Raw genomic sequence first — 57,671 nt, forward strand, 5'->3', positions numbered from 1 at the left:
TTTGCGATCGGTCGTTCTTGGTCGAAAGATCTGATCGCAGAACCAGCTTTTAGTTCCCTTCTATTTTTATCCCGAGTTCAGGTTTTTTATGATTGGTGTAAGGGGGAAGTGTCTATCTGGCATGTACCGGGCAGGCTTGCTCGAAGCGCGCGCCGTCTTCCCAGCGCAGCAGAGTCATGCTATTGCCCCATACGCAGCCTGTATCGAGGCCTATCACTTGATCGTCTTCATATCCCATCAGTGCCGCCCAGTGGCCGAAGATCATCTTCTTGCCTAGCTCTGGGCGCGGAAGGGTGAACCATGGCACTAGCTGGTTGCTAGCCGCTTCTTTGGGAGAGACTTTACACGCCATGTCGAGCCGACCATCCGGGTAACAGAAACGCATACGGGTAAAGACATTGATGGTATAGCGGTAGCGCTCGATACCTTGCAAGTCTGAAGACCAGCGATCGGGGCCATTGCCATACATATTCTTCAATAACCAAAGGTGGTTATCCCCTTGCAGTACTTGCTCGACCTCTCTGGCTTGCTTCTGGGCCTGTTTGAGGCTCCAGTGGGCAGGAATGCCGGCATGGGTCATGACAAAGGGAAGCGTTGGGTGCTCAGCCAGTAACGGTTGCTGACGAAGCCAGTGTAGCAATTCATCGCGATCTGGTGCATCAAAGATTGGCTGAAGCTTGTCTTTGATTTTGCTCTTGGCAATACCTTCGGCGACAGCGAGCAGGTGGAGGTCGTGGTTACCCAATACTGTTGTGGCTTGCTTACCGAGGCTTTTGACAAAACGGAGTGTTTCAAGCGAGAGAGGGCCGCGGGCGACAAGATCGCCGGTTAGCCAAAGTTCATCGTGTTGCGGATCGAAACCGGCAGTATCGAGAAGTTGGCGCAAGTCATCAAGGCAGCCTTGGATATCGCCAACAAGGTAGGTCGACATAATGATCCTTTAGTGGAGAATATTAGGCACTGACAGGCGAAATGGTGAAACTTCTGCGACAAACTCGTCACCGTTTTCATTGATCATGACGTAATGCCCTTCCATGACCCCGAGTGGCGTTTCAATAATTGTGCCGCTGGTGTAAGTGTATTCTTCATGGGCCGCAATGATCGGTTGCTCACCGACCACACCTTCTCCTTCAATCACCAGTTTCTTGCCATTGGCATCGGTGATCAGCCAGCGCCTACTGAGCAGCTGGGCTTGGCCAGTGCCTAAATTGGCAATGGTGATAGTGTAGGAAAAGACATAGCGTTGGTTGTCCGGTTCGGATTGCTCTTCGATGTAGTGCGTTACGACTCGGCATTTGATGGTTGGCGTCATGTTCGTTGTCATTGTTATGCATCCTTTCTTGGCAAGCTACCGGGTCTATGTCAAGAGCCCGGTAGCGAGGTCAATGTCACTGGCGCCTGCACATTTATTTGTTGTGATTTGCATCCAGCCAGTTTGCCATATCGACAAATTGTTCAAGCGTCAGGTTTTCTGGGCGCAGACCAGGGTTGATCCCCAGCGCTTCCAGCTGCTCGACAGTCAACAGTGCCTTGAAACAGTTGCGAATTGTCTTGCGGCGTTGGTTGAAACCTTCGCGGCAAACACGATCCAACCATTTAAGGTTAGTACATGGATATGGCAGAGTTTCATAGGGTGTAATTCGCACAACGGCAGAGTCAACCTTTGGTGCTGGTACAAACGACTCTGGCGGTACTTCCAGTACAGGCATTACTCGAGAGTAGTACTGGGCCATAACGGTCAGGCGACCATACGCTTTGCTGCCAGGGCCGGCTGCCAAGCGGTTAACCACTTCTTTCTGTAGCATGAAATGCATATCTTCAATATGCTCATGGAACGAGAAAAGGTGGAACATCAACGGCGTTGAAATGTTATATGGCAAGTTACCGAAAATGCGTAGCTTGTTGTTTTCTTTGATCAGCTGAGTGAAGTCAAAGCGCATTGCATCGCCTTCATGGATCGTTAGTTTGTCACCAAGATCCGGATGATTGCGTAGGCGCTCGGCCAGATCACGGTCAAGTTCGATAACAGTAAACTTATCGACCATTTTGCCGACAGGCTCGGTGATCGCACCCAGACCCGGGCCGATTTCTACCAGGTTTTGGCCTGGACGAGGGTTAATTGACGATACGATACCGTCAATGATGTATGGGTCATTCAAGAAATTCTGACCAAAGCGCTTACGCGCGCGGTGGCCTAGGTGGACCTGATCGCTGCTCATGTTTGCTTTTCTACCAATTCAAGGGCGTGCGATAGCGCTGTCCAAAGGCTACCGGTGTCCGCCTGTCCGGTACCGGCTAGTTCCAGTGCGGTACCATGATCTACTGAGGTTCTGATGAAGGGCAGGCCTAACGTAATGTTGACTGATTTACCAAAGCCTTTGAATTTCAGCACTGGCAGCCCTTGATCGTGATACATGGCCAGTACCGTGTCGGCATCGGCCAGATATTTTTCCTGGAAGATGGTGTCTGCTGGCAGTGGGCCAATCAGATCCATTCCTTCCTGTTGGCGGAGCTGCTCCAGCGCCGGACTGATCACATCGATCTCCTCGGAGCCTAGGCAGCCATCTTCGCCGGCATGTGGGTTTAAGCCACAGACATAAATCTTTGGTTCGGCAATGCCGAATTTGCTGACAAGATCAGCATGCAGGATACGGATAACCTGCTGTAAACGCTCTTCGGTGATGGCTTTGGAGACACTGGCCAGCGGTATGTGGGTGGTGACCAGAGCGACTCGAAGTCCTTCGGTTGCCAGCATCATCACGACCTGAGCGGTATTGGACTGCTGGGCAAAGAACTCGGTATGACCGCTGAACGACACTCCCGCTCGGTTGATCACTCCTTTGTGCACAGGACCTGTGATAACAGCAGCAAATTCGCCGTCCATACAGCCCTGTGCTGCACGTTCCAAGGTGCTTAACACATAATGCCCATTCAGCTCGTTTAGCGTGCCAGCCTCGACAGCCGCTGCCAGAGGCAGATCGGCAACCACCAAGGTGCCAGCCTGGTGGGGCTTGGCCGTTTGGCTGGAGTCATAGGCCTTAATCGCCAATGGCAAACCGAGCTGGGCTGCACGTTCTACCATAAGCTGAGCGTTAGCACAAATGACAAGTTGGTGCGGCCAATCTTGCTGAGCAAGGGCTAGCACCAAATCAGGGCCGATCCCAGCAGGCTCGCCAGGGGTTATCGCAATACGTTTAACCTTGGTCATTAGTACGTTCCGGTTGTTCTATGAAAGCGCCGGCACGCAGTTCCTGCAGCCAAGCCTGTGCTTCTTCGTTGAATTTACGGCTGAACAAGATGCGATAGGCACGGTTCTTCACGGCGGCATCGGTACGATCGACATCGCGGCGGTTAAGAACCTCGACAATGTGCCAGCCGTGAACCGTCTTGAACGGTTCGCTGATCATGCCTTCAGGCAAGGTTTCCACCTTGTCCTTGAACTCAGGTACATAGAGATCAGGTGTTTGCCAGCCTAGCTCACCGCCGTTGGCAGCAGAGCCTGGGTCAGCACTCAGGGCTTGAGCGGCATCGGCAAAGCTACGCTCACCGGCCAAGATCGCACGACGGGCTTGCTCAAGCTGTTCCTGCGCACCTTCGTCGCTGAGGATCACCGATGTCTTCACCAGGATATGGCGGGCGTTGACCTCGGTAACCGAGACGGTCTCTAAACCATCAACCTGATTGATTTTTAAGATATGGTAGCCGACACCGCTGCGGAATGGCCCGACAATAGCACCGGTGCCCTGAGATTGGATTTGATCAGCAAAAATAGTGGGCATTTCTTCCTTGCGCATCCAGCCCCACTCGCCGCCCTGAAGGGCTTTAGGGCCTTTGGAGTAGCTGTAAGCCAAGTTGGCAAAATCGGCACCATCTTTTAGCTGGTTGACGATCTGCTGGGCTTCTTTGGCGACTTCATCACGTTCAACCGCCGTGGCTCCTTCTTCAACGCGAAGTTGGATGTGGCTGACGTTGTAGCGCACGCCCTGTTGTTCTTGCTGGCTGAGTTGACCTGCCAAGGTTTCAACTTCCTGCGGCAGGATGTTGATCCGGCGGCGCACCTGAATGGTACGGGCTTCACTGGCGGTCATATCGCGGCGCATTTGCTCGCGGAAAATTGAGAAGCTGATGCCATTGGCTGCCAGCGTTTGCTGCAACTGGCCCACTGTCATCTGCTGCTCAGCAGCCATTTGGTTGATGGCCTGATCAAGGCGGTTATCGTCGATACGGATCCCGAATTGCTCGGCCTGCTGGAGTTGCAGGGTCTCCATCACCAGTTTTTCCATGATCTGGTTAACCAGCACATCGTCCGGCGGAAGCGGTTGGTTCTGACCGGCGGCATTCATACGTACGGTTTTCAGCATGGCATCGACATCGCTTTGTAAGATCACGCTGTCATTGACGATCGTGACAATACTATCAAGTTGTTGCGGTGCGGCAATAGTGCCAGCAGAAAGGCCCAATAGTGCAATACCGAGCAGACTAGACTTCCAATTTTTCATAGTTCGTTTCCATCGGGCGCCGGGGCGCGTTGATTCTTGATGGGAAGGGCTGGCCCTTCCATCTATTAGTTATTGAGGTAGAAAGGGCGGCCGTAGCCAATCGAGTTATTGTCGCTGGTCGTCCCTATTGGGGCCAACCCAAGCCCAATCAGGCTGAACGAAATACTGAAGTTCTGCTCGTATTCTGTAGAGCTGCTCGATACGTTCGAACGTGTTTTTAAGTATTCGTTGTAGCCTAAGCTAATCATCCAACAAGACGTGCGGAAGTTCAGGCTGATCTGCCCTTCAAGCATCTGGTTTTCGGTCAAATCGTGGTAGTAATCACCACGCAGTGATACCCCGTCATAGATAGGGAAACCAGTCGAAAAACCAAGCTGTGAGATCCCGTCTTCGGTATAACGGTTTAGCTGGTCTTCGTCGAGGATGTTATCTAGCAGATACTCTTTCGATATATAACGGTAGTTGAGCTGGCTGAAGGTACTCCCCTCACGATACTCAATGGCACCATTGGCAAACTGGAGATCTTTTTTATTGGCGTCATACTGCACGCCGCCGTGGAAAAACAGCCAGTCATCGTAATTGAAATCAGACTCGAGTGCGGTTGCCGAGTAGTTCGGGCTAGTTTCGTTATTACTATCCAGGTTTCGGCCCGATTCATTGAGGTAGAAGATTTGTCCTACTGCAATATTGAAACGTTCCTTGAATTGGTTATCGAAGTAGCGAGACGTTGCACCGATGGTAAACTGGTTGGCAGCGGCAATACGGTCGACACTGGAGTAGCGTTTGTCACGGAATAGTCCGTAGTAGTCTGTTTGCATCAAGGTGGTGTCGTATGCATCGTAAATGCCTTTTTGAACGACATCTTTGACATACAGGTATTGGACTTGTGGTTCAAGGCTTTGGGTGTAGCTATCACCCCAGATCAGTGTATCACGCTCGAGATGCAAACCACTGTGCAGGCGGATACTCGGGACGGTACGTGAGACGCTTCCCTCTAGCTCAAGGCCTTTATCGATGAGTTCCTGTGCGTTTGGATCAAAGTCCTGATTGTAATAGGTATACATCAGCTTAGCTTCGCTGGTCACCGACCACCAAGGCGTCGCATAGGGCAGTGTCAGGGTTGGCTCAAAATGGACGCGGTCCGCAGTCGGCTTGTCAGGATCGTCATTTTCAAACCGGCTGACATGGCTATTGAGCGAGAAATCCAATCCATATGGCATATCGTCATAATAGTAGTTCGCTTCTACCTGCGGCATCAGGCGGTAACTTGATGATACGCCAAGGGTTAATGGTTGGAAATCCCTGACTCGCAGGGTCGAATCCCAATTCCGATCGCGATAAGACACTTCGGCGGTTTGTAGCAGATTGTTGTCTTCTCGTTCACCAATACTGGAGTCGATATCGGAGAAGTAAGTAGGGTCACTGACCTTGCTGTAGTCAATCTCGAATAACCAGTGTTGGTTATACATACCATTGTGAGACCAGTTAAAGCCCCAACGCGGATCGTTGTCTGAGTCTTTTTGGTCATTGCCCAGGTATTCACCGGATAAATTACCTGTGCCTAATTCGGTTAAATACCGGAAGTCGGCGTTGAGCTGCAGGCCTCGATTACTCATGTATTTTGGCGTGATGGTCATGTCATAGTTGGGCGCGATGTTCCAATAGAACGGCGTCTCCAGCTCAAAACCATCACGGGAGCCATAGCTGACTGACGGGTAGAGGAAGCCGGTCAGGCGCTCATCACCAACAGGAACTCGCAGGTACGGCATGTAGAATACCGGGACATCAGCGACTTCGAAGCGGGCGTTGTAGAGATCGGCAAAGGGGGAGTCTGCTTCTCTTTCGATGCTGGTCGCTGAGAACTGCCAGCTTTTATCACCCGCTGGACAGGTGGTGTAAGTGCCGTTTTTCAGGCGGTAGTACGAGATACCGTTTTTGGTCACACGCTCAGCTTCGCCGCGGCCGGCTTCACAGGTCATGTTGTAGACGGCGTTCTCCAGCTGGGAGTCTTCAGTATCGAGGTTGCTCTTGATACGGTCAGAATACACCTCGATGGTGCCATCATGGAAATAGACGTTACCTTCGGCTGTGACAACATTTGCGGGTTGTTCGAGAGTCGCAATATCCGCGGCTACTGTGCGGTTGCCCTGACGAACGATGACATCACCGGTGTAGGTGACACTTTTGTTGTTGAGTGCTTCGGCTTGATCTGCGGTGACCTTGATCGGCTCATTGTTCGGATCGGCAGGCATCTGTTCGGGGGCGATACACACCCCACGGACCATCGCCAGTTCGTCAGTTTCATCACTGACCGCAGAGCCGCCGTTGGCATTCTCTGAGGCGGCTTGGTTTGCGTAAGCCACCGTCGGGCCGAAAAGTGCCAGGCTGATCATGGTCGCCAATAAGCTGCGGGAAGTAGATGACATCTAACTAAACGTTCCTGTAATAAAGTTTTTAGCGCATTTGTTATTGTAAACTGGGTTTTGACAAGCTTTCCCAGTCAATGCCAGCTATGATAATGCAAATTCTATCCGACGGCATCTTTTGGCTCATTTTTTGGCTTTTGCTATCGGGTGTAATGCATGAGAATTATTTCTAAATTTAGCAAATTACCAGAGAGTAGCGAATGCAGGTTTGGGGCAAAATACTTGGGGCATTTTTTGGCTTCCTCCTTGGCGGGCCGTTTGGTCTGTTGTTAGGTCTCTTTTTGGGCCATAAGTTCGATAAAGCGCGATCAATAGTTTACCAAAGGCGAAGTTTTGCGGGATTTGGCGGAAATCAGGCATCCAGCGCTGAGCGTCAAGCCGAATTTTTCCACGCCGGCTTTGCCGTTATGGGGCATGTGGCGAAAGCTAAAGGGCGAGTGACCGAGGATGAAATCCGAGTTGCCAGCGATATTATGGACAGGATGGGGCTTCATGGCGAATCGCGCCGTCAAGCTCAGAATGCCTTTCGTGATGGCAAAGAGGACGGTTTCCCGTTACAAGAAATACTTGGCAAAGTACGCGTAGGTTTTGCAGGGCGAGCCGATTTAGTGCAGTTTTTCCTTGAATTGCAAATTCAGGCTGCGTTTGCTGATGGCAGTTTGCACCCGAGTGAACGCCAGCTGTTACATGTTATTGCCCGTTCATTAGGTTTTTCTGAGCGTCAGCTAGAACAACGGCTGCGCATGCAAGAAGCGGCGTTTCGTTTCCAGCAAGGTAGCTTCAACCAGCAACAAGGTGGCTTCCAACAAGCCCCGACCAAGGATCAGCTTACTGATGCCTATGAAGTACTAGGCGTGAAAGATACCGCCACCTCACAAGAGTTAAAGCGAGCATACCGCAAACAAATGAATGAGCATCATCCGGATAAGTTAGCCGCCAAAGGCTTGCCACCTGAGATGATGGAGCTGGCCAAGCAGAAGACCCAGGAGCTACAGGCTGCCTACGATCTGATCCGCAAGGAAAAAGGGTTTAAGTAGGGCAGAGCGGGTGTTGCGCCTTAGGCACCGCTAGCAAAAGCAGGCTCTAGAAGCAGAACAAAGGCGAGATCGGCGATCTTGCCTTTTTACTCTCTCGTTAATGAAAACTCCCCTTCAAACCTGATTCTGTGGTTTACCTGCCGCAAACGCATTGAGATTGTCGATGAGTTGATTGGCCAAGGTTTGAATCGCACTATCTGAACCCCAGGCGACATGTGGGGTTAGCAACAAGTTTGGTAAGTGGTTATTGGCGATCAACGGGTTGTCATTGCCAGCTGGCTCTTCGGTGAAGACATCACATCCAGCACCAGCTATGTCTCCTGCGTGCAAGGCATCGACTAAGGCTTGCTCGTCGACTAATCCACCACGGCCGATATTGATCAAGATTGCGCTGTTTTTCATTGTTTTTAGCTCATCGCGGCCGATAAGGTTGCGTGTCCCGCTATTGAGCGGGCAATGCAGGCTGAGTACATCGGCTTGTGCTAATACCGTATTGAAAGGCTGGTACCCCTCACGGCTGCTTTGGGCTCCTTTTCTATCGGCAAATATAACCTTCATGCCCAATGCTTGTCCAAGCGTTGCCATTGCTTGCCCCAATCCTCCACTGCCGATAAGTCCCAGCGTAGCCCCGCGAATATCTTTGATTGGATGGGTGAAAAAACAGAACTGATTTTTTTCCTGCCACACGCCTTGTTGAATATCTCGGTGGTAGCCCAGCAGGTTGCGGCGCAGGGCGAACATCATGGCAACGGCGTGCTCAGGCACTGAGTCGACCGCATAGCCTCGGATATTGCACACGGTGATGCCATGCTCGTGACAATAAGCAAGATCGACATTGTTGATGCCGGTGGCGGCAATGGCGATCATCTTGAGTTTGGGGAGCTGGGCCAAAATAGCGGCATCCAGAATGACTTTGTTGGTGATGGCAATAGTCGCATCAGCAAGGCGTTCAATAACCTGCTCGGGACGTGTTGCTGGGTATTGGGTCCAGCGGTGAGCAAATGTTGGCGATGGCAGGGAAATATGGGCCGGAATGGTATCCCGGTCAAGAAAGACAATCTGTTCCATGGCGAAAGTGAGGCTCAAGAGTCAAGGATAATGCACTCAGTACACACTATCCTTGGCAGCCAACTCAAGTCCTATGGTTTGGAATAGTGATCCGGTAGGGTCTTTTGCGGAGCTTCGGCAAAGAATTCACACGGCGCAAACAGATGCATCGGATCACCGCTACGCGGATGAAAGAAGCTCAGCTCCGCGGCGTGCAGTTGCAGGCGAAGTGCCATTGCCTTGGCGTCCTGATGGGCATAAAAGCCATCCCCCAGAATTGGGTGGCCTAAGGCGAGCAAGTGAACCCGCAGTTGATGTGAGCGGCCAGTGATCGGGCGCAGGCGCACCAAGCTGGTGTCATTGCTACGTTCGAGCACCTGATAGTGGGTCACCGACGGTTTGCCATCGTCAAAGCACACCTTTTGTTTCGGCCGGTTCGGCCAGTCACAGATCAGCGGTAAGTCGATAGTGCCGCTATCTTGCTCGATGTTGCCAAATGCACGGGCGTAATACACTTTTTCGGTACGGCGGTCCTGAAACTGGATTTTGATATTGCGCTCGGATTGTTTGTTCAGCGCGAGGACAATGACACCAGAGGTTGCCATATCAAGACGATGGATGAGGTTAGCATCGGGAAAATCAGCCCGAACTCGGGTATAGATACTGTCATGGAAGGCTGGATCACGCCCGGGGTTGGATAGCAGGCCCGAAGGCTTATTTACCGCAATAATATCGTCGTCTTGGTACAGGATATCCAACCAAGGATCTTTGGGTGGGTTGTAGTCAATCTTGGGCAGTGTGCTCATGGGGTGCAGGATCTACTAAAAAGGGCCAGTGAAAGGTCCGTGGTATTGGAAGGCGGCGATAATATCAGCAATGGCTGAGAAGGCAATATCCTTGACACCAAATTTTGGGGATATAAAAAAGCCGCCTGTGCAGGCGGCTTAATCTACCGTTGTTAGTGGTTAACCGTGGCTCACGACAATCAAGCGTAGCGAGTCCAGCTGGATTTGCGCTTTGGTGATATAGCCGGTGAGATCTTGGATTTGGGTTTCAATCAACTCCAGCTCGTCGTCACGGATATTTGGGTTCACTGCTTTGAGGGCCTGAAGACGATCCAGCTCGGCATGTAGTGTCGCTTCCATCTCTGCTTGGGCTGACTCACGGATCGTGACTAGCTCGCTGGCGACGACCTGCTCGGCGCTTTCGATCAGGGCATGGATATCTTTCTGTACCGAGTTGACCAGCTTACTACCAAGGTGGCGGTTAACTGGGCTGAGCTGACGGTTAAAGCCTTCAAACTCGACTTTGGCCGACAGGTTATTGCCTTTGGCATCGAGCAAAATACGGATCGGTGTCTTCGGCAAGAAGCGGCCGATACCGGACTGCTTTGGTGCTTGGGCATCGACTACATACACTAATTCCAGTAGCAGGGTGCCGGCTGGCAGTGCCTTGTTTTTTAGCAGCGATACCGCCGTGGTGCCAACACCTTCCGATAGCAGCAGGTCAATGCCACCTTGGATCATCGGGTGTTCCCAGCTGATGAAGTGCAGGTCTTCGCGTGACAAGGCGGTTTCACGCTCAAAGGTGATAGTACAGCCGTCGTAAGGTAGGCCCGGGTAGCTTGCGACCATCATGTGCTCAGAAGGCGTGACGACAATGGCGTTTTCGCCTTTGTCGTCCTGATTCAGGCCGATCGTGTCAAATAGACCCAGGGCAAAGTTTACCAAATTGGTATCACCATCTTTGCTGCTGATTTCCTCAACCAGTTTCTGGGCGTCATTGCCACCGTTGGAATGGATTTCCAGCAGGCGGTCACGGCCTTGCTCCAGCTTGCCTTTGAGCTCCTGGTGCATCGTGGCACTTTTCTCAACCAGCTCATCTAACTGGTCACCGTCTTGTTGGTTGCTGGCCAGAAGTTCAAGCAGATCGTCACTGAAGGCATCATAGATGGCACGACCGGTCGGACAGGTTTCTTCGAAGGCATTAAGGCCTTCGTTGTACCAGCGCGCCAGCAGGGCTTGTGAGGTACCTTGCAGGTGTGGGACATGAATTTCGATATCACGCTTTTGACCGATGCGGTCAAGGCGGCCGATACGCTGTTCAAGCAGATCAGGGTTGTTCGGTAGATCAAACATCACCAATTGGTTGGCAAACTGGAAGTTGCGTCCTTCCGAGCCAATTTCAGAACATAGCAGCACCTGTGCGCCGTCTTCTTCTTGGGCAAAGTAGGCGGCAGCCTTATCGCGCTCGATGATCGACATGCCCTCGTGGAACACGGTGGCACGGATCCCTTCGCGTTCGCGCAATGCCTGTTCGAGGATCAGGGCGGTTTGGGCACGGGAGCAGATCACCAGAACCTTTTCCTGGCGATTGGATTTAAGCATGTCCAGCAGCCAGTTAACGCGTGGGTCGAACTGCCACCACGTCGCTGAATCGCCTTCGAATTCTTGGTAGATGTCTTCAGGGTACAACAGCTTGAAAGCCTTTTGCTCAACACTCATTTTGCCACCCATCATCGCGGCGACACGCATTGCCGTTTGATACTGTGTTGGCAAGTCCAGTGGATACATGTTGAGGTGGCGCTGCGGGAACCCCTTGATGGCGGCACGGGTGTTACGGAACAGCACGCGGCCGGTACCGTGGCGGTCCATCAGGTTGTCGATCAGTTCGTGGCGAACCGTTTGTTGTTGCTCTGAGTTTGCATCATCGGCTTCAATAATACGGAGCATCGGCTCGATATCTTGCTCTGGTAGCAGCTCAACCAAGGTGTTCTTGGCTTCGTTGTCCAGCTTTTCACCTGACAGTAGTCGTGATACGGCATCGGCAACCGGGGCATACTGGCGCTCTTCTTCGACAAATGCTTCGTAGTCGTAGAAGCGGTCAGGGTCGAGCAGTCGCAGGCGGGCAAAGTGGCTTTCATGGCCCAATTGCTCCGGGGTGGCCGTCAATAGCAATACCCCCGCAGTTTTATCGGCTAGCTCTTCCACCACCTGGTATTGACGGCTTGGCTTGTCTTCACTCCACTCGAGGTGGTGGGCTTCATCGACAACCAGCAGATCCCAGTCGGCATCTAGCGCTTGCTCGAAGCGGCGGCGGCTCTTGCGCAGGAAATCCAGTGAACACAGTACGTATTGGGCAGTATCGAACGGGTTGGCAGAGTCGGCAAAGGCTTCAACACAGCGATCTTCATCGAAAATCGAGAAGTGCAGGTTGAAGCGGCGCATCATTTCGACCAGCCATTGGTGCTGCAGAGTCTCCGGCACCAAGATCAGAATACGTTCAGCACGACCAGACAGCACTTGCTGGTGGATGATCATTCCGGCCTCGATTGTTTTACCCAGACCAACCTCATCAGCCAGCAAGACTCGCGGGGCATAGCGACGACCCACTTCATGGGCAATGTATAGCTGGTGGGGGATCAAACCGGCGCGCATGCCACAAAGGCCACGAAGTGGGCTTTTGTGCTGCTCATACTGATTCTTTAGGGCACGGTAACGTAATGCAAAGCGATCCATGCGGTCAATTTGGCCGGCGAACAGTTTGTCCTGCGGCTTGTTGAAGCGGATTTGGTTGCTGAGGAAAATCTCACGCAGGGCGACGTTTTCTTCGCCGGTATCGGTACGGGTACCGATGTAAGTAAAAATGCCGCCGGTCTCATCGACCTGCTCGACCTTAAGTGACCAGCCGTCATGGCTTTCAACCACATCACCGACATTGAACATTACACGGGTCACAGGTGCATCATTGCGAGCATAAAGGCGGTTCTCTTCACAGGCAGAGAACATCAGAGTCACAGTCCTGGCATCGGAAGCCACGACGGTACCTAGACCCAGATCACTTTCAGTATCACTGATCCAACGTTGACCCAAAGCAAATGGCATAGTGGTTAAAACCTTCTAATTATTTGAAATAAAGGAAAATGCGAAGCCGATGCGCCAGCATTTATGAACTACACTCAAAGTAATACCGTACTAGATGGTATCCATCAGCTGCTGTTGGCAGTGGGTATTGGTATATAAGTGTAAGCCAGAATTCGCACCGGTAAAAAAGGGGAGTAATGTTACTGCAACCCGTGAGCAAGGTCACGGTCATTGTGATAAGAAAGTACCAAACTGTAACTGTCACATTTATTTAATTATCTCCGGTCTTTAATAGTAACAACCCGTTTTTACGGGTACAGGAAAAACTCTGGTGGAAAACCCACCGTTTTGTTACCAAGGAGGTACCTATGGATGAAGCTGGTAGGAAAGTTTTCGTTCTAGACACCAATATTCTGCTTCATGAGCCCCTCGCAGTTTATTCCTTCAAAGAGCATGACGTTGTTATCCCAATGACCGTGCTTGAAGAGCTCGATCGCATCAAGGACAGTAAGCGGGATGTCTCCCGTGATGCCCGTGTTGCCATCCGAGCCCTAGAAGATATCTTCCATGACGCAACTCCCGAGCAAATTGCCGAGGGGATCCCACTTGGCCCCGAAGGTGGCGGACTTGGCAAGGTTTCTATTTTTGCCGATTACGAAGTCACCGAAACCGTCCATGCCTTTGCCGACAAAGCTGGGGATAACCGTATCCTAAATGGCGTGCTGTTTCTCCAAGCCCATTACGCACCGCGTGAAGTGATTCTGATCACCAAAGACATCAATATGCGACTGCGTGCCAAAGGCGCCGGGGTGTATTTTGTCGATGATTACCGTACCGATCAGCTGATTGATGACGTCAAAATGCTGACCAAGGGGTTCCACAAGTTTAGTGGTAATTTCTGGGAGCGAGTCGGTGAGTGTTATTCGGAGAATAAGGGCCGCTCGACGGTGCATACCCTGCCGTCGGAGTTGTTTGAAGCACCGTTTATTAACCAATACTTAATTGATGAGGACAGTGATTTTGCCGGTCGGGTCCAGTCTATCGACGCCGGAACCCTGACCCTGAAAGATATCGGCCACGAACGCTTGCTTAGCCGGCAGGCATGGGGGATCCACCCAAAAAATATCTACCAGGGGATGGCATTTGATGCCTTGATGGATCCGAAGATTGATTTGGTGATCCTGACTGGCCCTGCCGGGTGTGGTAAGACCATCTTAGCCATGGCTGCGGCGCTGGAGCAGGTAATTGAAAAAGGAATGTACGACAAGATCATCGTGACCCGCAATACCCCTGAAATTGCCGAGTCTATTGGTTTCCTACCGGGCACCGAGGAAGAGAAAATGATGCCTTGGCTTGCGGCAGTCACCGATACCATGGAGGCTTTGCACAAAAACGATGTGTGTACTGACGGCTCAATGAAGTACATTTTCGACAAGGCTAATATTCAATTTAAATCGGTTAACTTTATGCGGGGACGCTCAATCCAGAATGCCTTTGTAATTTTGGATGAGTGTCAAAATCTCACTGCCTCACAGATCAAAACCATCATCACCCGCTGTGGGGAAGGCACCAAATTGGTTTGTTCAGGTAACCTAGCCCAAATTGACTCCAGTTACCTTTCTCCTGTTACGTCGGGCTTGACCTATATCGTCGAGCGTTTCAAGAATTTCGAAGGCAGTGCCAACATCTATCTCAATGGCGTTGTCCGCAGCCGGTTGGCTGAATTTGCCGAGGAGAACCTGTAGCGACTGCAGGTCCGGTCATTTACCCAATAGCAAAAGCGAGCCGTTTGGCTCGCTTTTTCATGTATGGTCGCTTTAATTTCTTGTTCTAATGGCCAAGGTATTGCGTGAGGGCGGGATCGCTCGGCGTAACCAAGATATCTTGGCTCGGGCCAAACACTTTCACCTGTCCTTGACAGATAAAGGCACACTTGTCGGCAATCTTCAGTGCATCCTCCGGGCTGTGGGTGACCATCAGTACGGTCGTACCCTGCTCTCGCGCTAGCTTTCTGACTAGCTCGAGCATTTCTTTGCGCAATGCCGGATCCAGCGCCGAGAAGGGCTCGTCGAGCAACAGCAGGGGGCGCTGACGGATCAGGCACCGCGCCAGTGCGACCCGTTGCCGTTGGCCGCCGGATAGCTGCTCCGGCAAGCGATCGAGGTAGCCTTGTAACCCTACTTTCTCGGCCGCAACAATAATGTCTTCTTTTTGTTCGTTGCTCAGCTTGAGTGCCGGGCTCAACCCGAGGCCGATATTTTCATAGACGCTCAGGTGGGGAAACAAATTATGCTCCTGGAACAAGATAGAGAGCGGGCGCTTGGCCGGGTGCAACTGCTCAATGGGGTGGCCGTTGACCGTGAGCTTGCCACTATCAGGGGCAAGAAAGCCAGCTACCATGGCAAGCAATGTACTTTTGCCTGCGCCGCTCGGGCCGAGCAGGGCAACGATATCGCCAGTTTCCACTTTGAGGTCGAAACAGAGCTGGGTGGATTGGCTTGATTGCTTGGGATGGTGGAAGCAATGTTGTAAGCGCTGCAAAGTTAACATGACGGAGTCCGGGTGATCAGTCTTTCGACCAAGGAGAAGAGACCAAGGCTAAGGGTAAGCAGGAGCAGTGCCGCTACGGCGGCCGCGTCCATTTGATAACTGCCGAGTAGCTGGAATAGATAGAGTGGCAGGGTTTGAAAGTCTTGGCTGCCGAACAGGGCAATGGCGCCCAAATCGCCAAGAGACAACACAAACCCGATAGCCAATGATTGGGCAAACGGCTTTTTCAAGGCTCGCCACTCCACCAGCATCAGCCGCGATAGTCCACGCATGCCTAAGCTCTGGCACAGGGGGTCATATTGCTGGGCCACATGGAGCATTGGCTGACTGAGGGTTTTGAGGACATACGGCAGTGCCATCAGGGCATTGACGGCAATGACCACCCAAAATGCAGCAGCAAAGGCATCGGTGAACTGGCGTAGCAACAGGAAGATCCCGGTACTTAATACCAGCCCCGGTGTAACCAGAATAATGGTGCCGATCAGATCCAAGCCGTCAGCCTGCCAGCGGCGGTGCTGGAGTCGCCATTGCCGACTGGTAAGGAGAATGGCCGTTCCTCCAGTCAGAGCCAGCACGCAGGCAATACTGGCAATTTGCAGTGAGTGTTGTACCGCCAACCAGAGTCCAGGGTTGCGCAGGGCATCGAGGGTCTGGCTATTAAGTCCGGCAAGGACAACGGACAACAGCGGGGGCAATACCAGCAGCAGAGCCAACCCTATCCAGCATCCATCCCAGCAGCGGCTGGCCAGGCTATCAAACTGACTTTGGCGCGGATTGGTGATGGATTGACTGGATGTTGCCAGTGGCTTGGCAAAGCGTTGGCTCAGTAATACCAAACTGCAGCACAGCAGCATTTGCCACAGGGCCAGTATGGCTCCACCAGCTAAATCAAAGTCATAGCGTAGGGCTTGGTAAATGGCCAGTTCAATAGTGGTGGCCTTAGGGCCGCCACCCAGCGCCATAATGACGGCAAAACTGGTAAAGCACAGCATGAACACTAGGCCGATGGCATGGGGTAGCTGCTGGCGTAGTCTCGGCCAGGCGACAAAGCGGAAGGTTTGCCAGCTGGACATCCCGAGGTGGGTGGATAGCTGGTGCTGCTCAAACGGGATCCCCTCAAGGCTTTGGACAAACAGCCGGGTCGCCAGGGGGAGGTTGAGAAACACATGCGCCAATAATATCCCCTGCAGACCATAGAGCGAGAAGCTTCCCTGCCATCCTAGTTGAGCCAGTGCACTGGCCAGCAACCCATTGTTGCCGTAGATCGCCAACAGGCCGAATACTGCGACCAGCACCGGCAGTACCAAGGTCATGGCAAAGATCCGCATTAGCAGGGCTTTGCCTGGGAATTGCCGGCGCGATAGGGCATAGGCAACAGGAATGGCAGGCACAATACTCAGCAGTGTCGAGAGCAGGGCTTGGGTAAAGGAGAAACCGGTAATATGCCGCAGGTATGGATCATTCCAAAGTAAGGCAATATCAAGATCACTGGCTTCATTGATCAAGGCGGCAAGGGCCCCGAACACGAGAAAGAGAATGAGCCCGGCAGTCATCAGGCCGGGCACCAGTTGGGTGGTACGTGCGTTCAAAAGTGAGTGCCCGCTACTTGGTCAGTGCTTGTTGCCACTCGCGTACCCAGCTTCTGCGCTGCTTGGCAACGTCCTGGGCAGAAAACTCCAGCGCCTTTGCGGGCAGGGTTAGCACGTTGAATTCAGCGGGCTGCGCGACATTCGTCACCGGGTACATCCAGTTACCCGTCGGGATCACGGATTGGAACTCTGGGGTCAGGATAAAGGCCAGAAACTGATCGGCCAGTGCCTGGTTAGGGCTGCTTTTCAGTTTGGCGGCAACCTCTACTTGCATGTAATGCCCTTCACTGAAGTCGGCGGCTTTGTATTTGTCATCCTGCTCGGCAACTAAGTGGTAGGCCGGGGAGGTGGTGTAAGAGAGCACCATATCGGCCTCGCCCTTGAGGAACATGCTATAGGCTTCAGACCAACCTTTGGTGACCGTGACTGTTTTCTGTGCCAGTTGCTGCCAAGCGTCTGAGGCTTTATCGCCATAGATCGATTTCATCCACAGCATCAGGCCTTGGCCCGGTGTCGAGGTACGCGGATCTTGGTAGATGATGCTCAAGTCATCACGGTTGACCAACTCATCCAAACTCTTGGGTGGGTTCGCCAGCTTGGTGCTGTCATAGACAAAGGCGAAGTAGCCGTAGTCATAAGGAACAAAGGTGGTGTCGCTCCATCCGTTTGGCAGAGTTAACTTGCTGGTATCAACCTGATGCTCAGCCAGTAGTCCTGTTTTCTTGGCTTCGGCGATCAGGTTGTTATCAAGGCCAAGCAATACATCGGCTTTGGTGCGCTTACCTTCAAGGCGAATGCGGTTGAGGATGGATACACCATCATCAAGCGCGACAAATTCCAAATTACATTCGCACTGTGCCTCAAAGGCTTTTTCGATCGCCGGACCCGGTCCCCAGTCTGAGGCGAATGAGCTGTAGGTGTAAACCGTCAGGGTATTGTCCACGGCCAATGCCGGAGCGGCAGCCAAGGTTAGAAGAGGGAGTAATTTTTTCACTATGCGCTCCTGATGCTCTTGCGTCCGGCAAGAGGAATAAAAATCGTATGAGCGGCACAGGGTTGAGCATAAGGCTGGCATCATGCCAGCCTCGCGGGATAACAAGGCATACCGTATAGAACTCAATTCCTACGCCAGCATTAACTGGATCAGGTTCTGTGGGTTTTGCCTTAGCAATCTCAGCGACAAGCGCTCCCCAATGAGAACGCTGATTATTGTAATGTGCTGAGGTACGGGTTGCCAGTAGGAACATTCTTTTATGCTAACCCAGATATCGGATGAGCGGCGCGTTGGCTGTTTGTTGGCTCCAGAAGGGGCTATTTTGCATCATTGAGTGACCAGTTGTAGTCATAACTGACATTGCCTAGCGTAACCTGTGCCCCCTGCCGGTACTGGTTGATGTGTTTTTGAAGTTGAGATTGGTTACCAAAGTCACTGCCGTACCAGTCATAAATTGAAGAAAGTGTGGTTTTGCCGCTTTGCGGGTTCACGCCTTTACGGCTGTTGATAAAGCGTACGGCTGACTTTTCCAGCAGGCGTTCGTTGTTGCTGGCGGTGAATGCGTCTGGCTGGAGATCCGGGCAGCCTAGGCTGGCACAGTTGACCACATAGTGGATACGCGGGTCACGCCAGATAGGCCGTAAGATACGGTGCTCGATATCATTGAGGGAGAGCGTTTTGCCATTAATTGTGAGTACTTGCTCATCCCATGGTCCAAAGCTGAAGAAGCCACCCAGTTTGGTGATGGACGTAATAGGGTAGTTATCGAGGATCAGCTTAACCGTTTGGGCATTGTAGAGATTTACCCAGTAGGCAAATTGCTCGTTACGGTTTAGCTGGTGCGGATCGAGTTTGGTAAGATCGCGCAGGTAGCGATCCAGTTCATACTTGTCACTGTCCGTTACCCGGCCATAGCGGAACAAGGTTTGGTTTGGCTGGACGACAAGGTATTTATCGAGCAGGCGCTGCCAGCGGTTATGATCAACCGTTTGTGAATTGGTGGTGGCATATTGCTGCCAGTAGGACCATAGATTGGCCTTGGGGGCTGCAAAGGCGCTGGCCGATAGCAGGATAAACAGCAAACTGACAATAAAACGCATAGGGGATCCTCTGTGAAACATCATTGTCTGAAGTGGCGACAAGATTCTTGGCTATCATTAGCTTAGACGACCTGGTAGGGAATGATTTTATTGCAAAAAAGACAAAATAAAACGCCCCTAGCACAGGCTTGGGGCGTCATTTTTTACCGTTAAGGTATGCTCGGCTAAGCTAGGAACGCTGGTATGTTACGCTCATAGTCGGCAATCTTGTCTTCATGTTGCAAGGTTAGACCGATATTATCCAGACCGTTTAGCAGGCAGTGGCGGCGGAACTCATCGATTTCAAAACCGTACTGCTTGCCGTTGGCTGTTACCAGCATCGCTTCTAGATCAACGGTGACCTCAGCACCTTCGCTGGCTTCGACGTATTGGAAGATCTCATCAACGTCCTGCTCGGTCAGGCGTACCGGCACCATCTGGTTGTTGATGGAGTTACCGTAGAATATATCGGCAAAGCTAGGCGCAATCATAACCTGGATACCGTAATCGGCCAGTGCCCATGGTGCGTGCTCGCGCGAAGAACCACAGCCAAAGTTTTCGCGCGCCAGCAAGATGCTTGCCCCTTGGTAGCGTGGGGCATTCATGATGAACTCTGGGTTTGGCTGCTCGCCAGCATCATCAAGGAAGCGCCAGTCATGGAACAGGTGCTTGCCAAAACCGGTACGGGTGACCTTTTGCAAAAACTGCTTAGGGATGATGGCATCGGTATCGACGTTGGCTGCATCCAATGGAACGACCAGTCCGGTATGTTGTTTAAATCCTGTCATTGTTTCGTTCCTTCTCTTAAGCCGTCACTGCAACGTTGTCTAGTTCGCGGATATCAACAAAGTGGCCAGCACAAGCGGCTGCCGCAGCCATCGCAGGGCTGACTAGGTGGGTACGTCCGTCGCGACCTTGGCGGCCTTCAAAGTTACGGTTACTGGTTGATGCGCAGCGCTCGCCCGGACCTAGGCGATCGTTGTTCATCGCCAGACACATTGAACAGCCTGGTAGGCGCCATTCGAAACCGGCTTCGATGAAAATCTTATCCAGTCCTTCTTTTTCAGCCTGGGCTTTCACTTGCTCCGATCCCGGAACAACCAGTGCCTGCACGTTTGATGCAACCTTGCGGCCTTTGGCAATCGCTGCTGCTGCACGCATATCTTCGATACGTGAGTTAGTACATGAGCCGATAAAGACTTTATCGATTGCAAAATCAGACAGTTTTTTACCTGCTTCCAAACCCATGTAAGCCAGTGCTTTTTCAGCCGACGCCTGCTCTACCGGATCGACAAAGTCAGCCGGGCCTGGGATGGGTTGGTCGACAGCAATGACCTGGCCCGGGTTGGTGCCCCAAGTAACCTGCGGCTTGATGTCTTTGGCATCTAGGGTCACAACCGCATCGAACTTGGCATCGTCGTCAGTCTTTAGCGTCTTCCAGTATTCGATAGCCGCGTCAAGATCGCCGCCGGTCGGAGAGAACTTGCGATCCGTGATGTAATCGAAGGTCGTTTGGTCCGGAGCGATAAGGCCTGCCTTGGCACCTAGCTCGATGGCCATATTACAGACTGTCATACGGCCTTCCATGGTAAGATCGGTAATGGCTTCACCACAGAACTCCACTACGTGACCAGTACCGCCAGCAGCGGTGGTTTTGCCGATGATAGCCAGCACGATGTCCTTGGCCGTAATGCCCTCTGCCACCTTGCCTTTGACTTCGATCTTCATCGTCTTGGCACGGGCTTGTTTTAAGGTCTGGGTTGCCAGTACGTGCTCGACTTCCGAGGTACCGATCCCGAATGCCAGCGAGCCGAATGCGCCGTGGGTGGCGGTGTGCGAGTCACCACACACAATCGTCATGCCCGGCAGGGTGATGCCCAGCTCAGGGCCCATGACATGGACGATACCTTGGTATTTGTGGTTCAGATCGTAAAGGGTGACACCGAACTCTTGGCAGTTCTTGGCCAGTGTTTCCATCTGGATGCGGGCCATTTCGCCCGAGGCATTGATGTCCTTGGTTTGGGTCGAGACATTGTGATCCATGGTGGCGAAGGTTTTGCCGACTTGGCGTACCTTGCGGCCTTTTTCACGCAGACCGTCAAAGGCCTGCGGTGAAGTCACTTCATGTACCAGATGGCGGTCGATGTACAAGATCGGGTTTTCGCCTTGGGCGGCAACCGCAACATGGGCATCATAGATTTTTTCGTATAGCGTCTGAGGCGCTTTAGTATTAGACATTGCTCATTTGCTCCTTGCTGCGATTAGGCTTGGCGAACGTACTGGGCTATCTTATCGCCCATTTCGCTCGTGCTTAGTGCTGCGCTGTTACCCGCTAGGTCAGCGGTCAGCTCACCGGCTTCCAGCGCTTGCGATACGGCCTGTTCGATAGCGCGTGCAGCGGGCTCTTCGCCCAAGCTGTAACGTAGCATCAGGGCTGCAGATAGGATCTGTGCCACCGGGTTGGCAATATTCTTTCCTGCGATATCTGGCGCTGAGCCACCTGCAGGTTCGTACATACCGAACTTATCTTGGTTCAGGCTGGCTGATGGCAGCATCCCCATGGAGCCTGTGATCATTGCGCATTCGTCCGAGATGATGTCACCGAAGATGTTCGAACACAGCATAACGTCGAACTGCGACGGATCTTTGATCAGCTGCATCGTCGCATTATCAATGTACATGTGATTCAGGGTGACTTCCGGGTAATCCTTGGCCACTTCTTCGACCACTTCACGCCACAGGATAGAGCTCTGCAGTACGTTGGCTTTATCGATGGAGTAAACGTTCTTGTTACGCAGCATGGCTGATTCGAAGGCAATACGGGCTATACGTTCGATTTCGTAGCGGTGGTAAACCTCGGTATCGTAAGCTTTCTCTTGCGGGCCTTCCCCTTCGCGGCCTTTCGGCTGGCCGAAATAGATACCGCCAGTTAGTTCACGTACGACGACGATGTCGAAGCCGCGCTCGGAGATATCGGCACGCAGTGGCGAGAATGCCTCAAGGCCACTGTGGATCTGCGCCGGACGCAGATTGCAGAACAGCTGGAAGTGCTTGCGCAATGGCAGCAATGCGCCGCGCTCAGGTTGATCGTTAGGTGGTAGGTGCTCCCATTTCGGGCCGCCCACTGAGCCGAACAGGATGGCATCTGAGGCTTCACAGCCTTTCATTGTAGCCTCAGGCAATGGACAACCATGGTTATCGATGGCGATACCACCGACATCGTACTCGTCGCAGTCTAGGGTGAAACCGAATTTCTCTTGTACAGCGGCCAATACTTTGTGGGCCTGCTGCATAACTTCTGGGCCAATACCGTCACCCGGTAGAACGGCAATTTTATATGTACCTGCCATGGTTATACTGTCTCCATTTGGGATTTCTGTTTAATTTCTGCAATTTGATCGGCGCGATAAATACTGTTTATCACGTGAAGTAGTGCTTGTCCTGACGCTTCGACAATATCGGTCGCCAAGCCTGTACCGTGGTACTTGCGGCCTTTGTAGTTGGCGATGATGTCGGCCTGACCCAGACCATCTTCCCCTTCACCCTTGGCGGTAAGATCGAACTTGTCCAGTACGATTTCATAACCGGTAAGGCGATAGATACATTGGTATAGTGCATCGACAGGGCCGTTACCGACAGCGGCTTCGCATTTTTCCTCATCACCACACTGCAGCTTGATGCTGGTGGTTGCCATCACGCTACCGGATTGCACACTTAGGTAGTTGAGTTTGAAGAAGTCATCTTCGTCGCGCAGGTTGGCAAAGTGCATCAGTGCTTCAAGGTCGTAATCGAAGACTTGGCCCTTGCGGTCGGCTAGCTTCAGGAAGTCGGCGTATAGGTCATCCAGGTTGTATTCGTTTTCGGTGTAACCCAGTGCATCCATGTGGCTCTTCACCGCGGCGCGGCCTGAACGCGACGTCAGGTTCAGCGCTTGGTTCTTCAGGCCAATCGACTCGGGTGTCATGATTTCGTAGGTGTTCTTGTTCTTCAGCATGCCGTCCTGATGGATACCCGACGAGTGGCTGAAGGCATTGGCACCCACGATAGCCTTGTTGGCTTGTACCGGCATGTTGCAAAGTTGGCTGACCATCTTGCTGGTGCGGTGGATCTCATCGTGTTTGATGTTGGTGTGTACACCCAATAACTCAGCGCGGGTTTTAATGATCATGGCGATTTCTTCTAGCGAACAGTTGCCCGCCCGTTCGCCCAATCCGTTGATTGTTCCTTCAACCTGGCGGGCACCGGCTTGCACCGCAGCCATCGAGTTGGCAACCGACATACCGAGGTCGTCGTGGCAGTGCACCGAGATAATAGCCTTGTCGATATTCGGGACGCGTTCGAACAACTGGCTGACGATGCCGCCAAATTCACTCGGTAGGGTATAGCCAACAGTATCAGGAATGTTAATGGTGCTGGCACCGGCATTAATGGCTGCTTCCACCATCCGACATAGGTTATCAATTGGAGTTCGGCCTGCATCTTCACACGAGAACTCGACATCATCGGTGTAGTTGCGGGCACGCTTAACGGCGGCGACACCCATTTCTATCACGTCATCGTAGCTGCGGCGCAGTTTGTCCTGAACATGGACGGTGGAAGTAGAAATAAAGGTGTGGATCCTAAATGCCTCGGCCACTTTCAATGATTCGGCTGCGACATCAATGTCTTTGGCGACTGCGCGAGATAGGGCACAGACTCGGCTGTTCTTGATGTGCTTGGCAATGGTTTGGACCGACTCGAAGTCACCCGGAGATGAAACCGGGAAGCCAGCTTCGATGACATCTACCCCGAGGCGTTCAAGGGCATAAGCGATCTGCAGTTTTTCTTTTACCGTCAGGCTGGCGGATAGCGCCTGTTCACCGTCACGTAACGTGGTATCGAAAATGATGACCTGATCTTTCATTGCTACTTCCTTTCTTTGGCTGCCGGTATTGGCATTATCTGCATCCGCTTGCGCTGGCCTGTATAAGAAAAAACCCGCGCTGACTGCGCGGGTTTTTTGAATTCTTAGTGGTGTTTCCCACTCATAAGCTACCCGCGCGATGTATTCACGATAAGGAGGAGGCTTAGGAGAAGAGATGAGAAACGCATTTTCATAATTGAAATATATCCACAAACTTGGTTAACAAATGAATACCAAATAGACAGGTGGACCGTCAACCATTAATTGCATGTTTATTTTATTTTTATGGTTATTCAGTTGATATTTAATGGTGGTCACAACAAATCTGACCAGTTGTATGCAGTGTGGAGGCTCCTGTGTAGTTGGCGGGCGAACGGAGGGTATGGTGGAGATACAGCGTGGGAATGTTATTTGTTTGTTGAATCCACATCAAGGTGAGGCATTCTCTCTTATAGTAAAATTAATCAATTGATTAAATTGTGGGGAATTATTGCCCTGTTGGTATACGGGAGAGGATTTAAAATTAATCATGTGATTAATTGAGCTATCTAGGAGCAGCATGTTCATCAAACAGCAAAAACAGAGGAGGCTGCATGGTGGGTAAAGCCGGGCGTCCGGTCGGGGAGTCTGACGCCAGAGATAGGTTGATTGCCGAAGCGAGGAAGCTGTTTGTCAGCTTGCCTTACAACAAGGTGTCGACGCGGATGATAGCTAACCGTGCAGACGTTAATGTGGCGTTGATCCGCTACTACTTTGCCAACAAGGCTGGGTTGTATGAAGCCATGCTGAGGGAAACGGTGAAGCCTATCCATGCCCAGTTGAAAGTCGCCCTGGCCAAGGGGGATTTTGCCTCCATTGGTGATTTGATGCGTACTTATTATCGGATCATGGCACCCAACCCAGATATGCCCAAGTTGATTGCTCGCGCCATGATGATGGAGCCCGCCGATCTCCAGCGTCAAACCATGGAAAAGATTTTCAACGAGGTGGCCCGCCCGGCGATCGACGTGATGTTTAAGCAATTGCAGACCCAAGGGGAGCTGAGGTCTGATGTTTGTCCCAATAAGGCAAGAATGAGTTTTATCAGCTTGATGGTGTTTCCTTTTCTGATCCCACCCTCAATGTTGACCCTGCAAAATATAGAAATGGATGAAGCGTATTTGGCTGAACTTGCCGAGCACAATGTCAACTTATTGGTACGTGGATTGATGATACTAAAGGAAGAGAATAAACCATGCTGAAGAACCGTAAACTACTCCTGTTTCCTGCTGTACTGGCTGGTGTGGTGATCTTGGTGTTGGCGATAAATTTGCGTCCGTCGCCGGACGTCAAGCCGGCACTCGAGCGTGCTAGGGTGGTCGATGTGATCAACCTTGAGCAGCAACAACTTGCGCCAGTGGCGGCGGGGTTTGGCCGGGTTGCGCCGAAGGTGGAGTGGCAAGCCATCGCGGAAGTGACGGGTAAGGTGGTATACCGTCACCCAGATCTGAATAAAGGTCGGGTATTGGACGCGGGTACTATATTGCTCAATATTGACCCCTTGGATTATGAGTTGCGTCTGGCGCAGGCTGAAGCTGATGTCAGTGCCAGTCAGGCACAGCTGGCTAAGCTATCGCAGGAAGAGCAAAACCTCAAAACCACCCTCAAGATAGAAAGAAACAGATTAGCAATCAGCAAGAAAGAGCTGGCGCGCAAACAGGAACTGCGCACCAAGGGGCTAACTTCGCAGTCGACCGTCGATTTGGAGCTGCAAAATACGTTGGCGAGCCAGAAAGTGGTGCAGGAAATCGAGAACCAGCTCATCGTGTTGCCTAACGAACGCAAGGTCACCCAGGCTCAGCTGGAGGTGAACTTGTCGCAGGTGAGCGAAGCGAAGCGCTCTTTGCAGAAAACCGTGATCACTTTGCCGATCGATGCTCGGATTTCCAACGTGGATATCGAACAGGATCAGGTAGTGAATACCCAGCAGGTGATGGTGGTGGCGCACGGTATTGATACCGTGGAAATTGATGCCCAAATCGCCCTGCATGATATGCAGGTGCTGGCTGCTAGCTTGACTCAGTATACCGCCCATGCCGATGGCAAGCCTCGGGCTGACCAGCTCGATCTCAGTGCTAGAATCCAGTTGTCCAGTGGCAGCTTTATCCAGCAATGGCCAGCAAAAGTGACCCGTATCAGTGATACGGTGAGTGCCAATCAGGCCACCGTCGGAGTGATCCTTGAGGTTGATCAGGATTACAGCCAGCTATCACCGGAAACTGCTCCGCCCTTGGTTAATGGGATGTTTGTCGAAGCGCGGGTATCTGGCCAGCCCAACCCGCACTGGGTGATCCCTGAGCGGGCTTTGCATGGCGATAAAGTCTACTTGATCGATAGTGAGAGTAATTTGAAAATCCAGCCGGTGACAGTACTGTTCCGCCGTGATGGCCAAGTGGCGATCAGTGGCGAACTGGCGTCCGGTACTCAGTTGGTGGTCAATGATCTGCTGCCTGCTGTTGCGGGAATGGCGTTGAGAATTGTGACCGTAAATGGCCAGCCAGTTGAAGAGGTTCAAGAGCAAGATCAGGAGCCAGCTTCATGATCCGTTATTTCTCCCGTCACCCAACCGCCGCTAACCTGATGATGCTGGCGTTGATCATCTTGGGGCTGGTGTCCCTGCCTAAGATCAAGCGTGAAACCTTCCCGGATTTTGCCCCCCCTTACATCATTGCCTCGGTGGTCTACCCTGGAGCCTCGCCTCAGGAAGTGGAAGAGAGCATCTGTATGCGGATGGAAGATGCCGTGGATGGGTTGTCTAATATCATAGAGACCCGCTGTGAAGCGGTAGAAGGCTCGGCATCGCTGGTCCTTAAGCTGACCAGTAGCGAGGTGGTATCGCGGATGCTGGTGGATGTACAGACCCAGATCAACGCGATTAATGATTTTCCGTCTGAAATTGAATCTCCGATAGTCCGTGAGCTGGACTGGAACGAGCCGGTGGTTGATGTGGCGATCAAAGCCGATACCAGCCTGCCACACCTCAAGGCGTATGCCGAACAACTCAAGCGTACTCTTAAGCTTGACTATGGTGTTTCATTGGTCGACGTCAGTGGTTTCTCCGACCACCAGCTTAGGGTCGAACTTGATGAAGTTGCGATACGCCAGCTAGGCTTGAGTGTCAGTGATATTGCCAACAAATTGAGCCGGCAAAATATTAAGTTGCCGAGCGGTAATATAGAACTGGCAGATCGTAATTTATTGATCCGCTTCGATGAGCAGAAAATTACCCCGGAGACCATTGCCCGAACAGTTGTCGGGGCAGACACCCTTGGCGCAGTTTTGCGCTTGGGAGATGTCGCCACCATTACCGATCGCTTTGCCCTTGATGAGCAGAAGGTGTTGTTTGACGGTATGCCGTCGGCAATGCTGCGGATCAGCAAGAACAAGGCTGATGATGCGTTGCGGATCAAAGAGCGGGTGGCGGCGTTTGTCGAGGCTGAAAACCAGCGGGCACCGACCGGAGTGACCCTGACGCTGACCAACGATCTTTCGTCACTGTTATGGGATCGCCTGACCATGATGGTCAGAAATGGCTGGCAGGGGGTCGTGTTGGTCTTTGCCGTAATGTGGCTATTCTTCTCGTTCCGCTATTCCTTCTGGATCGCCGCAGGCTTGCCGGTCGCTTTTCTTGGCAGTATGTACTTGATGGCTGCTTTCTCTTTGTCTATCAATATTATGTCGTTAGTCGGTCTGCTGATGGCCATCGGGATCATGATGGATGATGCGATAGTGATCTCCGAGTCGATTGCTTCCCACCTGGATCGTGGGCAGAAGATCCAGGATGCGGTGTATAACGGCGTGAAGAAAGTGCTGCCGGGAGTGGTGTCATCTTTCCTCACCACTATCTGTATCTTCGGTAGCTTGATCTTCCTCGAAGGGGAGATGGGCGCTGTATTGCGGGTGGTACCGCAGGTACTGATCTTGGTACTGACGATCAGCTTGATTGAAGCCTTCCTGATTTTACCCAGTCACCTCAGCCATTCATTGCACCGACAAAAGCAGGAGAAGCTGCCACCAAAATGGAAGCAAAACTTCCTGGCCCGCTTCGAGCACTTTCGCAATGAACGCCTCGTCAAGATGGTCGCGCTGGTGGTGCAGTGGCGCTACCTGTTTGTCGGCGGGGTGATTGGTTTGTTGTTTGCTTCTTTTGCCTTATTGGCTGGTGGTGGGCTCAAGTTTGTCGGCTTTCCGGAATTGGATGGCGATATTGCCGAAGCGCGGATCATCTTGCCCCCAGGCTCTACGCTTAGCCAGACGGAAGCCGTTGTGAGCGAAGTGGTTGCTTCGGCAAAACGCCTTAATGTCCAGTGGAGTGAACGTAACGAAGGTGGCATGCCACTGGTTAAGAATATTACCGAGCAGTTCAACTTCAATGCCGATGCTGATGAGAGTGGCCCGCATGTCGCGACTGTTAGGCTCGATTTGCTCAGTGCCGAGATCCGCAATAGCTTGGTCGATGAGTTTATTGATGCGTGGCGGGAAGAAGTCGGTGAGCTTGCTTCACCGGTAGCCTTGGTCTTCAAGCAACCAGCGATGGGGCCGGGTGGCCGGGCCATTGAAGTGCGGATGCAGCATGATGACTTGGCGATGCTCAAAGCGGCTTCTATCGAGACCCAGCAGTTTTTCAATGAATTTGCCGGGGTCTCGGGTGTGCTGGATGATATGCGGATGGGTAAGCCCGAAGTGTTGATCCGCCTGCGCCCGGGAGCTGAGTCTTTCGGGGTCGATGGTCAAATGATTGCTTCACAGCTTCGGGCTGCGTATTTCGGCCAGACCGCCGATGAAATCCAAATCGGGCCTGAAAACATTGAAATTGAGGTGATGTTCAACAAAGAGCGGGCGGCGGATCTGCAGACCCTTGCAAGTTTTCCGGTCATTTTATCTGATGGTAGTCAGATCCCGCTGGCCTCGGTGGCCATCCTCGAATATCAGCGAAACTATGTCCGTATCCAACGAATTAACGGGTTGCGTACTCTCAGCGTTTATGGTGATTTGCAAGAGAGTGTGATCAGTTCTGGCGAGGTGTTGAACCAGTTTAGAACCAAGTTGATGCCTAAACTGCAACAGGATTACCCGGGGCTTCGCTTTGATTTCGAAGGGGCGGCCAAGGACACCGCAGAAACCGGACAGTCGATGGCGACAGGGGTTATGCTGGGGATCTTTGGGGTGTTTGTGATCCTAAGCTTTCAGTTCCGCAGCTACCTCGAACCCTTTGTGGTACTGCTGGCTATTCCACTGGCTTTGATTGGGGTGTTCTGGGGCCATTTGCTGCTAGGGCACCCGCTCAGTATGCCGAGCATGATGGGCTTTGTTTCGTTGGCTGGGGTAGTGGTTAATGATTCCATCTTGCTGGTGCAGTATATTCGCCACCACCTCGATGATGGCGACGATATTGAAAAAGCCGTGGTAGAGGCCAGTCGAGAGCGCTTCAGGGCGGTTTTCCTTACATCGCTAACCACCGCTGCTGGCTTGTTGCCGTTGATGTTGGAAACCAGCTTGCAGGCCCAGGTCATCAAGCCGTTGGTGATCTCGATTGTTTTTGGGATCTTTACCTCAACCCTGTTGGTACTGTTCATGATCCCTGCGGCATACGTGATCTTGTCTGACTTCAAGTTGGTACACCGCCACGAAAATTTAGCCTCTGCTTAATTGTCCCCTTTGGCAATCCTTCTGCACGGTGTGGAAGGATTGTCATTATCCCTCCTTTAAAGCGTCACTGCGTTGTCATATCCCTTTCCTAATCTGATCCAGAGTTAAATCAGCTTAGGATCTCGACAATGACCTTACTGACACCGTTACAGCGAATTGATTACGCATTTTCGGCGCTTTGCCTATGTCACCGTTTCAATATTCAAGTCGCGCGTTTTAGTCGTGCGATATCCCATACCGGGGATGGTCACCTGTATGTGATTTTTGCGGCGTTGGCATGGGTTGCTGATCCTCTGCAGGGAGCAGATGTGGTGGCAACTGGGTTACTTGCCTTCGCCTTCGAAATTCCGGTTTACCTTGTTCTGAAAAATTGCTTTAAGCGCAACCGTCCGGAAGCGCTGCCGAGCTTTATTACGCCGTCGGATAAGTACAGCTTACCATCGGGCCATACGGCCGCAGCTTTTGTTATGGCCTCGCTCATCACGGCATTTTATCCGGATACCGCTTGGTTTATCTGGCCGTGGGCGGCAGCGATAGGCTTTTCCCGTGTGCTGCTGGGGGTGCACTACATTACCGATGTCATTGCAGGGGCACTGCTGGGCGTATTGTGCTTTCAGCTGGTGAGTTTCTAAGGAGTAGCCAATAGATGAAGATCCTTTATGGTGTTCAGGGGACGGGCAATGGCCATATTTCGCGGGCTCGCGAAATGGCCAGAGCGTTTTCGACATTGGGGGGGGATGTCGACTTCCTGTTTTCAGGTCGCCCCGATAACCGCTACTTTGATATGGAATGCTTCGGTGAGTTCAAAGTCCGACGCGGGCTGACCTTTGTCACTGAAAATGGTGAGGTAAGCCGTTGGAAAACTCTCACCAGTAATCATTCAGCGATGTTCTTGCGTGATGTTCGTAACCTCGATTTATCGGCCTACGATGTGGTACTCAATGATTTTGAGCCAGTCTCTGCCTGGGCGGCGAAAAAGCAGAAAGTCCATAGTATCGGGCTCAGCCATCAGAATGCATTTTTGCAAGACATTCCGACTCAGGGGCAGACTTGGTTTGATAGCATGGTACTGCGCCGTTTTGCCCCGACAGCTCAGCAGTTGGGCGTCCACTGGTTTCATTTCGACCAGATGATCCTGCCGCCGATTGTACCGATTAGCGAAGTATCGCAAGACTGTGATCAATCGGTGTTGGTTTACCTGCCTTTCGAGAACCTGCAGGCGGTGCTTGATTTGCTTACCCGCTTTACTCAAGTCCGTTTTTACTGCTATCACCCCGAGGCTAGCCATGACAGCGAGTATGGCAATGTCAGTATCCGCAGACTTAACCGGGATAGCTTTCACCATCAATTACACCTTTGCCGTGGCGTGATAGCCAACGGTGGTTTCGAGCTCCCTTCAGAGGCGATGAACTTGGGCAAGAGACTGTTGCTCAAGCCATTGCATGGCCAGTATGAGCAAATCAGTAATGTTATGACCCTAGAAATGATGGGACTGGCCAGTTCGATGAGCTACCTTGATCCCGCTGCGGTGAGAAACTGGCTGGACAGTGATTCTGTCGGCCGGGTGATAATGCCAGATGTAGCGACGGCTATTGCTCGCTGGGTGTTAGCGGGGAACTGGCATAACTGTGATGAATTATGGCAGCAGCTGTGGGAACAGGTGGAGTACCCAGAGGTCGTCGAAGAAGCAATGGTTGAGTGGTATACCAATCATAACGTCAATAGCTATAAATCGGCGATAACGACGGTTTAGCATTCCACAGCTGTGGTTGGACAAGGGCCTAAATAGGCCCTTTTTTCTTTCTTCTAACTTTTTAATTTTGCTTATAATTATAGCTTTATTTTAATTATAGATATTTTAGAACTTTTTATATCAGCCTTAAGCGTATGTATTGTATGTGTTTGTATTCTGAATTCAGTTTTTTATATATAACTGCACCAATTTGCTGATACTCGCCTATTTATTTCGTCAATCTATTTGAAACATACTGGCCTCACCCCGCAAGAGGGAGTCAGTTTTCAGAGGCATCGGATTGCCCAACTATTCACCGGCGGCATAACGGATTTTGCCCCATAACGGTAATCTATAGAGGCAAATAATGGCACGCAGAAATTCATCTATTCACCCTGCTGATGGGTATAAAATGGAATCCAACTTACGTAGTGTTGATCTCAATCTATTGACCGTGTTTGACGCGGTCATGCAGGAGCAAAATATCACCCGCGCTGCGCACAACCTGGGTATGTCCCAACCGGCAGTGAGTAATGCCGTTGCTCGATTGAAAGTGATGTTTAACGATGAGTTGTTTATCCGTTATGGTCGTGGGATCCAGCCGACCCAGCGTGCTAAGCAGTTATTCGGTCCACTTCGCCAGGCGCTGCAGCTGGTGAAAAATGAATTGCCGTCTTCTATTTTTTCGCCGGAGACGTCAACCCGTACCTTTAAGCTGGCTGTTTGCAGCCCGTCAGATATGCGTTTTGCGCCTCGAATCTTAAGCAATGTGGCCGAGCAGGCACCTGACGTGCGTGTACAGGTTGAAGTCGAGTTGGATGCCAAGCTGACCCAGAAGATGCATTACCAAGATATCGATTTTGTGATTGATTATGTGCGCTTTGACGAACCGGGCTTCTGCAGTACCGAATTGTTCAGTGATGAGCTTGTCGTGGTTGCAGCCGGTAACCACCCACGTATTGGTGAGAGCATTAGTGAAGCGGTTTTCACTCAAGAGCTGCATGCGGTTATGAAGTCTACCCCTGGCGTGAAGATGTTTGCCGATCATATCTACAATAACCACGCAAGCTACCAGGAAGCCTACCAAGGGACGAGCCTGAGCAACATTATGTATGTCGTTAGCCAGTCTGAACTGATTGCTGTGGTACCACGCTGGCTGGCCAACGTGACTGCTGCCAGCCAACAGCTGAAGATCTTGCCACTACCGGTTGAGTCAGCCAAGATTTCGGGTTATCTCAGCTGGCACGAGTCTTCACAGAAGGACAAGGGCCATATCTGGATGCGTGATCAGCTGCTTGCCGTGTGCGGTGACAGTTCTATCTAATCGAATTTAATACCGTTGTTCGAGCAGAAGTCAGCAGTTGCTGGCTTCTTAATTTTTATGAGCGTGTGAATTTGTGCCGTTATACTCTTTAGTAAGCGGAAGTTAGACGTATTTCCTTACACTTTGTAGCAGCACTATTAGGGAAAGGTAGAGCCTTTGTAATATCTGGCTTTTCAATTCTGGTCGTACCAGGCAAATGGGGATTTTGTGAGGTCACAGAGTTGCCTTTCTCCCTACGTCACGGGTAGACTCCTTGCAAAATAGGCTTACAGGTGTAAGCCAGAACGGCAGAGTAGTTATGGCTAAACGTGAATTTCATATCGTCAACCGCATTCGTTCCCAAGTTGAACGTTTAGGTGATCAGGTTGCATTACGCCACCAAGTGGCAGGTCAATGGCAGGATATCCGCTGGAGTGAGTTTGGTGAGCAGATCCAACAGCTCGCGCTGGCTATGGTTGGACATGGTCTGAATGTCCAAGACAAAGTCGGTATTTTCTCCAATAACATGCCACGATGGACAGTGGCTGACTTTGCAACACTGTATAACCGAGCTGTAACTGTCCCGATTTACCCAACCAATACCCCGCAGCAAGCTGCATACATTATCAATGATGCAGCAATCCGCATCCTGTTTGTTGGCGAGCAATCTCAACTTGATGCTGCTGTTTCAGTGGCTGGTGAATGCCCTGATCTTGAGCATATCGTGGTGATGGGTGAGGTAGAGAGCCTGACCGAACACCCGTTAGTCATTCGTTTTGAGGACTTTGTGGCGGCGGCTGAAACGGCGGCGCAAGGCACCTTGGCCCAACGTTTAGATGATGCGGCAATGGATGATCTGCTGACCTTGATTTACACCTCGGGCACTACGGGGACGCCGAAAGGGGTGATGCTCGATTACGCCAACATCGGTTCACAACTTGAAGGCCACGATCAGAAACTGGCATTGGAAGAGGGCGATGTATCGCTGTGTTTCCTTCCTCTTTCGCACGTTTTTGAGCGTGCATGGACCTTCTATGTATTACACCGTGGCGGGGTGAACTGTTACCTGTCTGATACGAACTTGCTTAAAGACGCCTTGGCCGAAGTGAAGCCAAATGTCATGGCGGCTGTGCCAAGGGTTTACGAGAAGATTTTCTCTACCGTCCACGACAAGGTTTCCCGCGCACCTTTCCAACGCAAGGTGATCTTTACTTGGGCTGTCAATATGGGCGCCCGCATGGCCCTGGCGCGTCAGGAGTGCCGAGAGCCATCTTGGATGCTGAAAAAAAGCCATGCGCTGGCGGACAAGCTGGTATTGTCGAAGCTACGCGCTATTCTTGGTGGCAACATCAAGTTTATGCCGTGTGGTGGTGCCAAGCTCGATGAGAGCATCGGCCGTTTCTTCCATGCTATCGGTATCAACGTCAAGCTGGGCTACGGTATGACGGAAACTACGGCAACGGTATCGTGCTGGGATGACAGGAGTTTCAACCCAGATTCAATCGGTATGTCGATGCCGGGTGCTGAAGTGAAGATTGGCGAAAACAATGAAATTTTGGTACGTGGCCCGATGGTGATGCGCGGTTATTACAATATGCCGGAAGAAACTGGCAAGAACTTCACCGAGGACGGTTTTCTGAAAACCGGTGATGCGGGTCACATTGATGAGGAAGGTAATGTGTTTATTACCGACCGTATCAAGGAGCTGATGAAGACCTCCGGCGGTAAGTACATTGCTCCGCAGGTAATTGAGGGTGCCATTGGTAAAGATCATTTTATCGAGCAGATCGCGGTGATTGCCGATACGCGTAAGTTTGTATCAGCCTTGATTGTACCTTGCTTTGAAACGCTTGAAGAGCATGCCCGTGAGTTGAACATCAAGTATCAAGATCGGATGGATCTGGTTAAACATAGTCAGATCATCGAGTTGATTGAAAAGCGGGTGGTTGAATTGCAAAAAGACTTGGCGCGTTTTGAACAGGTGAAGAAATTCACCCTGCTACCGAGCGCCTTTTCGATGGATAAAGGTGAACTGACACCGACCCAGAAACTGCGTCGCAAGGTGATCCATGATCGTTATCACCAGCAAATCGAACGTATGTACGAAGAAAGCCACAAGGCGACGAGTAAGTAGTACTCAGTGCCAATTGGATTGGGAAAAGAGAGCCTCGGCTCTCTTTTTTTCTATCTGCCGATTCGGCCTGTTTATCGCCCTCGTATGGCGATGAGGGGGATAGCTCGGCTCTAGACTACCCTCTGGTTTGAGCAGTGTAATATGCCGATAATAAAGGTAATGATGAAAGTATATTCCTGTTGATGCTATTCGCTCAGTCATTATCCTGATGGATATTTGCTCATTTCAGATAATACTTGTTAACTGCCTTCAGCCAATAGACTTGCTTGCTAAAAAAACGTTACAGTTGTAACAGTTTACTGCTTGTGTTATCACACTGAGCAGATGACATAGCATGGAAACAATTTTTTGTTTTCATTTCATTAGGCTAAGAATAAGCCCTAACTATGTGATATCAGCCTGTATAGCTAATTGAGGCGGTTATGTTTCATTGGCTGCTGTATTTCCGGCAACAGGCTAGCGCAACCCATGCTGATGTTTATTGTTTGTCCCTCCAGTCAAGCAGTTGGCATTAGGCCGCTAGCACAGCTCCCGGAATGAATTAGCTATACAGGATGGTATACGCGACCTGGAGGCAGAAATATGGAAATGTTGTCCGGCGCCGATATGATTGTTCGCTCAATGATCGATCAAGGCGTGAAACATATCTTCGGATACCCTGGCGGTTCAGTGCTCGACATCTACGATGCGCTGCATGAGAAAAGTGATATTGAGCACGTACTGGTACGCCATGAGCAAGCGGCAGTACACATGGCTGACGGTTATGCCCGTGCCACAGGCGATGTCGGTGTGGTGCTGGTAACTTCCGGTCCCGGGGCGACCAATGCAATTACCGGTATTGCAACTGCATATATGGACTCCATTCCAATGGTCGTATTCTCTGGCCAGGTTATGAGTAACCTCATCGGCAACGATGCCTTCCAAGAGTGTGACATGGTGGGTATTTCCCGTCCTGTCGTCAAACACAGCTTCTTAGTGAAAAAGCCGGAAGATATCCCAGAGATCATCAAGAAAGCCTTTTATATAGCCGCAAGCGGCCGTCCTGGCCCGGTTGTCATTGATATCCCCAAAGATATGCTCAATCCCGCCGAGAGCTACCCATATAAGTATCCAGAGTCGATTGCGATGCGCTCGTACAACCCGACGACTCAGGGGCACAAAGGACAGATCAAGCGTGGTTTAAAAGCCTTGCTCGCCGCCAAGAAGCCAGTGTTGTACGTTGGTGGTGGTGCGATCATGGCAGACTGTAGCCCGCAATTGCTTAAACTGGCTGAAAGCTTGAATATGCCAGTGGTCAATACCCTGATGGGGCTGGGAGCTTTCCCAGGTACTCACAGGAACAACCTGGGTATGCTGGGGATGCACGGTACCTATGAAGCTAATATGGCGATGCATAACTCGGATTTGATCTTCGGTATCGGTGTGCGTTTTGACGACCGTACTACTAATAATGTCGAGAAGTACTGCCCGAACGCCACTATCATGCACATCGATGTCGACCCGTCGTCTATCTCTAAAACAATTTCGGTTGATATTCCTATTGTCGGCTCGGCTGATACGGTACTTAACTGCATGTTGAAAATGCTTGATGACCAAAACGGTCATAATGACGATGCGGCGATTGATAGCTGGTGGAGTGAGATAGCGTCGTGGCGTGGTCGTCAATGTCTGAGCTACAGCAAGGATAGCGAACGTATCAAGCCGCAGGAGGTGATTGAGGTACTGCACAAGCTTACAGACGGTGATGCCTATGTGGCTTCAGATGTCGGCCAGCACCAGATGTTTGCTGCGCTATATTACCCGTTTGATAAACCTCGTCGGTGGTTGAACTCCGGTGGTCTTGGCACCATGGGGTTTGGTCTTCCCGCTGCAATGGGGGTGAAATTTGCCCTGCCTGATGCCGAGGTCGTATGTGTAACGGGTGATGGCAGTATTCAGATGAACATCCAGGAGCTGTCTACGGCATTGCAGTATGATATCCCGGTCAAAATCATCAACCTGAATAACCGTTTCTTGGGCATGGTGAAACAGTGGCAGGATATGATCTACCAAGGTCGTCATTCCCATTCTTACATGGATTCGGTGCCGGACTTTGCCGCGATTGCTGAGGCCTATGGCCATGTCGGGGTGCGTATTTCCGATCCGAATAAACTGGAAGAGGAGATGGAGAAGGCACTGGCCATGAAAGATAAACTGGTGTTTATTGATATCAGTGTCGATGAAACCGAGCATGTCTACCCAATGTTGATCCGAGGTGGGTCAATGAGCGAAATGTGGCTGAGTAAAACGGAGAGAACTTAATATGCGCAGGATTGTATCAGTACTTCTTGAAAATGAGCCGGGCGCATTGTCACGGGTTGTAGGGCTGTTTTCCCAGCGCGGCTATAACATTGAGTCTTTGACGGTTGCTCCGACCGATGATTCCACTTTATCTCGATTGAACATTACCACCAATGTTGAAGATGCGGCATTGGAGCAAATTGAGAAGCAGCTGCATAAGCTGATTGATATCCTCAAGGTCAGTAATGTAACCGAGAGTGAGCATCTTGAGCGTGAGCTGATGCTGGTCAAGGTTAAAGCAAGCGGTTTTGCCCGTGCGGAAGTTAAGCGAACTGCCGATATCTTCCGTGGCCAAATTGTCGATGTGACCAGCCAGATCTATACCGTCCAGCTGGCTGGTACCGGTGAGAAGCTTGATGCTTTTATTTCGGCAGTCGGAGAAGCGACCGAGATTATCGAGGTCGCCCGCAGTGGTGTGGTGGGTATTGCCAGAGGTGAGAGGGCGCTTAAGGCCTAGTCCCTGAACAACAGAATGTCTCAGGTATAAAACACCCGGTGCTTTCACCGGGTTTTGTTTTTGTGCCTCCCTGAAAGTCTAGCCTTATTAGACTAAAGTCTAATAAGGCTAGGTGCCAACTGGGTAGTATGGCACTAGGGGGAAGCGATGAATCATAAATTCTTGGCAAGGCTGACAGTACTTGGCCTGTTGTTGCTCGGTTTCAAGGTTAGCGCGCTGTACTTCTTGCTGGCGATATTGGTGCTCAATACTCACCACAAGGAAATCTTCTGGTAAGTGGCGGCTATACCAAATCACCTTTGATCATTTCTAGGGCGCGCTCTGAGTGCGTCGCCATAATTGCGAGCGCCTGCTCAGTGTTACGATCCAGTACCGCCTTCATCATGGCTTCATGCTCACCATTGTCGTGATAGCGCTCTTCATACTGGCGGTAGCGACTAACCCAGAGATGGCGGTAGCGTTCGATCTGCTCATAGACCTGGCGATATAACGCCAACATTGTCGGTGACTGGCTACCTGCCAGCAGCGCATGGTGGAAGTCGCTGTGTCGTTGCTCCCATTCGCAAAAGTCTGTGTCGGCTTGTGCCGGGTTCAATCTGCTCAGCTTGTGAAAGCTGGTGAGGATATTGATTTCCCAAGCCTCATCCCCGTGCTCGATGGCACGTTTTAGTAGGATCTTCGATAGCTCTTGATTGGTATTGAACAGATCTTCTAGCTCAGTTGCCGAGACGTTGGCAACCCAGCAGCCTTTTTGTGGGGCAAAATGCACGTATTTGCGCCAAGCCAGCTGGACAAGGGCTTCACGTATCGGGGAAGCACCGACGTTGTATCGCTGCTTCAGGTCGGCCACAACCAGTTTTTGGCCGGGGAGTAGTTCACCTGTCAATATATCCTGGCGGATCATTTCCATGACTTTATCGGCAAGGGTAGGGCTGGACACGTTCTTCCTCATTGTGTTAGTTCAGCGCAAAATGCACAGTGCTATTTGTATAGGGCTATGCCTTGGGAGAATACTATATGGTGAAGTATATCGAGGAAAAAAGTGGAGGGCGATTGCTAAGTTTCATAATTGTGAGAGGTCACCACAGATCACTCTGGTAATTGGTTATGAAACCCGCAGGGATGCCATATCGACGGCATAAAAAAACGGGAGCCGAGGCCCCCGTTTTAACAATCAGCGAAATGACACTTATAGTACGTGTACAGATGCTGTGTTAGTTGTGCCTGAAGCAACTAGAGCACCAGATACCATAACAACGATATCACCTTTAACGCCTAGGCCAGTTTTCAGTGCAATCTCTTTACCGTGAGCGTAGAACGCGTCAGTGTTGTCGATAGACTCAACAACAACTGGAGTAACACCTTTAGTAAGAACTAGCTGTGCAGCAGTCTTAGTGTTAGTTGTTACAGCGATGATGTTTGCCGTTGGGAAGTACTTACGTACTGAACGTGCAGATTTGCCAGCTTCAGTGGCAACAACGATCAATGGAGCAGCTAGTTTTTCAGCTGTGTCTACCGCACCTTTACATACTGCTTCAGTAATGCGTAGGCGTGGGCTGTCTAGGCGAGAACCTAGCTCAGCTTTAAGCGCGCCATCAGTGCGAGAACAGATTTGAGCCATGATAGAAACAGACTCAACAGGGTATTTACCCTTAGCTGTCTCACCAGATAGCATTACTGCGTCAGTGCCATCCATTACAGCATTCGCAACGTCACCCGCTTCTGCGCGAGTTGGACGTGGGTTGTTGATCATAGAATCAAGCATCTGAGTCGCAGTGATAACCATCTTACGAGCACGGTTACACTTCTCGATCATCATCTTCTGAGCGAAGATAACTTCTTCAGCTGGGATCTCAACACCTAGGTCACCACGAGCAACCATGATACCGTCAGATTGCTCAAGGATTTCGTCGAAGTTGTCAACGCCTTCCTGGTTTTCGATCTTAGAGATGATGTGGATGTTTTCGCCGCCGTTTGCCGTAAGGATCTCACGGATTTCCTTAACGTCAGACGCTTTACGGATGAAAGAAGCCGCAACGAAGTCAACGCCTTGCTCACAACCGAATACTAGGTCAGCTTTGTCTTTTTCAGATAGTGCAGGAAGGTTTACAGAAACGCCAGGTAGGTTAACACCTTTGTTTTCACCTAGGTCACCGTTGTTAAGTACTTTACACTTAACTTCAGTTTCGGTGGTTTCTAGTACTTCCATTTCGATCAGGCCGTCGTCAACAAGGATAGTGTTGCCTTTTGCCAGGTCTTTAGCGAAGCCAGGGTAAGTTACCGCCACGCGGTCTTGGTTACCGATTACAGAAGTGTCAGTTGTGAACGTGAACTCCTGACCAGCAACAAGAGAAAAATCTTGACCGCCTTCAAGCTTGATAGTACGAATTTCTGGACCTTTAGTGTCTAGAAGAATCGCAAGTTGCTTACCTGTGTTGGCCATTACTTCACGGAAGTTAGTGATGCGTACAGCATGCTCTTCGAAGTTACCGTGAGAGAAGTTAAGGCGCATTACGTTCATGCCAGCGTCAACTAGCTTAGTAAGCATTTCTACAGATTCTGTTTTAGGTCCAATCGTACATACGATCTTGGTCTTTTTCATTGAGAATGGTCTCCGGACGAACTTTTACCCATGGGAAATTTGAGTCACAGGTTATACCTGAAAAAACGTGCGATTGATGTTGAAATACGCCGAAAAAATGTGGCGAACGTCAAACAAATACAACGTCACTCCAGTTGTTGTCTGTGACAATACAAATTTTTCAAAATATTGTCTTACAAAAGCAGTTGGATTGCTTGTGTAAGGCATCTCTTGTGAACTAAAGCAGCCGTTAACACCTAGGGTTATTGGCAAACTATCATCAGTATAATGTAGCCGGATGACGCTTGTATGTCTGCCTGACATAAATTGGCAGGTCAAACAAGCGGCGTATGTTATCACAGTCAATCTGTTTAATCACCTTGTGATAGCGCGCAAATTTTTAACGCCCACTCAAAGAGAAGCCAAGATTATCTACACATTTCACAGATTTTTTTTGTTTTTTATCAATTGACGATTTATTTCGGAAGGGAAAATAAATCAAAAGTAGTTGGTCGGTTAAGGTTATAGCAAGGTTGGGCGAAATTAAGGCTATGACTAGCCGTACTGTTAACCATCTTTGTTCACGGTTTAATTTCTTGCTTGAAAAAGATCTCGACCAAATCACCGCATGGGGAATAGAAAAGTGGCGCAGCGAACAGCGCAAGCTTGGTAAAGCAACCGCGACGATTAACTACACCGTAAATACCTTAAAAGGGGCGCCATCCCGGGTTTGGGGGGAATCCAGGCTCCCTTTCTATATATGAGGGAGAATCGGACCAATCGCTGACTGATGTGAAAAAGCCACGGTCTTGGTACTGAAAGACGCTTTTATCGGTAATTTCAAGTTGCGCCATCACTTTGTCAGCAAGCTGGTTATGGCTGGCGTCTACCTCAACATGGTTCGCGAGTTGTTGGGTTATGCTGATTTTAATATGACTTTGCGCTATACGCATTTGACACCGAAGCATAAGGCGGCAGTGGTGGGGCAGATTATTCTGCTATACGGCCCTACAATGTCGTTTGACATGATTTTTATAAAATTTTAAAATGAAGATTACATAGTTAATTCCTACTGGTTGGTTTATGTTATGAATAAAAGAGCAACTATGTCTTTTTTTGGGGTTGCTTTCGGAACCTTGGTGCAGTTGATCCTAGCCCCTTTTTTAGCGGTTGTTCTGGGCCTAGGCGTTGGTATAGGTAATTCTGAAATGTGGGAGTTAGCGTATAATTTGGTGCCAGCTTCATGTTTAGCAAGTATTGCTATCGTCATATTCTACTTCTTTAATGGTGGCTCAAGTAAAGCTTACTGGTGGTATATTAGTCCAATAGTATTACTTGTATTTCTTGTGATTATCGCAGAATTAACAGGATAAAAATCAGCACTCACTGGAGAGTTAGAGTGATTTTTTACAGCGAAGTTATACAGTTGAGTGGCTGCAATGCGACTTTGTCACAAAGCTTATGCAAGGTTTTCTACTTCGCTCATAAAAAAGGGGGGGCACTCGATATGAATCAACCAATATTGATGTAAAGTTGAACAGGTTGTTTTTTCATCTAAAATAGGCGTATCTTTTCCTGAGTTATACCTCAACCTATAATGGTTTTATTTAACCTATCTTATAATTGGGCTAAATGGTATTATCAAACAGAAATGGAGATACTGATATTGTTTGAATTCTTGAGTTCATTATTCCTGCGGGTGATAAGTTGGTAATATTATTGCTTATCAAGTATTCTCGGAAGCTTCTCCTGTTAAATATCCCTCCACAATAAACTGTTTGTGCCTTGTCTATTAAGCGTGAAATGTTGTTTTCAACTGTTTTTTTTGATCTGTTTAAAACCCCACTAATGAATTCATTTGAAAACCCACATAGAATAAAATAAGAATATGTTTCTTGAAGAGGTGTGAAAGTATCATTCAATTTGTTTGAGTTTATTACGGTTGTTGCATTTTTTAAAGCTGCTGATTTTTTATTAAATGTGTCGTTTAGGCTTGCTGAGAAAGTATGTATTAATCCCGATTCATACAAGTTAACATCTATACCTATAACATCGCCTCTTTCATTTATAAGAGGCATTTTTGAAACGTAAAAAGCTGTGCAAGATGAATGTGTTTTTATGATATGCAAGGAAAATAACTGCACCCTATTATAAACTACACTATTATTTTGCTCATTAATTATGTCAGAGTGCTCTGTGAGGTTATGTTCTAATCTTAGAAGAGATTTCCCGATGATTTCTTTACCTTCAAGGCCAAAAACATTCTTGAAAGCTTTGTTCACAGAAACAAAATTACCATCTTTATCATAGACAGCACTAGGGTTTGAGCAATGTTTATATCTTAAACCTATGGTGTATAGATATTGTTGATTAGTTATATTCATATATTTTACTAGTGACAACATTGTGCGCCTGTTTGGCTTGGTTTACATTATAAATAAGTATTGTTTGATAACCAATAGTTCATTACTCAGAAGTATGACTATTAACTTTATCGATCGTTGTTTTTAAAACTTACTTAACGCCAATTCAGTGAGTTGTTCACTGAACTACAAGTATCATAATCTCTATCTCAGCTAATTGATGATTTGCTTGATATTGTAGAACGACAAGAGTCCGCTTTATGTGAGTGGCTTGAAGATCATAACCTCGGAGTTTTGTGAATAAGTGTTTTGGGGGGATAAACTCAAAATACGGTATGAACTTCCATAATGGCTGTAATGACGGTCTACTTACAATAATTCTGTAAGATAAGCTTAACAAAAATAAACTACCATCTGTGAGCAATTTATACCTTTAGTAACATGGAATTAAGATGAAAAAAGCAGTGGTAGCATTGGTTGTTGCGGGTCTTTTGGCTGGATGTAATAGCAGTAGTAATAATAATGATATTAGCCTTGGCGAAAAAGGAAAGGAAGAGCACCTTAGCTTTGCGCCTGGTGAAGTGCACTGGGTTACTGTTGGTGATCTTATGCCAACACAAAAAACGTTAGGTCAATTCCAAAATGACTATAAGCTAGGTCGCTGGCAGTTTGAGGAAGAGAAGCTTTTCGAAGAGTTTTGTGAGACCTACGGTCTTCGTGATTCGGTTGAGTTTTTTGATGAAAACAGTGATTTCAATGATCCTGACAGCTTCGAATGTAAAGAGCCTCGAGAGTCTGATGGTGAAATATCAGAAGACCAAAATGGCGTTGAGCGCATTATGACTTGGGTTAACCCTGTTATTGTCGGACCCGATGGTGCTTTGTATCTAACCGATGGGCACCATACGTTCAGTCGCTTTTATGGTATGGATGATGGTGGTAGCGACACAAGAGTGTTGGTGCGAGTAGAAGAAAACTTTGCATATGATGCAGATAACAATCGTACTGATATGCAAGCATTTTGGAACAAGATGCAAGAAACCAAAAACGTATATCTGTTCGAAAACGGTCATCCGATCGATCCTAAAGACTTGCCAAAAGATCTAGGGCAAGTTAGTGAAGATAACCCAGATGGTCTAATCAATGATGATTATCGCGCTCTTGTCTATCACACCCGTGATATCGGTTGGCATAAAGGTAGCGCAGAGTCGATCCCATTCCTTGAGTATTATTGGGCTGAAGAGCTGCGTCACGTGATTGAAGTTGCGGGTGCAGATACCATTGAAGAATATGTACAAGTCGTTCTGGATGCATCACGCTTCATGGTCGGTCTTCCAAGCTATTACGTGTTAGGTGATAGTGATAAAACTGCAGCTGAGCTAGGTCAACAACCAGCACTGGAGTTCAATGATACACAAAGCATCATCGAAGAGTTCATTTGTGAATGGGATGAAAAAAATGCTGAAGATGGAAAGCTAAAGCTGGGTAAACTTGGTTGGGCGTTTTATCAAAATGGCACTGATATCGAGGACTTCCCATCTCCTTGTAACAACGTAAGTGACTACAAAGAACGTTACGATTTGTCTCGCTAATACTCAATTAAGGTATTGGGCAATTGATGTTTGTCCAATGCCTTTTTTCTGTAAGCTGCTTGAAGTCTTGAGTTTGTTGATATCTCGGCGATGAGATGTGTCTTTAAACTTTTCCTGTAGTTGCCAGTCCCGCAGAAAGGCAAAGGAGCCGGGATCAGCAGAGTGCAGCAACATAAGGGGCAATCTGCTTTAGACCGCCCAGAGAGGCGATCACGCTATACCACCAAGGAAGGTGAAAAAGTTTGGGGCCCGCTTTGCCATGCAAGGTATCCATGTGTGTTTTATTGCTTATTAAATCACAACATTTTATGGGGCAATTAGGTCTGGCAGAAAGTGCGAGTGAAAATGTGTCTTGAAAGAGTGCGAAGGAAGAGCGTCTGAACAAATATGCTACACAGCGTTCAGAAATGCAAAAGGCCTGAGTGGTTATTAACCGCTCAGGCCTTTCTGTATTTGGTGGCCCCTCCCAGACTTGAACTGGGGACCAAGCGATTATGAGTCGCCTGCTCTAACCACTGAGCTAAGGGGCCGATTGGGTGAAATTATATGGGAAGGTTGTGGCCTTGTCTAGCGAATAAAGTGTTTATTTTGCTTGCTTTTTAGGCAGTTAACTGTGTTTTCTTGATATTGTCGGCAGCTGGAGCCAAGTCATTGATGGCTGAAACTAAGGGGATAAAAAAACGGGCCCGATGGCCCGTTTTTATCAATCGTGTCAGGATGTGTGGTTATTCATCCAGGAAGCTGCGCAGAACATCTGAGCGGCTTGGGTGGCGTAGCTTACGCAATGCCTTGGCTTCGATCTGACGGATACGCTCACGGGTAACGTCGAACTGCTTGCCCACTTCCTCAAGGGTGTGGTCAGTGTTCATATCGATACCAAAACGCATACGCAGTACCTTGGCTTCACGTGGTGTTAGGCCAGCCAACACATCGTTGGTTGCCATACGCAGGTTAGTTGCCGTTGCTGCATCCATCGGTAACTGAAGCGTGGTATCTTCAATGAAATCACCTAGGTGCGAATCTTCATCATCACCGATAGGGGTTTCCATCGAGATTGGCTCTTTGGCAATCTTCAGGACTTTACGGATCTTGTCTTCCGGCATCTGCATACGCTCAGCCAGTTCTTCCGGCAATGGTTCACGGCCCATTTCCTGTAGCATCTGGCGAGAGATACGGTTCAGTTTGTTGATAGTCTCAATCATGTGAACCGGGATACGGATAGTACGTGCCTGGTCAGCAATCGAACGGGTGATAGCCTGACGGATCCACCATGTCGCGTAAGTCGAGAACTTGTAACCACGGCGGTATTCGAACTTGTCGACCGCTTTCATCAGGCCGATGTTACCTTCCTGGATAAGATCCAAGAATTGAAGGCCACGGTTGGTGTACTTCTTGGCAATCGAAATAACTAGACGCAGGTTAGCCTCAACCATTTCTTTCTTCGCACGGCGAGCTTTTGCTTCACCGATTGACATGCGGCGGCTGATGTCTTTGATACGCTCAATGGACAAGCCTGTATCTTGTTCAAGAATACGCAGTTTGGTCGTCGCACGACGAAGATCTTCTTCGTAGTTCTTCAGGCGTTCAGCGTAAGGCTTGCCAGAGTTAAGCGCTTCGTCAATCCACTCAGAAGAAGATTCGTTGCCGGCAAAAAAGCTGACAAAGGTTTTCTTTGGCATCTTGCTGTTGTCGACACACATGCGCATGATCAGGCGCTCGTTGGTGCGTACCTTATCCATCGACTCACGCAGTGAGCTGATCAGCTTATCAAACTGCTTAGGGATCAGGCGGAATTGTTTGAAGATATCAGAAAGAACCTCGACGGCTACGGCTGTTTTTGGATCTTGACGGCCGTGGGTATCAATCGCCAGCGCCATATTGTCATAAGCGATTCGCAGCTCGTTGAACTTTTCACGCGCAAGTTCTGGATCAATACCAGTATCTTCTTCTTCGTCATCCTCGTCTTCGTCTTCTTCCAGATCTTTGTCTTCATCTTCAAGATCTGCGTCACTTAACTCAGAGCCGATGTGCGTGGCAGTTGGGGCTGCGGTTGCTTCTTCATTCGGGTCAACAAAACCAGAAATGATATCTGTTAGGCGGAGCTCCTCGGCTTCTACCTTGTCAAACTGCTCAAGTAGGTATGCGATGGCGCTAGGGTATTCGGCAACAGAACACTGAACCTGGTTAATACCATCTTCAATGCGCTTCGCGATATCAATCTCGCCTTCGCGGGTAAGGAGTTCGACTGTACCCATTTCACGCATGTACATACGTACTGGGTCAGTAGTGCGGCCAATTTCGCTTTCTACACTTGATAGGGCCTGGGCCGCGGCTTCAATCGCGTCTTCGTCCGCATTGTCTTCTGTCATCATCAGATCATCGGCATCAGGGGCTGTTTCAACCACCTTAATACCCATGTCATTAATCATCTGAATGATGTCTTCCACCTGATCAGAATCAACGATGTCTTCTGGTAGGTGATCATTTACTTCGGCGTAGGTCAGATAGCCTTGTTCCTTGCCTTTAGCAACAAGTAACTTTAGCTGTGACTGCGGATTTTGCTCCATAGACGATATCCAACTTAGGGTCTGATTGAGAATAGTAGTATGCAGATATGCAAACCGATAATTATAACAAATTTCTTAATTGATGACTACTTACTAGCCGGGACGGTTGAGTATCAGCAACTGCAATTCCCGCTTCTCTTCGACTGATAAGCCGACGGTTCTCGATTTAGCCTGCAACTTTTCGATTTGTTGTTTAACGCACTGGTCAATGACTTTGTCCATTGCGTCAAGAAAAACATCTAGAGTGTTGTCCTCTTCCTTGACAAGAGGTAGCTGCCAGGCCGCCAGACGAGCCAGCATCCCTTCGCTTTTGCTTCCGCGCCAACTCTCTAGAAGTTGTCCAGTTCTAACATTGGGGTTCGCCCGACACTTTTCAACTATTGTTAATAATAAATTTAGTCCAGCGACATCAATTCCTTCAAATGCTGCCATATCAAATTCTAGGCTATTGACAAATTCTGGGTTCTGGATGAGCAACGCGATCACTTCCCGCATCGGGGTGCGCTTAATTTCAGGCTGGCCAACTTTCTTTGGTGCGTCGGCCCCCTGTTTAGAGATTAGCTGCTGCAGCTGGCTTTCGTCGGGTAATCCCAGTTTTCTGCCTAGCATCTCACGTAAATAGAGCCGCAGGGTACCGCCCGGTACTTTGTCGATCAGCGGAACAGCCAACGTACTGAGCTTGGCCTTGCCTTCGTTACTGCTGGTATCGACTTGCTGCAGCAGGGTCGAGAACAGGAAGTCCGACAGGTTCATCGACTGGTTGACTTGCTGCTCGAACCCTTCTTGGCCGTATTGGCGGATATAGGTATCGGGATCTTCGCCATCGGGCAAGAACATAAACTTGAGCTGGCGGCCGTCGTTGAGGTAGGGCAGGGCTTGCTCCATAGCACGCCACGCGGCATCACGGCCGGCTCGGTCGCCATCGTAGCAACACACTACGGTACCTGTCTGGCGGAACATCATCTGGATATGATCGCCGGTGGTCGAGGTACCCAGTGAGGCAACGGCATAGTCAACGCCGAACTGGGCCAGGGCAACAACATCCATATAGCCTTCGACTACCAGCAGCTTTTCCGGTTCGCGGTGGGCTTGCAGGACTTCGTATAGGCCATAGAGCTCGCGGCCCTTGTGGAAAATCGGGGTTTCCGGTGAGTTGAGGTATTTCGGTGTACCGTCTCCCAGTACCCGCCCACCAAAGCCGATCACTCGGCCACGGCGATCGTGGATTGGGAACATGACCCGGCCTCGGAATCGGTCATAGCGGCGGCCGTTGTCGTTTTCGATCAGCATGCCGGCACTGACTAGCGCCTGCTGGGCTTCCATATCGCGACCAAAACGGTTACGGACTTGATCCCACTGATCCGGTACAAAGCCGATACCAAACTTTTTGACGACTTCACCGGATAGCCCGCGCTCTTTGAGGTAGTCGATTGCTAGCAGACCTTCCTGGGTACGCAGTTGGCTTTGGTAGAACTGGGAGATCTGCCCCATTATGTCGTACAAGCCAAGTTTTTCTTTGCTACGGACGCCAGATTGGCCGCCACCACTGCCTTGTTCGCGCGGCACTTCAAGACCCAGTTGTGAGGCAAGCTCATCTATCGCCTCGACAAACTCCAGACGATCGAACTCCATGACAAAGTCGAGGACATTGCCGTGGGCACCGCAACCAAAACAGTGGTAGAACTGCTTTTCTTGGCTGACAGAGAATGAGGGGGTCTTTTCGTTGTGGAACGGGCAGCAGGCACCAAAGTTCTTGCCCTGTTTTTTTAGCTTAACTCTGGCATCCACAATATCCACGATGTCATGTCGCGATATGAGATCATCGATAAATGTACGTGGGATTTTTCCTGCCATAGCGTGGTGTTACCTGCTGCGTGTGGGGTGCCAAATCAAAGTGTTATCGCTGATGATAGCACTTTGATTTGGCTGCGTTGAAATATAATTGACGGGGTGCTGAATACGAACAAGCCGCGCAGTCCGGAACCGGATAGCACGGCTTGTTGCAGAAATAGGGTAGGGATTAACCTAGCTTGGCTTTCACCAACTGGCTAACTTTACCCATATCGGCACGACCCTGAACTTGTGGCTTCAACACGCCCATCAGTTTGCCCATGTCTTGCATGCTGGCAGCACCGGTTGTAGCAATTGCCTCATCCAACAGAGCGGCGACTTCGTCGTCGGTCAGTGGCTGTGGCATGAACTCTTCCAGTACTGTGATTTCAGCAAGCTCAACATCAGCAAGATCTTGGCGATTGGCTGCTTCGTATTGAGCAACAGAATCACGGCGCTGTTTTACCATTTTGGTCAATACTGCCAGCACGTCGTCATCGGTAAGAGTGATCTTCTCGTCAACTTCACGCTGTTTAATGGCAGCCATTACCAAGCGAATCGTACCAAGACGTGGTTTGTCTTTGGCTTTCATCGCTGTTTTTTGTTCGTCTTTTAGACGTTCAATCAGAGTCATAACACGTTCCTTCTGTTAATCAGACAGATTAGTACAGACGAACGCGACGCGCGTTTTCGCGAGCCAATTTCTTCAGGTGACGCTTAACTGCCGCTGCTTTCGCACGCTTACGTACAGTAGTAGGCTTTTCGAAGTGCTCACGACGACGTACTTCAGAAAGGATACCTGCTTTTTCGCAAGAGCGCTTGAAACGACGTAGTGCTACGTCAAACGGTTCGTTTTCACGTACTTTGATTACTGGCATGTAATACTCACCTCAGAGTGATTCGGTTAATGCTGATGTTCATTAAAGTATCAGCTGATTAAAAATGGTGCGAAATTCTAATCTGATCTGGGGGCATTTGTAAAGCATTCTGCAACCCTGAACTGGTTAATTTCTGTCAAGGGCGGTAGTATGGCCCTCAATTACCATAAGTATAGAGGTTGTTATGCGTATACTGGGCATCGAAACCTCCTGTGACGAAACAGGTGTGGCTATTTTCGATGATGAAAAAGGCCTATTGGCACACGAGCTTTACAGCCAGGTAAAACTGCACGCCGACTACGGTGGTGTTGTTCCTGAGCTGGCTTCCCGTGACCATGTCAAGAAGACGATTCCGCTCATCAAGGAAGCGCTTAACAATGCTGGCTTGACGCCAGCAGATTTGGACGGTGTGGCTTACACCGCTGGCCCTGGCCTAGTCGGCGCATTGCTTGTCGGGGCAACGATTGGCCGCAGTTTGGCATATGCTTGGGACTTACCCGCTGTTGCTGTACACCATATGGAAGGCCACCTGCTGGCCCCTATGCTGGAAGATAACCCGCCCCAGTTCCCGTTTGTGGCACTGCTGGTGTCGGGTGGCCATACCATGATGGTCGAAGTCAAAGGCATTGGCGAGTACCAAATTTTGGGTGAGTCGATCGATGATGCCGCCGGCGAAGCGTTTGATAAAACCGCCAAGCTGATGGGGCTGGACTACCCTGGCGGCCCTTTGTTGTCGCGGTTGGCAGATAAAGGCACGGCTGGTCGCTTCAAGTTCCCGCGTCCGATGACCGACCGTCCGGGGCTGGACTTTAGTTTTTCTGGCCTGAAGACATTTGCAGCAAATACCATTCGCGCCAATGACGATGATGATCAGACCCGTGCTGATATTGCCTACGCATTCCAGGAAGCCGTAGTTGATACCTTGGCGATTAAATGTAAGCGAGCCCTCAAGCAGACGGGATTCAAGCGCTTGGTGATTGCCGGTGGTGTGAGTGCCAACAAGCACTTGCGTGAGCAGCTGGAAGCCATGATGACGAAGATGGGGGGTGAGGTTTTCTACCCGCGTACCGAATTCTGTACAGATAACGGGGCGATGATCGCCTTTGCCGGTATGCAGCGCCTGAAAAACCAAGAGACGATGGACTTGGGGGTGAAAGCTTTCCCACGTTGGCCTATTGACCAGCTTAAGCCGATTCAAGGCGAATAAGCGGCTTACAAGATAAATCGACGAGAGAAGCAACTCTGCGGCAAGCTGTGACTCAGTCTTGTGGCGGGGTTGTTTTGTTTTTGCGCTGGAATTTATTCCAAATCTTGCTTTCCTCACCTTCCAGCAGGCGACGGACGTTGTCGTGGTGACGTAAGACGATAAGGCATGACAGCATGGCCACTGGCATGGTGTATTCGGGTTTGATCCACCAGGTAAAGAGCGGTGCGGCAAGGGCCGTGACCATGGAACCCAGCGAAGAATAACCGGTCATCAACACGGTCAGCACCCACGTACTGATCAGCAAGCCGCTTAAATCCCAGCCGATGGGAGCCAGTGAGCCTAGAGCGGTGGCCACCCCTTTCCCCCCCCTAAAATGAAAGAAGATCGGATAGATATGACCGAGACACGCGGCGATCCCGATGATCCCCAGCATGAATGGATTGACCCCGATAAAGTAGCTGATCCATACCGGCAGCATCCCCTTGAGGATATCGCACACCAGCACGCTAGCGGCTGCTCCGCGTCCGCCAAGACGCAAGACATTGGTCGCCCCGGGATTACCAGAGCCGTTTTCACGCGGATCAGGTAGGCCATACAGGCGGCAGATCAATACGGCACTGGATATAGAGCCCAGTAGATAAGCGCCGATAATGATCATGAGTACAAGTGGTGTCATGCAAGGTCCTGTAGCTAGTGGCCTCAAGTCGCCGATTTATCGATCGTCAGCCATGCTGCATGGGCCGGCATATGGTATAGTGCTCAGCCAATGCCGATAGGCAACACGATGATCATATAAATCAAGATCATAGTATATTGACGATTACGACCTGATAATACGCGTTTTTGCTCAAATTAGGTATCCGACCTCTAACAAAATTAGCGATTGAACATGGATTCAGTATTTATCGAACATCTAGAAGTCATCGCCACCATTGGTGTGTATGACTGGGAACAGGAAATTAAGCAGAAATTGGTGCTTGATTTGGAAATGGCACACGACAATCGTCCTGCCGCACAAAGTGATGATGTCGCCTATGCCCTTGACTATGCGGCGGTAAGCGATGCCGTGACAGGGCATATTCAAAATGGCCGTTTTTTGCTGGTTGAGCGGGTGGCGGAGGAAATCGCTAACCTGATCATGACCCAGTTCTCTGTGCCATGGATCAAGGTACGTGTCACCAAGCCCGGAGCGGTGGCTAATGCCCGCGGTGTGGGGGTTGTGATTGAGCGAGGAAGCAAGTGACCACGGTTTATATCAGCCTTGGCTCAAACATTGATCGCGAACGCTATCTCCAGGCCGGTTTGGCTGGCCTGAGCCTGCTTGGCTCGGGGATGAAGGTGTCGACCATTTATGAAGCTGAGCCGGTGGGGTTTAGTGGGCCGAATTTTTTTAATTGTGTCGCTGTCATCGAAACGTCTTTGTCATTGGATATACTCCTGCACGCGCTGAAGCAGCTAGAGTTGCAACACGGCCGCTCACCCAATGCGGTCAAAAACCAAAGTCGTACCTTGGATTTGGACATCCTCCTATACGGGGACACCGTACAGGACGCTTACCCGGTTCTCCCACGTAGCGATATTTATAAGTTTGCCTTCGTGCTGCAGCCCTTGATGGAGCTGTGCCCACATCAGGTGATCCCTGGTGATGGCCGTACGGTCACCGAGCTTTGGCACGCTTCTCATTTTGAACAGGCCCTTTGGCCTGTTGAGCATCATTTTGTTGTTTAGGGATAGTTATGAGTTATTTTGAAGCCTTTGTGCTGGCCCTTATTCAGGGTTTGACTGAGTTTTTGCCGATTTCGAGCTCTGCTCACTTGATCTTGCCTTCAGCCATTTTAGGTTGGGATGATCAGGGGTTGGCGTTTGATGTCGCTGTTCATGTCGGTACCTTAGCCGCGGTGATCTGGTACTTCCGTAAGGAAGTGATTTCTCTGCTGTCGGCCTGGATTGAATCTATTTTCAAAAAGCAACATAGCGCCGAGTCCAAGCTAGCATGGATGATTGTGTTAGCCACGATCCCTGCCTGTATCTTTGGCCTGTTCATGAAAGATATCATCGAGATCTATTTGCGCTCGGCGTGGGTGATCGCCTGTACGACCATCATCTTTGGCTTGCTGTTGTGGTGGGTGGATGTGCGTGCCTCGCAAAAAGACGATGAATACCAGGCTGACTGGAAGCGCTCGCTGTTTATCGGTTTGGCGCAGGCAGCAGCGATGATCCCTGGGACGTCTCGCTCTGGTGCGACTATGACGGCGGCGCTTTACCTGGGCTTCACCCGTGAAGCGGCAGCGCGTTTCTCGTTCCTGATGTCGATCCCTATTATTCTGCTGGCCGGCGGTTACCTCAGTATGAAGTTGGTGGTGAGTGGTGCGCCGATTCAGGTTGATGCCTTGATGATTGGTATTGCGGTTTCTTTTGTCAGTGCATACGCGTGTATCCATGCTTTCCTTAAGCTAGTCACTCGTTTGGGAATGTTTCCGTTTGTGGTGTACCGCCTGTTGCTTGGTGCTGGTCTGATTGCGTTTCTGGTCACTCAGTAATTTTGAGACAAGCAATTGATACAGAAAGCCCGGCCATTTGTCTGCCGGGCTTTTTGTTTCTTTATTTTGTCGCTTGCTGGGGTCTAATTCATCTGCTGGCGTAATGTGGCCAGCACCGCTGTCACCGCATCCGCGCGTCTCAAGGCGAGTTGCTCTTTGATCTCCTTCCCTTTGAAGCCGGCCTCGACGATGGGCTTTACATCGACAGATTGGGCTGCGGCAAAAGCGCCCTCGAAGATATTGGCCTGTGGGTAGGGATCATTTTCAAAACCGGTTCGTCCACGGACATCTGCGCGGCAGCAGGTCGCCAGTTGGGCCACCCGCTCAGGCTTACGCCAGGCATCGATTTGATCAAAGATGTTGATGAAGGTGGCTGGGCGTAGTTCGGCCGCAAAATGTAACTTGGTATGCTGGGCACAGACCATCAATGCGATGTCACGGTACTCATTGGGTACCCGTAGACGTTGGCATAGCTTACGTATCGCACCGAGTCCGGTTTGGCAGTGCATTCTGTGGCTTGGTAGATCTTCTTTCGGGGTCAGGGCTTTTCCTAGATCATGGACCTGGGCGGCAAAGCGAATCACCTTGGAAGTGCTGAGGCCTGCAGCTTGCTCGGCGACCAGCAGGGTATGGATACCGCAGTCGATTTCCGGGTGCCATTTTTCTGGCTGGGGAACACCGAACAAGGCATTGATTTCAGGCATGATCACCGCAAGAGCACCGCATTGGCGCAGGATCTTGAGGAAAACCTCAGGGTTGTCCGACTGCAGTGACTTTTCCCACTCGATCCAAACTCGTTCTGGGGTTAGAGCGGACAGTTCGCCGGTGACAACCATGTCTTGCATCAGCGCCATGGTTTCGGGGGCGACGTTAAAGCCTAGGTGAGCAAAGCGGGCGGCAAAGCGAGCAACACGCAGAACCCTTAATGGATCTTCGGCAAAGGCGGGCGAGACATGGCGAAGCTGGCGTAATGCGAGATCTTGCTGGCCTTGATAGGGGTCAATCAGAGAACCGTCTTGCGCTTGGGCAATGGCATTAATGGTCAAATCACGGCGCATTAAGTCCTGCTCCAGAGTGACATCCGGTGCTGAATAGCAGGTAAAGCCGGTGTAGCCTTGGCCGGACTTACGCTCGGTGCGGGCGAGGGCGTACTCTTGCTTGGTTTTCGGGTGCAGGAAGACCGGGAAGTCGCTGCCAACTTGGCTGTAACCTCGCTCCAGCATCTGCTCAGGGGTGGTACCCACAACAACCCAGTCTTTGTCTTTCACTGGCAGTTCAAGCAGGGCGTCACGAACAGCCCCGCCAACTAAATACGTTTGCACTGTTTTATCCTTTTTCGCTCTGACTGCAGACTGTTATCCATTGAGTATACCAAACCTTAAAGGCTCTCACGAATGGCTTGCGGCTGGCCGAGGTTTAAAGGCTAAACGCTTGTCAGGCTTGAGCTGAAGGGCTATACATTCAGTAAAGGGACAGGTAACGTAGGGGGCTTCCCCTTCCAGGCCAACAATAAGAGATCAAATGGCATGTACAAGGACTTTTTTGGGATCACCGAGTCACCATTTTCAATTGTGCCCAGCGCACGCTTTCTCTACCTGAGTGAGCGCCACCGCGAAGCACTGACCCATATGTTGTCCAGCCTCAGTGGAGGGGGCGGCTTCGGTTTATTGACCGGCGAGGTTGGTACGGGGAAGACAACCGTTCTGCGGGCTCTGGTATCGCGTCTGCCTCAGGAAACTCAGGTGGCGATCATTATGAACCCGTCGCTATCGACCAGAGAATTGCTCGCCAGTATCTGCGATGAACTCGGCATTGAATATAACGATGAAGCGACGATCAAAGTCCTGACCGATGGGATATACCAGCACTTGTTGGCCAATCACCGAGAAGGTCGTCAGACTCTGCTACTCATCGACGAAGCCCAGCATCTGCTACCGGAAGTGTTGGAGCAGCTGCGTCTTTTGACTAACCTTGAAACCGACAGTGTCAAACTTCTCAAGGTGGTGCTGGTCGGTCAGCCAGAGCTGCAACAGTTATTGCAGCAGGATAGGCTACGTCAGTTGGCCCAGCGTATCACCTCCCGCTATCACCTATTGCCACTGACCGAAGAGGAAGTACGGGAATATATCCATTACCGCTTGCAGGCGGTGGACTGCCTGCATGAGGTGTTCCCTCCGGCCCAAACCAAGCAGATTGCCAAGGCGACAAGCGGGATCCCAAGACTGATCAACCTGGTGTGTGACAAGTCGATGCAGCTGGCCCACCAACAATCGACCCATTTGTTGAATAAAGAGCTGGTCGAGCAAGCTTGCAATGATGTGTTGAGCTGGCAGCTACCGCAATATACCGCGCCGGGCCAACTTGATGCTCCTTCGGCTTCACGCAAGCCCTTGCTGGTGGCCGTGGCCGCCGGGATCATCACCGCGGTTGGTGTGGGGTATGGGATGGGGTTGCTGTCCTTGCCCACGAGCTCAGCCTTGACGGTAGAAACCGCAGCAAGTGGGCAAGTAGTGACGGCGGAAGAGACCAAGACGGCTGCCTCTGCCGCGGCGCCCCAGCCAGCCAAACCTGTGCTGGCTCCAGCGCAGGTACAGTCGGCACCTTCCTTGCCGCAGCAATTGTCTCCCCAGGCGCAGTGGCTGGCGGTTGTCAAACAAGCGGGATCCGAGCGTCTCGCGATGCAAACCCTCTACAGCCTATGGGGCTACAGTACCCAGCTCAACCAGGCCAATTGTGAATCGGGGAGCCGTGTCCAGCTTAGCTGCTTTAACGGCAATGGCTCATTGGAACAGTTGGCCCTGATCAACCGCCCAGCTATCGTAGCGCTCAATGAGCCTAGTGGTGAGGCGTTCTTTGCCACTATTTATGCCATCGGAAAAGATAAGGTTGAATTGTTGCTGGCTGGGCAGCGCTTCGCGGTGAGTGCACAATGGCTATCACAGCGCTGGGATGGCCAGTATACATTGCTGTGGCGTCCGCCACTGGGAGAGAACACCGCGATACGTTACGGTCAGCAAGGCCCCCGGGTACAGTGGCTCGATCACCAGCTGAGCCAGTTATTAGGGGTTATGCCGGAGAATCAGGATACCTTTGAGCAGGCATTGCTCAACAAACTACGCCGTTTCCAGCGGGCGCAAGATTTATCTGTGGATGGCATTGCCGGGCCTCATACCTTGATGGTGATTGATTCTGCACTGAATTTGCCGGGGCCCACCCTGCAACCGGAGAAAAGTTAATGTCGAAGTTACTCTCTGCTCTGGCTCAGTCAGATGCCCAGCGCGCCTCGGCAACGGTTTCGTCACGGCCTGCTTACCGTACAGGTACTGCTCCCAAGCAAACAAATCCATGGTTGCTACCGGGGTTGGGATTTGCCCTGCCGGTGATTGGCATTCTGGGGTACCTCTCTTTGTCATCTGAGCAGACGGATGTGAAACCAGCGCCAGTGCGACAGGTTGTCGCGGCCACAGCCTCGATGCCAAAGGCTGCCCAGCCAGCTGCTATACCGGCTTCAGTACCAGAAACAGTATTGCTGCCAGTGGCTGAAGCCGTATCGATAACTCAGATCTATCCGCAAGAAATTGAACTGCTCGGCTACCCTCAGCTCTACACTGAGCCGTTGCCGAGTAACACAAGAGGGCCCCAACGAGCCCGCTATAATCAAATGCCGTCATCTTCATTGCCTGTAGAGCAGGCTGCCAATGAGCCAAGTGGTTGGGACAGTGAGCCTATACCTGTAGGTAGGGAGGTTGAGCGGTCAGTGAATGATAGCTGGGATCTTGAAGCGCTCGATTATTCCGAGCTGTCCCCCGAGCTAGCCAGCCAGCTGCGGTCTGCCATCGCTGCCACCGGCGACGGGGGAACCTTGCCTCAACTGCTGCAGGAAGAACGCTTGCCATCAATGCCTAAGCCACAGGAGCCGATGGCAGCGGTATCCATTGGTGCGTTGCCGGCATCGGTTCAAGATCGTATCCCTGCTTTAAATTTTCAGACCCATATCTACTCTTCTGTACCCAATAGCCGCTGGGTGAAGGTCAACGGCAGCGAAGCCTATGAAGGCGATGAGATCGCGCCCGGAGTGATATTACGACGTATTGACCCGCGTGAGGTGGTGTTCGATTTTGAATCTTACTTGATATCGATGCCGGCGCTGTCGGAGTGGTAACCATAAAGCTAGCGGGATGGTTACCATAGAATATTAGGCAATAAAAAAGGCAGCTAAGCTGCCTTTTTTTGAACCTGGGCTTGTAGCCAGATTATGCCCAACCGTTGTTGCGCTTGCGGCGACGTGGGATAAGGTGAGGTAGAACCAGACCGAATAGCAAACCACCACCGGCAACCATACCGCCATAGGTGAACCAGCGCATCAGCAAGTCGTCTTTTTGTGTATCCAGACGGGCACGTAGCTCGCGGATCTCTGCTTGCGATGTCATCAGCTGCTCGTTGAGCTGGCTGTTCTGGGTTTCTAAATCAGA

At 50.5% G+C, this 57,671-nt stretch carries 49 protein-coding genes, 1 tRNA gene and 1 riboswitch (1 of these 51 running past the window's edge); of the genes, 22 read left to right on the forward strand and 28 right to left on the reverse strand.

Annotated elements, in window-relative coordinates:
* Window positions 1-112: 112 nt before the first annotated feature.
* The 6 genes from NHN17_RS13170 to lptD form a co-directional block, all read right to left on the reverse strand.
* Entirely contained in the window at window positions 113-931 is an 819-nt protein-coding gene (locus NHN17_RS13170) for a symmetrical bis(5'-nucleosyl)-tetraphosphatase (protein WP_255043023.1), read from the reverse strand.
* 9 nt (window positions 932-940) lie between these two features.
* The gene (gene apaG / locus NHN17_RS13175) at window positions 941-1,324 is read right to left on the reverse strand and encodes a Co2+/Mg2+ efflux facilitator ApaG/CorD (protein ID WP_255043024.1); all 384 of its coding nucleotides are present in this window, start codon (window positions 1,322-1,324) and stop codon (window positions 941-943) included.
* 82 nt (window positions 1,325-1,406) lie between these two features.
* The gene (gene rsmA, locus NHN17_RS13180) at window positions 1,407-2,219 is read right to left on the reverse strand and encodes a 16S rRNA (adenine(1518)-N(6)/adenine(1519)-N(6))-dimethyltransferase RsmA (protein WP_255043025.1); all 813 of its coding nucleotides are present in this window, start codon (window positions 2,217-2,219) and stop codon (window positions 1,407-1,409) included.
* The gene (gene pdxA / locus NHN17_RS13185; RefSeq protein WP_255043026.1) at window positions 2,216-3,208 is read right to left on the reverse strand and encodes a 4-hydroxythreonine-4-phosphate dehydrogenase PdxA; all 993 of its coding nucleotides are present in this window, start codon (window positions 3,206-3,208) and stop codon (window positions 2,216-2,218) included. Before pdxA ends, rsmA begins: the two co-directional genes overlap by 4 nt.
* The gene (gene surA, locus NHN17_RS13190) at window positions 3,195-4,499 is read right to left on the reverse strand and encodes a peptidylprolyl isomerase SurA (protein ID WP_255043027.1); all 1,305 of its coding nucleotides are present in this window, start codon (window positions 4,497-4,499) and stop codon (window positions 3,195-3,197) included. The genes pdxA and surA overlap by 14 nt, the downstream gene beginning before the upstream one ends.
* Window positions 4,500-4,564: 65 nt before the next feature.
* Window positions 4,565-6,925: an LPS assembly protein LptD gene (lptD, locus tag NHN17_RS13195; protein ID WP_255043028.1), complete on the reverse strand. Its 2,361-nt coding sequence runs from the start codon at window positions 6,923-6,925 to the stop codon at window positions 4,565-4,567.
* A gap of 200 nt (window positions 6,926-7,125) precedes the next feature.
* On the opposite strand from lptD, the gene djlA reads away from it, so the two are divergent.
* Complete coding sequence (djlA, locus tag NHN17_RS13200; RefSeq protein WP_255043029.1) at window positions 7,126-7,962, forward strand: co-chaperone DjlA; 837 nt, start codon at window positions 7,126-7,128, stop codon at window positions 7,960-7,962.
* 114 nt (window positions 7,963-8,076) lie between these two features.
* Here the strand turns inward: djlA and NHN17_RS13205 are convergent, their stop codons facing one another.
* The 3 genes from NHN17_RS13205 to rapA form a co-directional block, all read right to left on the reverse strand.
* Window positions 8,077-9,030 (reverse strand): D-2-hydroxyacid dehydrogenase, encoded by a 954-nt coding sequence (locus tag NHN17_RS13205; RefSeq protein WP_255043031.1) that lies wholly within the window; start codon window positions 9,028-9,030, stop codon window positions 8,077-8,079.
* A gap of 71 nt (window positions 9,031-9,101) precedes the next feature.
* Window positions 9,102-9,815, reverse strand: a complete 714-nt coding sequence (gene rluA, locus NHN17_RS13210) for a bifunctional tRNA pseudouridine(32) synthase/23S rRNA pseudouridine(746) synthase RluA (RefSeq protein WP_255043032.1) — start codon at window positions 9,813-9,815, stop codon at window positions 9,102-9,104.
* A 159-nt stretch (window positions 9,816-9,974) separates the two neighbouring features.
* Window positions 9,975-12,893 carry an RNA polymerase-associated protein RapA gene (gene rapA, locus NHN17_RS13215; protein ID WP_255043033.1) on the reverse strand — a complete coding sequence of 973 codons (2,919 nt, stop codon included), beginning with the start codon at window positions 12,891-12,893 and terminating at the stop codon, window positions 9,975-9,977.
* 347 nt (window positions 12,894-13,240) lie between these two features.
* Here rapA and NHN17_RS13220 point away from each other — a divergent pair, with 347 nt between their 5' ends.
* Window positions 13,241-14,617, forward strand: coding sequence for a PhoH family protein (locus tag NHN17_RS13220; RefSeq protein ID WP_255043035.1), 1,377 nt, complete (start codon window positions 13,241-13,243; stop codon window positions 14,615-14,617).
* Between the two features lie 85 nt (window positions 14,618-14,702).
* On the opposite strand, the gene thiQ is transcribed toward NHN17_RS13220, so the two are convergent.
* The 8 genes from thiQ to leuA all read right to left on the reverse strand — a co-directional run bounded on the left by thiQ (window position 14,703) and on the right by leuA (window position 23,987).
* A complete protein-coding gene (gene thiQ, locus NHN17_RS13225) occupies window positions 14,703-15,422 on the reverse strand; it encodes a thiamine ABC transporter ATP-binding protein (RefSeq protein ID WP_255043036.1) in 720 nt (239 codons plus the stop codon).
* Window positions 15,416-17,011: a thiamine/thiamine pyrophosphate ABC transporter permease ThiP gene (gene thiP, locus NHN17_RS13230; RefSeq protein ID WP_255043037.1), complete on the reverse strand. Its 1,596-nt coding sequence runs from the start codon at window positions 17,009-17,011 to the stop codon at window positions 15,416-15,418. The genes thiQ and thiP overlap by 7 nt, the downstream gene beginning before the upstream one ends.
* Window positions 17,012-17,024: 13 nt before the next feature.
* On the reverse strand, window positions 17,025-18,005 hold the full coding sequence (thiB, locus tag NHN17_RS13235; RefSeq protein WP_255043038.1) for a thiamine ABC transporter substrate binding subunit: 981 nt from the start codon (window positions 18,003-18,005) through the stop codon (window positions 17,025-17,027).
* 109 nt (window positions 18,006-18,114) lie between these two features.
* Window positions 18,115-18,214: riboswitch (TPP riboswitch) on the reverse strand.
* A 108-nt stretch (window positions 18,215-18,322) separates the two neighbouring features.
* Complete coding sequence (locus tag NHN17_RS13240; RefSeq protein WP_255043039.1) at window positions 18,323-19,105, reverse strand: DUF547 domain-containing protein; 783 nt, start codon at window positions 19,103-19,105, stop codon at window positions 18,323-18,325.
* Between the two features lie 164 nt (window positions 19,106-19,269).
* Window positions 19,270-19,872, reverse strand: a complete 603-nt coding sequence (leuD, locus tag NHN17_RS13245; RefSeq protein ID WP_255043040.1) for a 3-isopropylmalate dehydratase small subunit — start codon at window positions 19,870-19,872, stop codon at window positions 19,270-19,272.
* Between the two features lie 16 nt (window positions 19,873-19,888).
* Window positions 19,889-21,322 carry a 3-isopropylmalate dehydratase large subunit gene (gene leuC, locus NHN17_RS13250; protein ID WP_255043041.1) on the reverse strand — a complete coding sequence of 478 codons (1,434 nt, stop codon included), beginning with the start codon at window positions 21,320-21,322 and terminating at the stop codon, window positions 19,889-19,891.
* Window positions 21,323-21,345: 23 nt separating this feature from the next.
* Window positions 21,346-22,434 (reverse strand): 3-isopropylmalate dehydrogenase, encoded by a 1,089-nt coding sequence (leuB, locus tag NHN17_RS13255; protein ID WP_255043042.1) that lies wholly within the window; start codon window positions 22,432-22,434, stop codon window positions 21,346-21,348.
* 2 nt (window positions 22,435-22,436) lie between these two features.
* Complete coding sequence (gene leuA, locus NHN17_RS13260) at window positions 22,437-23,987, reverse strand: 2-isopropylmalate synthase (RefSeq protein WP_255043043.1); 1,551 nt, start codon at window positions 23,985-23,987, stop codon at window positions 22,437-22,439.
* Window positions 23,988-24,580: 593 nt separating this feature from the next.
* On the opposite strand from leuA, the gene NHN17_RS13265 reads away from it, so the two are divergent.
* The 10 genes from NHN17_RS13265 (at window position 24,581) to NHN17_RS13310 (ending at window position 37,917) form a co-directional block, all read left to right on the forward strand.
* Complete coding sequence (locus tag NHN17_RS13265) at window positions 24,581-25,228, forward strand: TetR/AcrR family transcriptional regulator (protein WP_255043044.1); 648 nt, start codon at window positions 24,581-24,583, stop codon at window positions 25,226-25,228.
* The gene (locus NHN17_RS13270) at window positions 25,222-26,568 is read left to right on the forward strand and encodes an efflux RND transporter periplasmic adaptor subunit (protein ID WP_255043045.1); all 1,347 of its coding nucleotides are present in this window, start codon (window positions 25,222-25,224) and stop codon (window positions 26,566-26,568) included. Before NHN17_RS13265 ends, NHN17_RS13270 begins: the two co-directional genes overlap by 7 nt.
* Complete coding sequence (locus NHN17_RS13275; RefSeq protein WP_255043046.1) at window positions 26,565-29,675, forward strand: efflux RND transporter permease subunit; 3,111 nt, start codon at window positions 26,565-26,567, stop codon at window positions 29,673-29,675. Before NHN17_RS13270 ends, NHN17_RS13275 begins: the two co-directional genes overlap by 4 nt.
* 128 nt (window positions 29,676-29,803) lie before the next feature.
* Window positions 29,804-30,307, forward strand: a complete 504-nt coding sequence (locus tag NHN17_RS13280) for a phosphatase PAP2 family protein (RefSeq protein ID WP_255043047.1) — start codon at window positions 29,804-29,806, stop codon at window positions 30,305-30,307.
* Window positions 30,308-30,321: 14 nt separating this feature from the next.
* Entirely contained in the window at window positions 30,322-31,428 is a 1,107-nt protein-coding gene (locus NHN17_RS13285) for an MJ1255/VC2487 family glycosyltransferase (RefSeq protein WP_255043048.1), read from the forward strand.
* Window positions 31,429-31,774: 346 nt separating this feature from the next.
* On the forward strand, window positions 31,775-32,731 hold the full coding sequence (gene leuO / locus NHN17_RS13290) for a transcriptional regulator LeuO (RefSeq protein WP_255043049.1): 957 nt from the start codon (window positions 31,775-31,777) through the stop codon (window positions 32,729-32,731).
* A gap of 298 nt (window positions 32,732-33,029) precedes the next feature.
* Complete coding sequence (locus tag NHN17_RS13295) at window positions 33,030-34,844, forward strand: AMP-dependent synthetase/ligase (RefSeq protein WP_255043050.1); 1,815 nt, start codon at window positions 33,030-33,032, stop codon at window positions 34,842-34,844.
* 582 nt (window positions 34,845-35,426) lie between these two features.
* A complete protein-coding gene (locus NHN17_RS13300; protein ID WP_255043051.1) occupies window positions 35,427-37,145 on the forward strand; it encodes an acetolactate synthase 3 large subunit in 1,719 nt (572 codons plus the stop codon).
* A 1-nt stretch (window position 37,146) separates the two neighbouring features.
* Window positions 37,147-37,641, forward strand: a complete 495-nt coding sequence (gene ilvN, locus NHN17_RS13305) for an acetolactate synthase small subunit (RefSeq protein ID WP_255043053.1) — start codon at window positions 37,147-37,149, stop codon at window positions 37,639-37,641.
* 147 nt (window positions 37,642-37,788) lie between these two features.
* A complete protein-coding gene (locus NHN17_RS13310; RefSeq protein ID WP_255043054.1) occupies window positions 37,789-37,917 on the forward strand; it encodes a hypothetical protein in 129 nt (42 codons plus the stop codon).
* 7 nt (window positions 37,918-37,924) lie between these two features.
* On the opposite strand, the gene NHN17_RS13315 is transcribed toward NHN17_RS13310, so the two are convergent.
* Window positions 37,925-38,593, reverse strand: coding sequence for a GntR family transcriptional regulator (locus NHN17_RS13315; RefSeq protein ID WP_255043055.1), 669 nt, complete (start codon window positions 38,591-38,593; stop codon window positions 37,925-37,927).
* 237 nt (window positions 38,594-38,830) lie between these two features.
* A complete protein-coding gene (gene pykF, locus NHN17_RS13320) occupies window positions 38,831-40,243 on the reverse strand; it encodes a pyruvate kinase PykF (protein ID WP_255043056.1) in 1,413 nt (470 codons plus the stop codon).
* A 530-nt stretch (window positions 40,244-40,773) separates the two neighbouring features.
* On the opposite strand from pykF, the gene NHN17_RS13325 reads away from it, so the two are divergent.
* The 3 genes from NHN17_RS13325 (at window position 40,774) to NHN17_RS13335 (ending at window position 41,595) form a co-directional block, all read left to right on the forward strand.
* Complete coding sequence (locus NHN17_RS13325) at window positions 40,774-40,986, forward strand: hypothetical protein (protein ID WP_255043057.1); 213 nt, start codon at window positions 40,774-40,776, stop codon at window positions 40,984-40,986.
* 81 nt (window positions 40,987-41,067) lie between these two features.
* Window positions 41,068-41,268, forward strand: coding sequence for a tyrosine-type recombinase/integrase (locus tag NHN17_RS13330; protein WP_255043079.1), 201 nt, complete (start codon window positions 41,068-41,070; stop codon window positions 41,266-41,268).
* Window positions 41,269-41,310: 42 nt separating this feature from the next.
* Entirely contained in the window at window positions 41,311-41,595 is a 285-nt protein-coding gene (locus NHN17_RS13335; RefSeq protein WP_255043058.1) for a hypothetical protein, read from the forward strand.
* Window positions 41,596-41,850: 255 nt separating this feature from the next.
* Here the strand turns inward: NHN17_RS13335 and NHN17_RS13340 are convergent, their stop codons facing one another.
* Complete coding sequence (locus NHN17_RS13340; protein WP_255043059.1) at window positions 41,851-42,627, reverse strand: PAS domain-containing protein; 777 nt, start codon at window positions 42,625-42,627, stop codon at window positions 41,851-41,853.
* Window positions 42,628-43,037: 410 nt separating this feature from the next.
* Between NHN17_RS13340 and NHN17_RS13345 the strand changes: the two genes are divergently transcribed.
* Window positions 43,038-44,177, forward strand: a complete 1,140-nt coding sequence (locus NHN17_RS13345; protein WP_255043060.1) for a ParB/Srx family N-terminal domain-containing protein — start codon at window positions 43,038-43,040, stop codon at window positions 44,175-44,177.
* 454 nt (window positions 44,178-44,631) lie between these two features.
* Here NHN17_RS13345 and NHN17_RS13350 read toward each other — a convergent pair.
* The 5 genes from NHN17_RS13350 to rpsU all read right to left on the reverse strand — a co-directional run bounded on the left by NHN17_RS13350 (window position 44,632) and on the right by rpsU (window position 49,452).
* Window positions 44,632-44,707 (reverse strand) — tRNA-Ile (locus NHN17_RS13350).
* Window positions 44,708-44,902: 195 nt separating this feature from the next.
* Window positions 44,903-46,744 (reverse strand): RNA polymerase sigma factor RpoD, encoded by a 1,842-nt coding sequence (rpoD, locus tag NHN17_RS13355; RefSeq protein WP_255043061.1) that lies wholly within the window; start codon window positions 46,742-46,744, stop codon window positions 44,903-44,905.
* Between the two features lie 93 nt (window positions 46,745-46,837).
* Window positions 46,838-48,598, reverse strand: coding sequence for a DNA primase (gene dnaG / locus NHN17_RS13360; protein ID WP_255043063.1), 1,761 nt, complete (start codon window positions 48,596-48,598; stop codon window positions 46,838-46,840).
* Window positions 48,599-48,764: 166 nt separating this feature from the next.
* Window positions 48,765-49,208, reverse strand: a complete 444-nt coding sequence (locus NHN17_RS13365; RefSeq protein ID WP_255043064.1) for a GatB/YqeY domain-containing protein — start codon at window positions 49,206-49,208, stop codon at window positions 48,765-48,767.
* Between the two features lie 28 nt (window positions 49,209-49,236).
* Window positions 49,237-49,452 carry a 30S ribosomal protein S21 gene (gene rpsU, locus NHN17_RS13370; protein ID WP_005301411.1) on the reverse strand — a complete coding sequence of 72 codons (216 nt, stop codon included), beginning with the start codon at window positions 49,450-49,452 and terminating at the stop codon, window positions 49,237-49,239.
* Window positions 49,453-49,636: 184 nt separating this feature from the next.
* On the opposite strand from rpsU, the gene tsaD reads away from it, so the two are divergent.
* Window positions 49,637-50,659 carry a tRNA (adenosine(37)-N6)-threonylcarbamoyltransferase complex transferase subunit TsaD gene (tsaD, locus tag NHN17_RS13375; protein WP_255043067.1) on the forward strand — a complete coding sequence of 341 codons (1,023 nt, stop codon included), beginning with the start codon at window positions 49,637-49,639 and terminating at the stop codon, window positions 50,657-50,659.
* A gap of 52 nt (window positions 50,660-50,711) precedes the next feature.
* Here tsaD and plsY read toward each other — a convergent pair whose 3' ends face one another.
* Window positions 50,712-51,335 carry a glycerol-3-phosphate 1-O-acyltransferase PlsY gene (gene plsY / locus NHN17_RS13380; RefSeq protein ID WP_255043068.1) on the reverse strand — a complete coding sequence of 208 codons (624 nt, stop codon included), beginning with the start codon at window positions 51,333-51,335 and terminating at the stop codon, window positions 50,712-50,714.
* Window positions 51,336-51,548: 213 nt separating this feature from the next.
* Between plsY and folB the strand changes: the two genes are divergently transcribed.
* From folB to NHN17_RS13395, 3 genes are read left to right on the forward strand one after another with little or no spacing between them, the layout of a single operon-like run.
* Window positions 51,549-51,902, forward strand: a complete 354-nt coding sequence (folB, locus tag NHN17_RS13385) for a dihydroneopterin aldolase (protein WP_255043069.1) — start codon at window positions 51,549-51,551, stop codon at window positions 51,900-51,902.
* On the forward strand, window positions 51,899-52,387 hold the full coding sequence (folK, locus tag NHN17_RS13390; RefSeq protein WP_255043070.1) for a 2-amino-4-hydroxy-6-hydroxymethyldihydropteridine diphosphokinase: 489 nt from the start codon (window positions 51,899-51,901) through the stop codon (window positions 52,385-52,387). The genes folB and folK overlap by 4 nt, the downstream gene beginning before the upstream one ends.
* 8 nt (window positions 52,388-52,395) lie before the next feature.
* Window positions 52,396-53,199, forward strand: a complete 804-nt coding sequence (locus NHN17_RS13395; RefSeq protein ID WP_255043071.1) for an undecaprenyl-diphosphate phosphatase — start codon at window positions 52,396-52,398, stop codon at window positions 53,197-53,199.
* 83 nt (window positions 53,200-53,282) lie between these two features.
* Here NHN17_RS13395 and NHN17_RS13400 read toward each other — a convergent pair whose 3' ends face one another.
* The gene (locus tag NHN17_RS13400; RefSeq protein WP_255043072.1) at window positions 53,283-54,521 is read right to left on the reverse strand and encodes a multifunctional CCA addition/repair protein; all 1,239 of its coding nucleotides are present in this window, start codon (window positions 54,519-54,521) and stop codon (window positions 53,283-53,285) included.
* A 204-nt stretch (window positions 54,522-54,725) separates the two neighbouring features.
* Between NHN17_RS13400 and NHN17_RS13405 the strand changes: the two genes are divergently transcribed.
* Both NHN17_RS13405 and NHN17_RS13410 read left to right on the forward strand, forming a co-directional pair.
* Window positions 54,726-56,435: an ExeA family protein gene (locus tag NHN17_RS13405; protein WP_255043073.1), complete on the forward strand. Its 1,710-nt coding sequence runs from the start codon at window positions 54,726-54,728 to the stop codon at window positions 56,433-56,435.
* A complete protein-coding gene (locus NHN17_RS13410; protein ID WP_255043074.1) occupies window positions 56,435-57,361 on the forward strand; it encodes a general secretion pathway protein GspB in 927 nt (308 codons plus the stop codon). Before NHN17_RS13405 ends, NHN17_RS13410 begins: the two co-directional genes overlap by 1 nt.
* Window positions 57,362-57,452: 91 nt before the next feature.
* On the opposite strand, the gene NHN17_RS13415 is transcribed toward NHN17_RS13410, so the two are convergent.
* On the reverse strand, window positions 57,453-57,671 hold the 3' portion of the coding sequence (locus NHN17_RS13415; protein WP_255043075.1) for a TIGR04211 family SH3 domain-containing protein. It continues 396 nt past the right edge of the window; only the last 219 of its 615 coding nucleotides appear in the window; its start codon lies beyond the right edge, outside the window — the gene reads right to left on this strand; its stop codon occupies window positions 57,453-57,455.

This window comes from Photobacterium pectinilyticum (genome assembly GCF_024357955.1).
Classification (GTDB): Bacteria; Pseudomonadota; Gammaproteobacteria; order Enterobacterales; family Vibrionaceae; genus Photobacterium; species Photobacterium pectinilyticum.

Excerpts from the sequence above, each read along its gene's own strand:
- NHN17_RS13170 (WP_255043023.1), bottom strand. The coding sequence starts at position 931 with ATGTCGACCTACCTTGTTGGCGATATCCAAGGCTGCCTTGATGACTTG.
- apaG (WP_255043024.1), bottom strand. The coding sequence starts at position 1,324 with ATGACAACGAACATGACGCCAACCATCAAATGCCGAGTCGTAACGCAC.
- rsmA (WP_255043025.1), bottom strand. The coding sequence starts at position 2,219 with ATGAGCAGCGATCAGGTCCACCTAGGCCACCGCGCGCGTAAGCGCTTT.
- pdxA (WP_255043026.1), bottom strand. The coding sequence starts at position 3,208 with ATGACCAAGGTTAAACGTATTGCGATAACCCCTGGCGAGCCTGCTGGG.
- surA (WP_255043027.1), bottom strand. The coding sequence starts at position 4,499 with ATGAAAAATTGGAAGTCTAGTCTGCTCGGTATTGCACTATTGGGCCTT.
- lptD (WP_255043028.1), bottom strand. The coding sequence starts at position 6,925 with ATGTCATCTACTTCCCGCAGCTTATTGGCGACCATGATCAGCCTGGCA.
- djlA (WP_255043029.1), top strand. The coding sequence starts at position 7,126 with ATGCAGGTTTGGGGCAAAATACTTGGGGCATTTTTTGGCTTCCTCCTT.
- NHN17_RS13205 (WP_255043031.1), bottom strand. The coding sequence starts at position 9,030 with ATGGAACAGATTGTCTTTCTTGACCGGGATACCATTCCGGCCCATATT.
- rluA (WP_255043032.1), bottom strand. The coding sequence starts at position 9,815 with ATGAGCACACTGCCCAAGATTGACTACAACCCACCCAAAGATCCTTGG.
- rapA (WP_255043033.1), bottom strand. The coding sequence starts at position 12,893 with ATGCCATTTGCTTTGGGTCAACGTTGGATCAGTGATACTGAAAGTGAT.
- NHN17_RS13220 (WP_255043035.1), top strand. The coding sequence starts at position 13,241 with ATGGATGAAGCTGGTAGGAAAGTTTTCGTTCTAGACACCAATATTCTG.
- thiQ (WP_255043036.1), bottom strand. The coding sequence starts at position 15,422 with ATGTTAACTTTGCAGCGCTTACAACATTGCTTCCACCATCCCAAGCAA.
- NHN17_RS13240 (WP_255043039.1), bottom strand. The coding sequence starts at position 19,105 with ATGCGTTTTATTGTCAGTTTGCTGTTTATCCTGCTATCGGCCAGCGCC.
- leuD (WP_255043040.1), bottom strand. The coding sequence starts at position 19,872 with ATGACAGGATTTAAACAACATACCGGACTGGTCGTTCCATTGGATGCA.
- leuC (WP_255043041.1), bottom strand. The coding sequence starts at position 21,322 with ATGTCTAATACTAAAGCGCCTCAGACGCTATACGAAAAAATCTATGAT.
- leuB (WP_255043042.1), bottom strand. The coding sequence starts at position 22,434 with ATGGCAGGTACATATAAAATTGCCGTTCTACCGGGTGACGGTATTGGC.
- leuA (WP_255043043.1), bottom strand. The coding sequence starts at position 23,987 with ATGAAAGATCAGGTCATCATTTTCGATACCACGTTACGTGACGGTGAA.
- NHN17_RS13265 (WP_255043044.1), top strand. The coding sequence starts at position 24,581 with ATGGTGGGTAAAGCCGGGCGTCCGGTCGGGGAGTCTGACGCCAGAGAT.
- NHN17_RS13270 (WP_255043045.1), top strand. The coding sequence starts at position 25,222 with ATGCTGAAGAACCGTAAACTACTCCTGTTTCCTGCTGTACTGGCTGGT.
- NHN17_RS13275 (WP_255043046.1), top strand. The coding sequence starts at position 26,565 with ATGATCCGTTATTTCTCCCGTCACCCAACCGCCGCTAACCTGATGATG.
- NHN17_RS13280 (WP_255043047.1), top strand. The coding sequence starts at position 29,804 with ATGACCTTACTGACACCGTTACAGCGAATTGATTACGCATTTTCGGCG.
- NHN17_RS13285 (WP_255043048.1), top strand. The coding sequence starts at position 30,322 with ATGAAGATCCTTTATGGTGTTCAGGGGACGGGCAATGGCCATATTTCG.
- leuO (WP_255043049.1), top strand. The coding sequence starts at position 31,775 with ATGGCACGCAGAAATTCATCTATTCACCCTGCTGATGGGTATAAAATG.
- NHN17_RS13295 (WP_255043050.1), top strand. The coding sequence starts at position 33,030 with ATGGCTAAACGTGAATTTCATATCGTCAACCGCATTCGTTCCCAAGTT.
- NHN17_RS13300 (WP_255043051.1), top strand. The coding sequence starts at position 35,427 with ATGGAAATGTTGTCCGGCGCCGATATGATTGTTCGCTCAATGATCGAT.
- ilvN (WP_255043053.1), top strand. The coding sequence starts at position 37,147 with ATGCGCAGGATTGTATCAGTACTTCTTGAAAATGAGCCGGGCGCATTG.
- NHN17_RS13310 (WP_255043054.1), top strand. The coding sequence starts at position 37,789 with ATGAATCATAAATTCTTGGCAAGGCTGACAGTACTTGGCCTGTTGTTG.
- NHN17_RS13315 (WP_255043055.1), bottom strand. The coding sequence starts at position 38,593 with ATGAGGAAGAACGTGTCCAGCCCTACCCTTGCCGATAAAGTCATGGAA.
- pykF (WP_255043056.1), bottom strand. The coding sequence starts at position 40,243 with ATGAAAAAGACCAAGATCGTATGTACGATTGGACCTAAAACAGAATCT.
- NHN17_RS13325 (WP_255043057.1), top strand. The coding sequence starts at position 40,774 with ATGACTAGCCGTACTGTTAACCATCTTTGTTCACGGTTTAATTTCTTG.
- NHN17_RS13335 (WP_255043058.1), top strand. The coding sequence starts at position 41,311 with ATGAATAAAAGAGCAACTATGTCTTTTTTTGGGGTTGCTTTCGGAACC.
- NHN17_RS13340 (WP_255043059.1), bottom strand. The coding sequence starts at position 42,627 with ATGTTGTCACTAGTAAAATATATGAATATAACTAATCAACAATATCTA.
- NHN17_RS13345 (WP_255043060.1), top strand. The coding sequence starts at position 43,038 with ATGAAAAAAGCAGTGGTAGCATTGGTTGTTGCGGGTCTTTTGGCTGGA.
- rpoD (WP_255043061.1), bottom strand. The coding sequence starts at position 46,744 with ATGGAGCAAAATCCGCAGTCACAGCTAAAGTTACTTGTTGCTAAAGGC.
- dnaG (WP_255043063.1), bottom strand. The coding sequence starts at position 48,598 with ATGGCAGGAAAAATCCCACGTACATTTATCGATGATCTCATATCGCGA.
- NHN17_RS13365 (WP_255043064.1), bottom strand. The coding sequence starts at position 49,208 with ATGACTCTGATTGAACGTCTAAAAGACGAACAAAAAACAGCGATGAAA.
- rpsU (WP_005301411.1), bottom strand. The coding sequence starts at position 49,452 with ATGCCAGTAATCAAAGTACGTGAAAACGAACCGTTTGACGTAGCACTA.
- tsaD (WP_255043067.1), top strand. The coding sequence starts at position 49,637 with ATGCGTATACTGGGCATCGAAACCTCCTGTGACGAAACAGGTGTGGCT.
- plsY (WP_255043068.1), bottom strand. The coding sequence starts at position 51,335 with ATGACACCACTTGTACTCATGATCATTATCGGCGCTTATCTACTGGGC.
- folB (WP_255043069.1), top strand. The coding sequence starts at position 51,549 with ATGGATTCAGTATTTATCGAACATCTAGAAGTCATCGCCACCATTGGT.
- NHN17_RS13395 (WP_255043071.1), top strand. The coding sequence starts at position 52,396 with ATGAGTTATTTTGAAGCCTTTGTGCTGGCCCTTATTCAGGGTTTGACT.
- NHN17_RS13405 (WP_255043073.1), top strand. The coding sequence starts at position 54,726 with ATGTACAAGGACTTTTTTGGGATCACCGAGTCACCATTTTCAATTGTG.
- NHN17_RS13410 (WP_255043074.1), top strand. The coding sequence starts at position 56,435 with ATGTCGAAGTTACTCTCTGCTCTGGCTCAGTCAGATGCCCAGCGCGCC.